General features: G+C 34.5%; 46 protein-coding genes, 2 tRNA genes and 1 pseudogene. 32 read left to right on the top strand and 17 right to left on the bottom strand.

What is annotated here, in order from left to right; translation table 11 throughout:
• A partial coding sequence (locus M2326_RS12620) for a hypothetical protein (protein WP_264619918.1) occupies window positions 1-6951 on the bottom strand: 6951 nt, incomplete at its 3' end.
• A gap of 384 nt (window positions 6952-7335) precedes the next feature.
• Here M2326_RS12620 and M2326_RS12615 point away from each other — a divergent pair.
• Window positions 7336-7977 (top strand): O-methyltransferase, encoded by a 642-nt coding sequence (locus M2326_RS12615; RefSeq protein ID WP_264619917.1) that lies wholly within the window; start codon window positions 7336-7338, stop codon window positions 7975-7977.
• A 53-nt stretch (window positions 7978-8030) separates the two neighbouring features.
• Here the strand turns inward: M2326_RS12615 and M2326_RS12610 are convergent, their stop codons facing one another.
• From M2326_RS12610 to M2326_RS12585, 6 genes are all read right to left on the bottom strand, one after another.
• Complete coding sequence (locus M2326_RS12610; RefSeq protein ID WP_264619916.1) at window positions 8031-8603, bottom strand: phosphatase PAP2 family protein; 573 nt, start codon at window positions 8601-8603, stop codon at window positions 8031-8033.
• Window positions 8603-8929, bottom strand: coding sequence for a Sec-independent protein translocase subunit TatA/TatB (locus tag M2326_RS12605; protein WP_264619915.1), 327 nt, complete (start codon window positions 8927-8929; stop codon window positions 8603-8605). The genes M2326_RS12610 and M2326_RS12605 overlap by 1 nt, the downstream gene beginning before the upstream one ends.
• Window positions 8930-9045: 116 nt before the next feature.
• Window positions 9046-11286, bottom strand: coding sequence for a M1 family metallopeptidase (locus tag M2326_RS12600; RefSeq protein ID WP_264619914.1), 2241 nt, complete (start codon window positions 11284-11286; stop codon window positions 9046-9048).
• A 64-nt stretch (window positions 11287-11350) separates the two neighbouring features.
• The gene (locus tag M2326_RS12595) at window positions 11351-11854 is read right to left on the bottom strand and encodes a DUF6702 family protein (RefSeq protein WP_264619913.1); all 504 of its coding nucleotides are present in this window, start codon (window positions 11852-11854) and stop codon (window positions 11351-11353) included.
• Complete coding sequence (locus M2326_RS12590; RefSeq protein WP_264619912.1) at window positions 11851-12615, bottom strand: hypothetical protein; 765 nt, start codon at window positions 12613-12615, stop codon at window positions 11851-11853. The genes M2326_RS12595 and M2326_RS12590 overlap by 4 nt, the downstream gene beginning before the upstream one ends.
• A gap of 94 nt (window positions 12616-12709) precedes the next feature.
• Entirely contained in the window at window positions 12710-13429 is a 720-nt protein-coding gene (locus tag M2326_RS12585) for a carboxypeptidase-like regulatory domain-containing protein (RefSeq protein WP_264619911.1), read from the bottom strand.
• A gap of 312 nt (window positions 13430-13741) precedes the next feature.
• Here M2326_RS12585 and pepE point away from each other — a divergent pair, with 312 nt between their 5' ends.
• Window positions 13742-14449: a dipeptidase PepE gene (gene pepE, locus M2326_RS12580; protein WP_264619910.1), complete on the top strand. Its 708-nt coding sequence runs from the start codon at window positions 13742-13744 to the stop codon at window positions 14447-14449.
• A gap of 35 nt (window positions 14450-14484) precedes the next feature.
• Here pepE and M2326_RS12575 read toward each other — a convergent pair.
• The 3 genes from M2326_RS12575 to M2326_RS12565 form a co-directional block, all read right to left on the bottom strand.
• Window positions 14485-14557: transfer RNA gene (locus M2326_RS12575), tRNA-Gly, on the bottom strand.
• A 40-nt stretch (window positions 14558-14597) separates the two neighbouring features.
• Window positions 14598-14670: transfer RNA gene (locus M2326_RS12570), tRNA-Gly, on the bottom strand.
• Window positions 14671-14862: 192 nt separating this feature from the next.
• Window positions 14863-15594, bottom strand: a complete 732-nt coding sequence (locus M2326_RS12565; protein ID WP_264619909.1) for a murein L,D-transpeptidase catalytic domain family protein — start codon at window positions 15592-15594, stop codon at window positions 14863-14865.
• 188 nt (window positions 15595-15782) lie between these two features.
• On the opposite strand from M2326_RS12565, the gene M2326_RS12560 reads away from it, so the two are divergent.
• The 13 genes and pseudogenes from M2326_RS12560 (at window position 15783) to pruA (ending at window position 34022) form a co-directional block, all read left to right on the top strand.
• The gene (locus tag M2326_RS12560; protein ID WP_264619908.1) at window positions 15783-18197 is read left to right on the top strand and encodes a carbohydrate binding family 9 domain-containing protein; all 2415 of its coding nucleotides are present in this window, start codon (window positions 15783-15785) and stop codon (window positions 18195-18197) included.
• Between the two features lie 228 nt (window positions 18198-18425).
• Window positions 18426-19943 (top strand): 2,3-bisphosphoglycerate-independent phosphoglycerate mutase, encoded by a 1518-nt coding sequence (gpmI, locus tag M2326_RS12555; protein ID WP_264619907.1) that lies wholly within the window; start codon window positions 18426-18428, stop codon window positions 19941-19943.
• A 126-nt stretch (window positions 19944-20069) separates the two neighbouring features.
• Window positions 20070-20747 carry a TetR/AcrR family transcriptional regulator gene (locus M2326_RS12550; RefSeq protein WP_264619906.1) on the top strand — a complete coding sequence of 226 codons (678 nt, stop codon included), beginning with the start codon at window positions 20070-20072 and terminating at the stop codon, window positions 20745-20747.
• A gap of 3 nt (window positions 20748-20750) precedes the next feature.
• Window positions 20751-22412, top strand: a complete 1662-nt coding sequence (locus M2326_RS12545) for a peptidase domain-containing ABC transporter (protein WP_264619905.1) — start codon at window positions 20751-20753, stop codon at window positions 22410-22412.
• 1 nt (window position 22413) lies between these two features.
• Window positions 22414-23769 (top strand): HlyD family secretion protein, encoded by a 1356-nt coding sequence (locus M2326_RS12540; protein ID WP_264619904.1) that lies wholly within the window; start codon window positions 22414-22416, stop codon window positions 23767-23769.
• Window positions 23769-25160, top strand: a complete 1392-nt coding sequence (locus tag M2326_RS12535) for a TolC family protein (RefSeq protein ID WP_264619903.1) — start codon at window positions 23769-23771, stop codon at window positions 25158-25160. Before M2326_RS12540 ends, M2326_RS12535 begins: the two co-directional genes overlap by 1 nt.
• A gap of 42 nt (window positions 25161-25202) precedes the next feature.
• A complete protein-coding gene (map, locus tag M2326_RS12530; RefSeq protein WP_264619902.1) occupies window positions 25203-26021 on the top strand; it encodes a type I methionyl aminopeptidase in 819 nt (272 codons plus the stop codon).
• Window positions 26022-26179: 158 nt separating this feature from the next.
• Window positions 26180-26473, top strand: a pseudogene (locus M2326_RS12525) (GxxExxY protein).
• Window positions 26474-26554: 81 nt separating this feature from the next.
• Window positions 26555-27319 carry a class I SAM-dependent methyltransferase gene (locus tag M2326_RS12520; RefSeq protein WP_264619901.1) on the top strand — a complete coding sequence of 255 codons (765 nt, stop codon included), beginning with the start codon at window positions 26555-26557 and terminating at the stop codon, window positions 27317-27319.
• 133 nt (window positions 27320-27452) lie between these two features.
• Window positions 27453-30362: a DEAD/DEAH box helicase gene (locus M2326_RS12515; RefSeq protein WP_264619900.1), complete on the top strand. Its 2910-nt coding sequence runs from the start codon at window positions 27453-27455 to the stop codon at window positions 30360-30362.
• A gap of 152 nt (window positions 30363-30514) precedes the next feature.
• Window positions 30515-31777 carry a type IX secretion system plug protein gene (locus M2326_RS12510; RefSeq protein ID WP_264619899.1) on the top strand — a complete coding sequence of 421 codons (1263 nt, stop codon included), beginning with the start codon at window positions 30515-30517 and terminating at the stop codon, window positions 31775-31777.
• Between the two features lie 78 nt (window positions 31778-31855).
• Complete coding sequence (gene apaG / locus M2326_RS12505; protein ID WP_264619898.1) at window positions 31856-32242, top strand: Co2+/Mg2+ efflux protein ApaG; 387 nt, start codon at window positions 31856-31858, stop codon at window positions 32240-32242.
• Window positions 32243-32393: 151 nt separating this feature from the next.
• Window positions 32394-34022 carry an L-glutamate gamma-semialdehyde dehydrogenase gene (pruA, locus tag M2326_RS12500; RefSeq protein WP_264619897.1) on the top strand — a complete coding sequence of 543 codons (1629 nt, stop codon included), beginning with the start codon at window positions 32394-32396 and terminating at the stop codon, window positions 34020-34022.
• Window positions 34023-34215: 193 nt separating this feature from the next.
• On the opposite strand, the gene rsmG is transcribed toward pruA, so the two are convergent.
• Complete coding sequence (rsmG, locus tag M2326_RS12495; RefSeq protein WP_264619896.1) at window positions 34216-34845, bottom strand: 16S rRNA (guanine(527)-N(7))-methyltransferase RsmG; 630 nt, start codon at window positions 34843-34845, stop codon at window positions 34216-34218.
• Window positions 34846-34956: 111 nt separating this feature from the next.
• On the opposite strand from rsmG, the gene M2326_RS12490 reads away from it, so the two are divergent.
• From M2326_RS12490 to M2326_RS12465, 6 genes are all read left to right on the top strand, one after another.
• The gene (locus M2326_RS12490) at window positions 34957-36054 is read left to right on the top strand and encodes a fatty acid desaturase family protein (RefSeq protein ID WP_264619895.1); all 1098 of its coding nucleotides are present in this window, start codon (window positions 34957-34959) and stop codon (window positions 36052-36054) included.
• A 69-nt stretch (window positions 36055-36123) separates the two neighbouring features.
• On the top strand, window positions 36124-37314 hold the full coding sequence (locus tag M2326_RS12485) for a pyridoxal phosphate-dependent aminotransferase (protein WP_264619894.1): 1191 nt from the start codon (window positions 36124-36126) through the stop codon (window positions 37312-37314).
• 337 nt (window positions 37315-37651) lie between these two features.
• On the top strand, window positions 37652-38155 hold the full coding sequence (locus M2326_RS12480; protein ID WP_264619893.1) for a hypothetical protein: 504 nt from the start codon (window positions 37652-37654) through the stop codon (window positions 38153-38155).
• Between the two features lie 241 nt (window positions 38156-38396).
• Window positions 38397-38786, top strand: a complete 390-nt coding sequence (locus M2326_RS12475) for a VOC family protein (protein WP_264619892.1) — start codon at window positions 38397-38399, stop codon at window positions 38784-38786.
• Window positions 38787-39395: 609 nt separating this feature from the next.
• A complete protein-coding gene (locus tag M2326_RS12470) occupies window positions 39396-39824 on the top strand; it encodes a DoxX family protein (protein WP_264619891.1) in 429 nt (142 codons plus the stop codon).
• Window positions 39825-40093: 269 nt separating this feature from the next.
• Complete coding sequence (locus tag M2326_RS12465) at window positions 40094-40546, top strand: ferritin-like domain-containing protein (RefSeq protein WP_264619890.1); 453 nt, start codon at window positions 40094-40096, stop codon at window positions 40544-40546.
• 144 nt (window positions 40547-40690) lie between these two features.
• Here the strand turns inward: M2326_RS12465 and M2326_RS12460 are convergent, their stop codons facing one another.
• The 3 genes from M2326_RS12460 to M2326_RS12450 form a co-directional block, all read right to left on the bottom strand.
• Window positions 40691-42598 carry a DUF2207 domain-containing protein gene (locus tag M2326_RS12460; protein ID WP_264619889.1) on the bottom strand — a complete coding sequence of 636 codons (1908 nt, stop codon included), beginning with the start codon at window positions 42596-42598 and terminating at the stop codon, window positions 40691-40693.
• Window position 42599: 1 nt separating this feature from the next.
• Window positions 42600-43145: a LemA family protein gene (locus M2326_RS12455; protein WP_264619888.1), complete on the bottom strand. Its 546-nt coding sequence runs from the start codon at window positions 43143-43145 to the stop codon at window positions 42600-42602.
• Window positions 43146-43550: 405 nt separating this feature from the next.
• Window positions 43551-44411: a helix-turn-helix domain-containing protein gene (locus M2326_RS12450; RefSeq protein ID WP_264619887.1), complete on the bottom strand. Its 861-nt coding sequence runs from the start codon at window positions 44409-44411 to the stop codon at window positions 43551-43553.
• Window positions 44412-44500: 89 nt separating this feature from the next.
• Between M2326_RS12450 and M2326_RS12445 the strand changes: the two genes are divergently transcribed.
• The 9 genes from M2326_RS12445 (at window position 44501) to fabD (ending at window position 52587) form a co-directional block, all read left to right on the top strand.
• Window positions 44501-44863: a DUF983 domain-containing protein gene (locus M2326_RS12445; protein WP_264619886.1), complete on the top strand. Its 363-nt coding sequence runs from the start codon at window positions 44501-44503 to the stop codon at window positions 44861-44863.
• A gap of 469 nt (window positions 44864-45332) precedes the next feature.
• Window positions 45333-47192 carry a peptidase U32 family protein gene (locus tag M2326_RS12440; protein WP_264619885.1) on the top strand — a complete coding sequence of 620 codons (1860 nt, stop codon included), beginning with the start codon at window positions 45333-45335 and terminating at the stop codon, window positions 47190-47192.
• Window positions 47193-47352: 160 nt separating this feature from the next.
• Window positions 47353-47814 (top strand): ferritin-like domain-containing protein, encoded by a 462-nt coding sequence (locus M2326_RS12435; RefSeq protein WP_264619884.1) that lies wholly within the window; start codon window positions 47353-47355, stop codon window positions 47812-47814.
• Between the two features lie 21 nt (window positions 47815-47835).
• Entirely contained in the window at window positions 47836-48096 is a 261-nt protein-coding gene (locus M2326_RS12430; RefSeq protein WP_264619883.1) for a hypothetical protein, read from the top strand.
• A 116-nt stretch (window positions 48097-48212) separates the two neighbouring features.
• The gene (locus M2326_RS12425; RefSeq protein WP_264619882.1) at window positions 48213-48788 is read left to right on the top strand and encodes a Crp/Fnr family transcriptional regulator; all 576 of its coding nucleotides are present in this window, start codon (window positions 48213-48215) and stop codon (window positions 48786-48788) included.
• A 305-nt stretch (window positions 48789-49093) separates the two neighbouring features.
• A complete protein-coding gene (locus M2326_RS12420; protein ID WP_264619881.1) occupies window positions 49094-50236 on the top strand; it encodes a hypothetical protein in 1143 nt (380 codons plus the stop codon).
• A 178-nt stretch (window positions 50237-50414) separates the two neighbouring features.
• Window positions 50415-50735 (top strand): UPF0158 family protein, encoded by a 321-nt coding sequence (locus M2326_RS12415; RefSeq protein ID WP_264619880.1) that lies wholly within the window; start codon window positions 50415-50417, stop codon window positions 50733-50735.
• 130 nt (window positions 50736-50865) lie between these two features.
• Window positions 50866-51582 carry a pirin family protein gene (locus tag M2326_RS12410; protein WP_264619879.1) on the top strand — a complete coding sequence of 239 codons (717 nt, stop codon included), beginning with the start codon at window positions 50866-50868 and terminating at the stop codon, window positions 51580-51582.
• A 132-nt stretch (window positions 51583-51714) separates the two neighbouring features.
• A complete protein-coding gene (fabD, locus tag M2326_RS12405; RefSeq protein WP_264619878.1) occupies window positions 51715-52587 on the top strand; it encodes an ACP S-malonyltransferase in 873 nt (290 codons plus the stop codon).
• Window positions 52588-52793: 206 nt separating this feature from the next.
• Here the strand turns inward: fabD and M2326_RS12400 are convergent, their stop codons facing one another.
• From M2326_RS12400 to M2326_RS12390, 3 genes are all read right to left on the bottom strand, one after another.
• Window positions 52794-52982, bottom strand: a complete 189-nt coding sequence (locus M2326_RS12400; protein ID WP_264619877.1) for a hypothetical protein — start codon at window positions 52980-52982, stop codon at window positions 52794-52796.
• Window positions 52970-53167 carry a hypothetical protein gene (locus M2326_RS12395; protein ID WP_264619876.1) on the bottom strand — a complete coding sequence of 66 codons (198 nt, stop codon included), beginning with the start codon at window positions 53165-53167 and terminating at the stop codon, window positions 52970-52972. Before M2326_RS12395 ends, M2326_RS12400 begins: the two co-directional genes overlap by 13 nt.
• 152 nt (window positions 53168-53319) lie before the next feature.
• Window positions 53320-54453 carry a DegT/DnrJ/EryC1/StrS family aminotransferase gene (locus M2326_RS12390; protein ID WP_264619875.1) on the bottom strand — a complete coding sequence of 378 codons (1134 nt, stop codon included), beginning with the start codon at window positions 54451-54453 and terminating at the stop codon, window positions 53320-53322.
• A gap of 150 nt (window positions 54454-54603) precedes the next feature.
• On the opposite strand from M2326_RS12390, the gene M2326_RS12385 reads away from it, so the two are divergent.
• Together M2326_RS12385 and M2326_RS12380 are read left to right on the top strand one after the other, a co-directional pair.
• Window positions 54604-55836, top strand: coding sequence for a 3-deoxy-D-manno-octulosonic acid transferase (locus M2326_RS12385; RefSeq protein ID WP_264619874.1), 1233 nt, complete (start codon window positions 54604-54606; stop codon window positions 55834-55836).
• A 281-nt stretch (window positions 55837-56117) separates the two neighbouring features.
• Window positions 56118-56318 (top strand): hypothetical protein, encoded by a 201-nt coding sequence (locus tag M2326_RS12380; protein ID WP_108739249.1) that lies wholly within the window; start codon window positions 56118-56120, stop codon window positions 56316-56318.
• Window positions 56319-56602 lie beyond the last annotated feature (284 nt).

Below are 56602 nucleotides of genomic sequence, written 5' to 3'. Positions count from 1 at the left end.
GCAGTTTGGTAAAGAAACCGTTGTACAAGGTGCAAATGTAATTGCTCCTGTAGTTGGGTTTACTGTCCATGTACCTTCGCCTACTACAACTTTAACACCTGGTGATGTTTCACCTGCTATACTAACTGTCGTAGGATCTACCGTATCTCCTATTACATCATTTGCTAATACGTTTACAACCACTGGGCTGCCTGATGGATTGGCTAAACTATCATCTTTGGTTGCTATTGGTAAGTAATCAATGGTAACCTTGGCATTGTTTGATTGATTCCCATCATTATCCTCTACATTATAGAATATAGGGGTTGGATCTTTGTGGAACGTTGGTAGTGGTGTAAATGTGATTACTCCTGTAGTAGGATTAACACTCCATTTACCTTCACCTGGAACATCTAAACTTGTAACGTCTCCATTACTATCAACAACAATTGATGTTGCTCCTGAAGGAATCACTAAGCTAACAGTTGCTGGATTTATAATTCCATCAGGATCGTTATCTTGACCTGTTGTTCCTGGTATTGGATTTACAACAACTGACGTGTTTGGTATATTTGCTAAGCTCAAATCATCAACTGCAGTTGGTGGAACTTTTTCATACGTAATAGTTACAGTTGCTTGATTTGAAATATCTCCTTTACTATCTTTTGCTGTGTATTTTATAGGAGTTGGATTAGCAGTAAATATTGCTGCACAATTAGGTCCTACTGCAGAACAAGGTGTAAAGGTTAATACACCTGTCGCATCTAGTGACCAAACTCCTTGATTTGGAACTGTGAACCCTACAACATTACCTCCTACTACAACAGGTGAAACTGCATTAGTCGGCGTAATCAAGTTAATAGTTGACGATACAATTGCTCCATCTTCTGGATCTGTATCTGCTCCATAACCATTATCTGCTAAAATAGAAACAGTAACGGGACCAGCTGTTTGATTTAATTTATCATCGTTGGCAACTACTGGAAATCTATTTACCGTAACCGATTCATTTAAATCATTACCATCATTAGTTGGATCAGGTTGCTCACCTGTTGCAGCTGTAGTAACGTTATTTATCGTTTTACCTGTAGTACCGGCATTAACCGTTGCTGTTATTTCTAATGAAACCACCGCGTCTACTAACATTGTACCAATGGACCATATACCTGTACCACTATTATAGGTACTACCTCCATTATCAGATACATATGTCAAACCAGTAGGCATTTTATCAGCCAAGCTTACATTTGTAGCTTTGTTTGGACCATTGTTTGTTACACTAAGTGTAAACTTAACCGTACCTCCTTCAACCGGAGTTTTATTATCTACTGTTTTAGTGGTAACAAGATCAGCATTACATGCTATAATAGTATAAGGCACTACTAATACAGGAGATACACATCCAGTAACGGTGTTTTCGATTGTTACATATAACGTACCAGGACCTGCAGCATATAACTCTGTCGATTTCCATTGTCCACGAGACGTGGGTAAGTTTGCAGGCGTAGTTAATGCCGCATTTTTATATAATTTGTAAGTTTCGTTTGTTGCTAAGGTGTTACCAAATTCAATACTTAAGAATTCGTTGGTACACACACTTAATGAACTACTACTAATTACTGGCAAATCTGCTGATGGCAGAACAGTTACATCAACTACATCAGTTGATTTACATCCTCCGGCTCTTGTAATTGTTACCGTATAACTAATCACTGTAGGTACTGTAATATTAGCCCCTGCATAAGTAAAGTTTGGATTAGCAACTGTTAAGTTGTCTAGATAAGCAGTAGTTGCTGGAGTTGCTCCTGCCCAAGAATAAGTATAATCAGCATTTGGAGTTCCTCCAATTTGCTTAGTAGTATTCAGTTCACAAGCCGACACGTTGCCACCACCAATACCTGCAAGTACAGTTGGTGATCCCATTGCTACACTAGCTGGTAAACAGATACATGGGTTTTCGTCAACATTAAGAACTAATAAAATATTACATATTTGAGTAGGTGTCGCTGTAAATGAAAACTGCTCATTAATACTTGTATTTGCTGGAATAGGTGTATTAAATGACTGACTACCTAATAAAACATCTACTCCTGAATCGTAAACACCATTTGTATTACTATCATAATATGCACTCACTTTTGATGGTGGTGTAATATTGATTGCTGATGTATTTGATAATTTAAAGTTAGCCGTTACCGTTTCACCTGAAACAGCAACAGTTGATATAGCCGAGTTCATCGAAATCACCACTGCGGCTTTTTTAATATCTAGACTCTCTCTTGTATTTCCAGTAGCTATTAAACTTGGACCACATGGTACAAGTGAAGTACCACAAAAAATTCCGTCAGAATTCTCAACATATGTTAAATAAGTCACCTCTGCATCATCTGCGCAATAGCCACCTCGAGGAATAATTTCGAATGTAAATTCTGTTTTATCTTGATCTTTTAACCCTGCAGGATATTTAACAATTAATTGGTTTGGTGTTGAACTTACAAATGTAACCTCATTAGCACCACTATTCAAGAATGTACCTTCGGCATAGGTCACCCCTATAGGAAGTTCTACTCTACCGTAATCATTATCACCTGTTGTCGCTAGCAAATCAGTTGAAAAAGCAGAAATTGTTGTATTTACTGTTACTAATTCTTCAGCCGAACAACCATCGATATGCGCTCCATTAGGATTTGCAAAATCAGGCAATGAAATAATGGACAAAGCATCATATGTAGGCTCTAAACCGTTTACTTTAATACCAGCTGTGACTGCTCTACTTCCATTTCCAATACTTGGCTTACCACAACTTTTATCACCCAGAATAGTAAAACTTATTGGCGAATTAGAAACATAGTCACAAGTAGTTGATAGATTATATCTAACAATAACTTTACGATCATTTACAGATGGACCTACGGCACCGGTACCAGGAATACCACCAAAAATAGGCGTCAACGCTCCGTGTGTAATAGGAATTACATAGGTATCTGAACCAGATGTTGTAACATTAGCTGTGATATCTTCCCAAGCACCTGTTGTTGCTGGATATTGTGATTCAATCTTATTAATAGTAACAGCTTTTGTACCATTAAACAATTTAAATAATGATTTTGGATTTATAATTGTACCTACCTGTGCACTACTGTATTCTACTTCAATATCAAAACTAGAGCAAAGAGCTACAGGAGCCACTGGTTGCTGCGTTATTGATTGTTGAATTTGACCTTCGGCCGGTTGTATAGTTATTGTTGCGCTATCATCATAACACACATCTGTAACAGCACTATAATCTGCAGGATATGCATCACAGTTCCAACCTAAACTAAAATTAACTGGAATATCAGTACAACTATCATAAGTAGCTTTTACTCTAACGTTTTTAGTAGCTCCAGCATTGATTGATCCTATTTCAATATAACTATCATTACCTACTTTAACAATATTCAAAGGAGTGCCTGGATTTGCAATATCTATTGCACTAGTTACGTAGGCATTTGCCGTTGCAGGCATTTTTATCCAATTGTAATCCACATTTCCACCTGCGGCACTATTGTTTACAACCCTAAGGTCTAATTCAGCCTCTGGACCGTAACCAATAACAATAGCATTAATCGGTTGAAAAATGTAAGCTGGCTTAGTATACGTTAACCTTGCAGAAGGTATTCTTGTAAGCAATTGACTCGCCAAAGGTACCTCTGTATAAGCTAAATGCTGTACAATAGATGTTGATGTTATCGTTGGTAAAGGTGCTCCTTTAACCTGATCTTTCAACTCACAACTACCTTTTACTAGAATTTGCATTCTATAAGATGCATTTGATGTTTGATCATGGTCTCTATACCCGCCCGCTCTATTAGGAGTAATGGTATATTTATTATCTGTTGCAGTACCAAGAGCTGGTGAAATATTCAATGCTCCACCACTTAGCGTATAATAAGCTATAGCACCATTTACTCCTGAGTTATTGTACTGTCTAATATCTAGAATAGTTACTCCCTTGGGTACAACGATTTCTGTTGATTTTATCTGTGTAACTGGTCTATATTCTCCAGGATGTAAGTGACCTGAATTAGATAAAACGTAATCATTTAATAAATTCGTCCAAACTGTTTCACAGTATTTAAACGTGCTATTAGCAACACCATATGAAACATTAAAAGGACGCAAATACGCTACTTGATCTCCCCAGTCAAAACAACTAATTCTTTCATTAGTAATTCCGTCATTATCATTATCATTATCAACAGCACCTGCATTAGCACCTGCTGGCAAGGTTTCTCTAACATAATATCTACCTCTAAACCCAGACAGAATATGATAATTATAATTAGTATAGGTGTCTGTAGTAAATTGATATTTAAATTTAACTAAAAACTTGTCTCCATCCTCTATTAATCCACCCACTAGAGTACCTGAAAGAGCAGATGACATATCAAAATCTAAACTGTGACTATTTCCGCTAGAAGTAACTGTAGGCGCAATAAGTTGCAACTCTAAAGTCGCTGTCCCACTTTTTTTAGTAATTACAATCGTACCCGATACAAATTTAATATCATTTGCACCAGCAGTTGTACCATCTGTAATATAATCCTGTATAAAATGTAAGTTATTTGACGACAAATTATTCATCTCACCTGTTGTCTCAACTACCATTTCGTCACCAGCTAAATATTTATCTAATTCATATTTAGGCGTACCATCTGTATTTTTTTCAGTAAGATCAACTTTATCAGTCATATTATTGTTAGTCCAACCCGCAGTAACTCTGTAGGCGTCTAAACTTTTAATATTTGGCCCAGCACATGGTGTATTACAAGAGTGCTCAATAATAGGCTCAAAGTTACCACAGTGAATATCTCTGCTTAAAGCTACTCCACTAGTAGCATTAAACAATGTCAAATTAGTTTCATACGTAATATTGATTGTGTTATTCACACCACCAAGTTCTAATTCAGCACAGTTCATGACTAAAGGGAACCGCGCGAAAAAGTCAGCAAAATCCCGAATCACATAACCATTTGCAAGATTGGTCGTAGTATACGTAATTACATTTGTACCTGCACCAACAGCTCCTACAGTATAAGATCCATCCACTTGAGAAAAACCTGGAGTAGTAATCAAGTCAACACCTCGAGGCACTGTGATAGAGACTGTGAACTGGCTATCTGCATTGTTATTTAACATTGCATGATCATTGTGCTGAAAAATTGAGTATACATAAGGTCGTATAGCAACTTCAAAAGGAACCAATTCCACTATATCTGTATCTTGCTCTGTAATAGTAGGAACAGTATAATCTCTAATAAAGTTTAAGTACCCTAAATCTTTCCCTACAGTAGGTCTAGCTATTGCACATTGATCTTTTGTAAGTACATCAACATACATATGCTCCCATTGCATATAATCAAATCTACCAATACCACAATTTGTCCTTGGGTCATTGACATAGTCAAATTCTATTACAACCGAAGCACCTGCAGGAAGGTCATCAAAAAAGCCATCCAAATCTGAATCGGTTAGACCACCTGCACCATCAATATCTGAAGTATATTTATCAGGTGGCAAAATAAAGGTATTAGTACCTTGAAATGTATTACGGTCTGATTCCCATTCATCAGGTGTAAATGCCACTTGTGTGGTACCATCTCCTAATGTAAAATTACTGTATGACCTTACATTATATTTAGTTGGACCCCAGTGTGGATTATTTCCATAGGTTGTAGTAGCAAGAGCACCATTAACCCCTAGTCCTACATTAATCAAAATATCTTTCCCAAAAGCTGCTGGACCCGACCCAGTATTTGTAATCCTAATTTTTTTATGATTTAAACCCGTAATGTTATTTTGATTTTGTTCAACTGCAAGAACCAACTGTGGCGCATTTGCACCAAACAGCACACCACCCTGAGCAATTTTAGAGGATTGACATGTCCACTCTACTTTATGTGTAATAGCAACATCGTCACAATCAGCAACAGAAAAATCCTCGGTAAAAACCAAAGACTCACCTGCCCCAAAATCTCCATCACCGTTCTCTCCAATTCCACCTGCACCGGTAGCACCACCAGTATATAAAGCATCTGATAGATTGATAATATAAGTTTTAGTAGTCACCCCACTAGCATCAGTAGTTGAACTATTCGGTGTCATAACCGTGGTTACTGCGGTGGTTCCTCCATTGGTTGTATAAGAAAGAGTATGATTTGTAATACTAGAACCTACAATAACTGTATGAGTTACTTGAGCCACTCCTGCATTACCACCATTAACATCAGTAACTGTCCTTGTATGATTACCACCTACAATACCATCAACTGAAGGAATGGACTGAATAGACAGTGAAGCTGCTAAAAGCTGATAGTTCCCTATTAGAGGATTAACATCTACAGCAGTTTGTACACCGGCAAACTTTGTTTTGACATATGTAATCGTAGCATTGTCTTTAAAACTATTTTTATTTTCTTTGAAAGTTACTGCATCACAATTTGCAGTTCGTTCATAAGAAAAGGTAACAAAATCACCACCTGCCCACAAGTCGGTTTCATTACCATTATTGTAAATAGAAAACACAGGAGCATTTAAGTCACTTATGTCTGCTTCTTGCAACACAAAAGTTCCTGTAATCGGTGTTGTAGCATTATTATTATCAGTTATAATAACTGTTCCTGCCGTATACAAAACACCTGGCGGCAACTGCATTTTGACTTTCATCGAATGCAACTGTTGAGGAGCTGGTTTAATTGATGTAATAGTAACCGTATTTGTAGTACCAGTTGAGCTTAGTGCTAAAACATCATTTTGTTTACCTGCTTCATAATTTAACCTTAGATCTCCATTATCTGAATTTGCCCCACCAACGCCAAATTGCGCATTTGCCATTGTTGAAAACAACAACAGGAACATTGTTAATAAAATAAATTTGAATTGAGATAATTTTAGGCTCGAAACAGCAATTTTTGTGTAATTTTCTTTCATATTTACTAGCTTTTGTATTTGGGGCAGTATATGCTAACATCAAAATTAAGTTTTTTTTAAGAACTATTTATAACTTTTTAACGTTTTACGAATATTTAATAAATACATTGAAAACATTTTACATTTCATGCAATAATTACCAAAAAATTACATAAAAACAAATAAACAGTAAAAAAATAAGATAAAACAAATAACAAAATCCTTACTTTTTTGCTTTTTATCGTTGATTATAAACACTTAATCGCTAAAAAAACAAAATAGAACTACAAAAACTTTAAAAACATTAGTAACCATAATTAGAATAGAAGTTATCTTATATTCAAAAATCCCTACGATATCCATAAAAAATTTTAATAACTTTACCAACATACAAAAACATAACAAATGCATTTCCTTTCACAAGATTTAGAAGATTACATCGAACACCATTCTGAAAAAGAACCTGCACTATTAGCAGCTTTAAACAAAGAAACGTATCAAAAAATATTATTACCAAGAATGCTAAGTGGACATTTTCAAGGTCGGGTTTTGAGTATGTTGTCAAAATTGATTCGCCCGTTAAATATTTTAGAGATTGGAACCTATACAGGTTATTCGGCTTTGTGTTTGTGCGAAGGAATGCAAACTACTGGTTCTTTACACACTATTGACATTAAAGAAGAATTGGTTGACTTTCAACGTAAACATTTTGACTTATCACCTTGGGGAACACAAATAACACAACACCTTGGCGAAGCAACGACTATCATCCCCGATTTGGACGTGAAATTTGATTTGGTTTTTATAGATGCTGATAAAGAAAACTACATCAACTATTTTGAAATGATTGTTCCAAAGATGAACCAAGGCGGCATCATACTATCAGACAATGTATTATGGAGTGGAAAAGTGGTTCAAGAAGTACACAAAAACGACATCAGCACACAAATATTAATCGAATACAACAAATTATTACGAGATGATCCAAGGATTGAAACCGTATTACTACCTATTCGTGACGGATTAACTGTCTCTAGAGTAGTATAATTTGTTTGTTTGGACTCCAAAAACACTAGCCCAGATCGAAATGGAAATAGTTCCTAACTATTATCGATAGGGAAATATTTTTTTTGCGCTATTTTGTAGATAGTAAATACCAAAAAACCTGAGCACAGACCGAAAGCATACCCACACAAGATATCTCCTGGATAATGTAAACCTAGATAAATACGACTGTAAGCAAAGATTAAAGGCCAAAGAAATATCCAAGCAGCATATTTATAGAAGGATTTTAAAACTTTATATATAAATAAGGCTGTAGCCATACTATTTGCAGCGTGACCAGAGAAAAAACTAAAAGTAGCACTCGATTTTACTACTCTAATGATTGTATTAATTTCAGGATTACTACAAGGACGTAATCGCTCGAAGCTATATTTAAACAGGTTAGTGACTTGGTCTGTAATTGCAATTAAAATCGCCACAAACAACAAAACAAATAGCGTTTGTTTGACTCCTATTTTTTTATAAATAAGATATAAGAATACCAAAAAAATAGGCGTCCAATTGGTTTGACTGGTAATAAACAACCACATTCCATCGTAGGTTGTTGAACCTAGGCCGTTAAGATACACCAACAATTGAGTATCTAAGACTAGTACTTTTTCAATCATTACATATTACGTTTTACTGGTCCCGATATCTCTTCAATATCTTCTTTCAATTTATTAGCTTGGGATACCGTATCCCCAAAAAGGTCTTCGGTTGCTTTGTTGATTTTAGTATTAATACTTCCGCTCATATCTGTCAATGATTTTGCATCGAGACCGTTATCTTCGATCCCTTTGTGAATTTCACTTTTGATATCGTTAGTCGCGTTTTTAACTTGTGCTATGGTTTTACCCAAAGTACGTGCTATTTCTGGAACTTTATCAGCGCCAAAAAGCATTAATACAATAAACATAATAAAAACTAATTCTCCTCCGCCTATACCAAACATATCTTTATTTTTTTTTAGTACTGCAAAGATATTACATTTTGTAGCCTTGCGTTTTAATTAAATCATAAAAAAAAGACTCCGTTGGGAGTCTTTTTTTATTTTCACACCAAATTTCATTAATCAAACTTTGATTTCACAACTTCTTTTGGCCACGTATTATTGGTTACATCAATATCTGCTGTTTCTAAATTCTGATCAATCTGAATTTTCTTGATTGCTTTTTCTGTAGCATACACCTTCTTCGCCATTTGATTATTTTTTCTCCAAATTTGCGCTGGATATTTAAAATTATCAACAGAATCATCTTCGTAGGTAATCGTTACAAGAATCGGCATAATCATACCGCCTGGCTTATTAAATTCTACTTCATAAAAATATTTAGGTGATTTCAAAATTCCTTTCTCTTCGGCAGTTAGAGTATTTACATAATCTGAAAGCAATTTTACTTCTTCAATCTTTAATGCTTTTTTATCTTTTGAAGCCAACTCAGCATTATCTCCTTCTACTAAATAGACAAATGGCCCTGGATCCAAACCAAAACGTCCTTTTCTAACTTTTGCATTTTTTAATGCTTCGGTAGGAGTTTCTGTAACGTAATACTGTTTTACATTACCTATTCCAATATCCACAAAGTCGGTAGAATAAAACCACCCCCTAAAAAACCAATCCAAATCTACAGCTGAAGCATCTTCCATTGTCCTAAAGAAATCCTCTGGCGTAGGATGCTTAAACTTCCAACGATTTGCATATACTTTGAAAGCATAATCAAATAGCTCTCTTCCCATAATAGTTTCTCTTAGGATATTAAGCCCTGTTGCAGGTTTTCCATAAGCATTATTTCCAAACTGAATAATTGATTCTGAATTAGACATAATGGGCTCCAAAAACTTTTGATCCCCACTCATATAAGGAACGATATTTTTGGCAGGGCCTCTTCTAGAAGGAAAATTAGTCCCTAACTCCTGCTCTGCCATGAACTCCATAAATGAATTTAAACCTTCGTCCATCCAAGTCCATTGACGTTCATCTGAGTTAACAATCATAGGAAAAAAGTTATGACCTACTTCGTGAATCACAACACCCATCATTCCATTTTTAATTTGCTCGCTCGTCTCTCCATTTTCGTCTGGGCGTCCAAAATTCCAACAAATCATTGGATACTCCATACCTTGATCTGCTGCCGATACAGAAACTGCTTTTGGATAAGGATAATCAAAGGTATGAGCCGAATAACTTTTTAGCGTATGCGCAACGGTAATTGTAGAGGTTTCTCCCCATAATGGATTGGCCTCTTTTGGATATACAGAAGCAGCCATCACTACTCTATCTTCCAATTGCACTGCCATAGCATCATAAATAAACTTTCGGGAAGTGGCAATACCAAAATCCCTCACGTTTTTGGCACTAAATTTCCACGTTTTTTTATTAGTTGCAAAACCTTTTTCAGCAGCTTCGGCCTCCGCTTGAGTTACAATCACAACTGGTTTATCAAACGACTTTTGAGCCAGCTCATATCTTTTTACTTGAACAGCAGTAAACACGTCTTTTCTATTGGTTAATTCTCCGGTTGCCTCCATCACGTGATCTGCAGGTACAGTAATGTTTACATCGAAATCTCCAAAAGGCAAAGCAAACTCTCCATTTCCCCAAAACTGCATATTCTGCCATCCTTCAACATCATTGTACACTGCCATCCTTGGATAAAATTGCGCTATTACATACAACCTATTCCCTTCTTTTTCGAATAATTCATAACCAGAACGACCACCTTCTAACTGATAATTATTAATATTATACCACCATTTGATAGAAAAAGAAATACTTTTTCCTGCTTTTAGTGGTGTTGACAAATTAATACGCATCATTGTGTGATTGATAGTGTAAGATAAAGGAGCTCCTTTTATATCTTTTACATATTCAATTACAAAACCTCGCTCCAAATCTTGTTTTAAAAAGGTATTGGTAAAATTGCTTGCTGGAAAAGTTTGATCTATCTCTTTACTTTCTGCCAGTGGAGATTCAGAATCTTTGGCATCATGATTTTGATCCAGTTGCACCCATAAATACTCCAAAGTATCTGGAGAATTATTGGTATAAGTAATGGTTTCCGACCCCATTAATCTCGCCATCTTATCATCCAACTCCACGTCTATTTTATAATCTGCTTTTTGTTGGTAATATGCTGGACCGGGTGCGCCAGAAGCTGTACGAAACATATTGGGCGTTGCCAACAAATCGTACATCTGACTAAATTTATTGGTATCGTATCTTCCTTCTTGTTTGGGACTAACTGTTTTTCCTTTTTCTTGTGCACATAATAGCACAGGAAAAAGAAGTAAGAGTGTAATTTTCTTCATAGTAAGCATTCTAATTATTTAAGTGTGTGAAAATAAGATTTTTTCACAAAACACTCGCAGTCATTTAGAACTTTAACACATGATTTGTTACGGATTCTGTAAAAAGAAAGCTTTGTTTAGGACCAAAGCCCGTATAATGTGTAATGTTTTGCTGTTCCGGGTCCCAATCAGTCAAAACAGCATTGTATACTTCAATACTTTTAAGCCTGTTAATATCTTTACTATTAAAGTAGCAAATTAAGACATCACTCTCCATTTCTTTACTCAAATAATTAATATCCTTAAAGACACCATTAACCTTAATACGAAACTTCTCGGACAAGTATTTCTGCATCATAACAACATCTTCTGTTGTTTCTTTGGTTGTACCTAAGTGTGTGGTTTTTTTATATTTTTTTTCTAAAGCCTTATTCAAATCGTCTACAAAAACCCTAGTGGTAATTTGTAACATCTTTTTCTCTGACGCATAGTTGATTTGATAAATACCCATATAGAATTTATGTATACTAAACCCAGTCAAAACAAGCACAAATAAAACAGTTAAAAGACCTAAAGTAGTTTTTCTCATTTTCCGCCAGCACTAATCTTTTTAAACTCTTTATTTTTTAAAGTCAAAAAGTCAAGCAATTGGAATTCCAAAGCAGGATTCATTAAACTTCTTGATTTAGAATCATTTTCGCAATACACCAAAAACAACTTAATTTGATCATCATGTAAAACTAAGGTATTGGCTAGAAAACTATAATTTACATGACTGATGACGTAATCTGCAAACGTAGTGTCTTTGTAAAAATCTTGTTTACCTGGATTATCATTTCGCATTGTTTTCAAAATCCCTTTGTAGATCCTTACAAAATCCATTCCTTTATCAATAGTTTGATCAGATGGCATAGCCGTGTTTTTGGGAGAAGAAAGCGCATCGTCAAAGTACTTTGCATCAACTATTCTTTGTGTACTTCCAGTAACTGGATTTACTTGTTTTTGAGCCAAAATAACTACCTCAGCCAATTCGTTGGTAAAAATATCAAGTGGTACAATAATTTTTGGTGTAATAAAATCTTTCTCTGTCAAGATCATTCTCTTCGATTTGAAAACCAAACTCGAAAAAACCAAGGTATCATTCACTGAGGCTAAGATTTCAAACGAACCATAAGCATTTACCCTTGTACCGGCATGATGCTTGGTATTAAAAACAATCACATCCTCTACAGACACTAGTTGGTTACGTACCTGCCCCTTTACCATTTTATCTGTTTCTGCTTGAGCAAAAATAGACTGACAACATAAAACAGTAATAAATAGAATTCCGATTTTTAATTTTATTTTCATTTTTATTTTTTTTTATACACCTAATTTATTACTAATAAACTTTATTTAGGTTTATAAAGTTACGTGTTTAAACACCATAAACACAAGAACTATCTTATTTACTTTCTACTGTTATAGTCTCTTTATACATTTCAGCCAATTGTCCTAACAAAAATTCAATACTTACTTTATTCTTAGTTTCTAACACTCTAGTAAATTTTGGATTCTCAACTGCATAATACATAAAACCCCTAATGTAAATTAAAGGAATCTTCAACTTGGTCACATAATGAGCTTCATCAAACATATACTCCAATTGCAACATAAACTTTTCTTTCTTCTCAACAGCTAATTCTTTTTTAAGCATTGTTGTACGCCCAGAAAACAAATTTAACAAAGGATCTAAACCTACCGAAGCTCCACCAGAACCACTAAAATCACCTGCAGCCATCAACTTCCTTTCTGCAGCTGTATAAGAACGCTGACCCGCAGGAATTATCCCCAAATTTACAGCGTTAATATGACTATACTTCCCAATAATTACCTCATCAAGGTAATTCATTAATGGAAACAAGTTCACCTCCAACTTTCCATTTCTAAGATTTTCATCTGTCAACGCCAATGTCAGTCTAGTATATTGAAACATCGAAAAAATAAGACTATCACCTTTTACTGCAGCAATGGTAAAATCTCCCTTCTTGTCTGTTTGAACCATTTTTTCTGTCTTGAGATTAATAACATAAACCCCCTCCAAATCAGACATACTACTACTTACTCTACCACTTACCAAAGCATTCGGTGACTGCTGCCCGAAGGCTAATGATGTAACTAACAAAAAAAAACAGTAAAATAACTTCATAACTATGTGGTATCGGGTAAAAGTATCTATTAGACTTCACAACAAATCCCAAGAGATTGGTAAAAATATGTTAATAATAATCTCCGGAAAAGTCTCAAATATCATAAAATCAAATAATTCACTGTAACAAAACTTCAAACCTTAGATCTATCAGCGATATCCTTAATAAATATACCCTAAATCGACAAGGCTGACTACAAACAACCACAACTACCAATTTAACTATTTTTAATATAAATGACTCCAAATAATAATACGTTTTCCATACCTTTAACTAAAAAAAATAGCATGAAAAATATCCTTATCGCTAGTACTTCTACCATACATGGCGAAAAACATCTAGAATACCTGTTACCTGAATTGAAAATTCACTTTAAAGATTGCAAAACTATTTTATTTATTCCTTACGCTCAACCAGGCGGAATATCATACGAAGACTATACCCAAATAGTAGCAGAAACTTTTAAAAATATCAATATCGAAGTAAAAGGGATTCATGAATTTGAAAACCCAACAGAAGCCATCGAAGCAGCTGAAGGAATCTTTACTGGTGGAGGAAACACTTTCTTACTAGTCACAAAACTATACGCACACACCATCATGACCAAAATAGCCGAAGTAGTAAAAAAAGGAACACCATATCTAGGCACCAGTGCCGGCAGTAACATTTGTGGACTAAGTATGCAGACGACCAACGATATGCCCATTATCTACCCACCTAGTTTTCAAACCTTAGGATTAATCCCTTTCAATGTTAATCCTCATTACTTGGATGTTGACCAAAAATCAAAACACATGGGAGAAACTAGAGAAACTAGAATTAATGAATTTCACGCTTTTAATACGATTCCTGTTTTGGGATTAAGAGAAGGAAGCTGGCTGGAAGTTCGTAATAATAAAATAACTTTACGAGGACAATTATCTGCTCGATTATTCAGAAAAGGAGAAAAACCAGTAGAACTAGAAAGCGGCAGCAATCTAACAGCCTTAAACTAAAAAAACCGAAACATTTCTGTTTCGGTTTCTTGAAGAGCGAAAGACGAGGCTCGAACTCGCGACAACCAGCTTGGAAGGCTGGAGCTCTACCAACTGAGCTACTTTCGCATTAAAAATATTTTACAAGCAATTAATACATTTGCTTTAGAGCGAAAGACGAGGCTCGAACTCGCGACAACCAGCTTGGAAGGCTGGAGCTCTACCAACTGAGCTACTTTCGCATTGGTGGTGCAAATATAAAGAATAAAAACAGTTTCAAACAAATTATTTTGAATGTATTTTTCAAAAAAAACAACGATTTATTATAACCTTTTTAAAACTAAATCGTTAGCGGTCCACTTTTTTTTCTAGTAAGGGAATCAAAAACAAAAAAACAAAGGTTTAACCAACTTCGCTTCCTTAAAAAAGTCTGGTTACGACATCAAGTGAGACATAATTTCATCACTATTTGAAGAATGATAGATAAATAGACATGATTTATCCTTGATGGTTTGTATGATTTTATTAGTCAATTCTACAGGAATAGCTGGACAACCCAAGCTTCTACCCAAACGTTTGTTATTTTTTATAAATGAATTCGAAACATAATCTGCTCCATGAATAACAACAGCTCGCTCTCTAGCATTATCATTTAATCCTTTTTCTAACCCATCCAAACGCAAAGACATTCCGTGCTTACCTGTATAAATCTCTGCTGTAGCATAGAAACCTAAGCTACTTTTAAAAGATTCTGGTCTATTTGAAAAATCTGCAGCATATTCGTCACCAGAATTACGACCATGAGCCACCAAAGAATTAAACATTATTGTATTGGTATCCAAATCAATCACCCAAAGGCGTTCTTTGTTTGACGAAAGACTAAAATCTATTAAGGTTAAAATGTTCCTTTTAATTAATCCCTTTTCTTTTAGTAAATAAAACCCTTTTAAGGCTTGATTGAAAATTTTAAAATCAGGTAATGCAAAATCATTTGAATGTAGATTTTCATATACCCTTTCCTCAGTTGTTTGAGGTACAACCACAGCTACATCTTTCAAATTAACCCTTGCCGACCCTTTGAGCTCCTTGGCATCGGTATAGGAGAAATTTAAAAAAAGAGAAAGACAAATTACAAAAAACGAACTAGCTAAGATTTTATAACGCATTGATTTAGATTAAATTACAAATTATAAACGGGGCCACAAATATAGAATTACTTTCTAATTAAACAAACTTAATTAACATAATTACCACAACTTCACATCATTAGCAAAGCAAGTACTACAAAAACTTTTTTCCACCATTGTAAATTGTTAAAAAAATGTTATTTTTGCCTCAACCTCAACCTACCTTCATGACTAAATATAACATCCTTCTATTCTTAATATATTTAGTAACAACTCATGGAGCCTATAGTCAAAAAAAGAAATTATTTTCTCAAAAAAAAGGTGACAAAATATTAATTGATAGTGATACTACTTCTTTAGAACGAAACACTAATACATATATTGCCACAGACTTTATAATGTATGAGCCTGATAATGGCAAGCCAATTCCAAAAGAAAAAAGAACTGAAGTAAAAGTAGATCATGATAATATTGCTATTTATGTAACTGCAACTTTATATGATGACCAACCGAATAAAATTTTAAAAGAAATGACTACTAGAGATGTTTTTGGCGCATCCGATCATTTTTCGGTTTATATCAATGGATTCAATGATGGCCAACAAGACTACCGCTTTTATGTGAGTGCGGCCGGCGTGCAAATGGATTGCATTGCAACTAAGGACGAAGAGGATTTTACTTGGGACGCCATTTGGTACAGTAAAGTAAAAATAACTGATTTTGGATGGACTGTAGAAATGAAAATCCCTTATGCCGCCTTACGGTTTTCTAAAAGTAAGAACCAAACCTGGGGGCTTAACTTCATGCGTGAGATCAAGCGCAAATTTCAAAAATATACTTGGAATTATATTGATACCAAAATCGAAAACCCCATCACACAAAATGGATTACTCGAAGGAATTAACAACATCACACCTCCTACTCGACTTTTTTTCATACCGTATACTTCGGCCTATTATCAAAAAGACAGAACCGCAGCTGACAGAACATTTAAAGCTGGACTGGACATAAAATATGGAATTAATGAAGCTTTTACGCTTGATGCTATTTTAGTGCCTGACTTTGGTCAAACCAAATTTGACAATGCCATTTTAAACGTCACCCCTTTTGAACAAACACTTACTGAAAATAGACCCTTTTTTACCGAGGGAACCAACTTATTTACCAATGGAAACTTATTTTATTCTCGCAGAATTGGTGGAAGTCCAATTGTCGATTACTACACTTTACAAGATAAAATTGGTGCTAATGAAGAAATCACTAACTATCCAACAACGGTAAACCTCATCAATGCAGTAAAAGTTTCTGGCAGAACAAAAAACGGACTAGGAATAGGAATTCTAAATGCTGTAACCCAAAAAACAGATGCAACCATCCATAATACTACAACAGATACCTATAGAGAAGAAACCGTTCAGCCTTTGACCAATTATAATGTGATATCAATTGACCAACGATTTAGACAAAATTCTTCTATATCCTTTATTAATACCAACACAATACGCAATGGTAATTTTAGAGATGCCAATGTAACTGGCTTACTCTTTGATTTAAGCACAAAATCAAATTCATACAACATATACGGGGACTATAAGTTTAGCACAGTCAAAGATTTTGAAAACTATGATGGATATAAAACAGCACTAGGTTTCTCAAAAACTGCGGGAAAGCTTCGATATGATGTTTCAGCCAAATATTTATCCAAAGATTACGACACCAATGATCTTTCTCAACTTTTTTACACTAACTATCGCAATGGATACATTGGAGGAAGTTATCGCATCGTTAACCCTACAAAGATTTTTAACTCTTTGCGCGCGCGACAAAGTGTAAGTATAGACATTCAAAATGCTACCAACAAATTACAAGAAGTATTAGTTCGATCAGAATTTAAAGTATCAACATTAAAAAACGATGTTTTTGAAACCGTCTTTCAGTTCTCTCCCGTCGAGACTTTTGATTTTTATGAACCAAGAGTAGCTGGAGAATATGTTTACATTCCTAAATACATCAATTCTGTATTAAGTTTTGTTTCAAATCCAAACCGACCTCTATCTATTACCATCGAACCATCCATAACTGCTTATTCAGAAAAAAACAGAAATACGTACGGCCTTTATTTTAGTACAAAATATATTGCAAACCCCAAACTATCACTTTCTTTTACCTCTGAATACTTCTATAAAAGCAACGATAAAGGTTTTGCTGCTTTCGATAATAATGACAATATTATCTTTGGAAAAAGAACACGAGAGATTTTACAAAATGACTTTTTTGGAAAGTATGCTATTACAAACAAAATGTCCTTCAATTTAACGGCACGCTACTACTGGTCTTATTCTGATGTGCTTCAATTTCAAACGCTACAACCCGAAGGGAGATTAATTGACAATAATACCTTTACCGATAATAAAAACAGAAACTTTAACTCATGGAATTTTGACCTTGCCTATTCTTGGTGGTTTGCTCCTGGAAGTGAAATATCTATATTGTACAGAAACTATTCTCAAGTAAGCGCTAACGGAATCGAAGTAGAAAAAAGATTGAGCAAAAATTTCAATAATGTATTTGATGGAAACCTGACCAATATCTTCTCAATCAGACTTCGTTACTTTATAGACTACAACACTTTGGTTAAATAAAATTAAGTGTAAAAAAACAACTTATCTTTGTTTGGAATATCTCTTGCACTTAAAGATACGGATTCCTTTGAAATTGTAAACAGAACCCGAAAAGAAATATTTCATATTGAAATAAGCACAAAAAGACAAACTTTTGTAACCAATATTCCAAAATGCACTCTATAAATAATAACAAAACTCCCCTTACTAAGTTTATAAAAGTTTTATATTTGTAGAAAACTTGACAAAATGAACAAAAAAGTAATCTTAATGATATTAGACGGTTGGGGGAAATCTCCTGACCCAAAAGTTTCTGCAATTGATAATGCCAATGTACCTTACATCAATAGCCTTTACAAAAACTACCCAAGTGCCCAACTTAGAACCGATGGTTTACATGTAGGTCTGCCTGAGGGACAAATGGGAAATAGCGAAGTAGGTCATATGAACTTGGGAGCAGGAAGAATTGTTTACCAAGATTTAGCTAAAATCAACTTAGCCGTAGCCAACAAAACATTAGCAAAAGAACAAGTATTGAAAGATGCTTTTCAATACGCTAAAGACAACAATAAAAAAGTACACTTTTTAGGACTGGTATCTGATGGTGGTGTTCACTCTCATACGTCGCACCTGCGTGGACTACTTGATGCAACTCAAGATTATGGTTTAGAAAAAGTCTTCATACATGCCTTTACAGATGGACGTGATGTAGATCCTAAATCGGGTATAAAATACATTCAGGATTTACAAAACTACATTGCTCCTACTACAGCGAAAATCGCCACTATTATAGGTAGATATTATGCAATGGACAGAGATAAACGTTGGGAAAGAGTAAAATTAGCATACGACTTGGTGGTGAACGGTTTTGGCGCAAAAGCTGCGAACCCAGTAACAGCAGTAGAAGTTAGCTATCAAAATGACATTACAGATGAGTTTATAGCTCCGGTTGTAATAGTTGACGCTAATAATGAACCATTAGCAAAAATTGAGGAAGATGATGTTGTTATTTTCTTCAATTTTAGAACAGACAGAGGACGCGAACTAACAGAGGCACTTTCTCAACAAGATTTTCACGAACAAAACATGCACAAGTTGAACTTGTACTATGTTACTCTGACTAATTATGACGAAACATATACTAATGTAAAAGTTGTTTACAATAAAGACAACATTACTGAAACTCTAGGTGAAGTTCTGGAAAAAGCAGGTAAGAAACAAATTCGTATCGCTGAAACAGAAAAGTACCCTCATGTAACATTTTTCTTTTCAGGAGGTCGCGAGGAGCCGTTTATTGGTGAAAGCAGAATTTTGAAAAACTCACCAAAAGTAGCGACTTATGATTTGCAACCAGAAATGAGTGCCAACGAATTGACAGATGCTCTAGTTCCCGAAATTGAAAAAGGAGATGTTGATTTTGTATGTTTGAATTTTGCCAATGGGGATATGGTGGGTCATACCGGAATTATGGCAGCAGCTATCCAGGCATGTGAAGCAGTTGACAAATGTGTAGAACGTGTTATCACTGCTGCTATTGCAAACGACTACACTGTTCTCGTTATTGCTGATCACGGAAATTGCGAAACTATGATCAATCCTGACGGAAGCCCAAATACAGCACACACAACAAACCCAGTTCCTTTTATCGTAATTGATAAAGAGATCAAAAAAATAAACGATGGAGTTCTTGGTGATATTGCACCAACTATTCTTGATTTGATGGGCGTTGCAAAACCAGCTGTAATGACGCAACACTCCCTTTTATAGTCTCCTAACAATTAAATTTATACGTAAAGCTACCTTAATCGGGTAGCTTTTTTTATTTAAATAATAACCTAATTACTTTTTTTATTAATAGCATTACTATTATATTTGTGCAAAATACAATCGATTATGCAATCAATGTTATCAAATATAAAAATTAAGGTTAACGAAAAGATATATGTCAAAGACCCAGAAACTTCTACTTTGGGTAAAAAAATTCTTCAAGAAAGTATATTTTTGATTGACAAAATCGGCTTCGACTCTTTTACTTTTAAAAAATTGGGAGATCGAATCGGATCGAATGAAAGCTCTATCTATCGTTATTTCGAAAATAAACATAAATTATTAGTGTACTTATGCTCTTGGTATTGGAGTTGGATTGAATACCAAATGGTATTTAAAATGATGAATATTGACGATCCTATGGAACGTTTGAAACGTGCAATTACCGTAGTAACCCAAAGATCAGAAGAAGACTTATCTATTCCGCATATTAATGAAGCCGTTTTAAATAAAATCATTATAACCGAATTCACCAAAACACTTCACACCAAAGAAATAGATGATGAAAACAAAGAAGGCTTTTTTTTCATATATAAAAGTGTTATCAACCGTATCGTATCCTTGATTATTGAAATAAAACCTGATTATCCTTTTCCAAAAAGTTTAGCATCCTCTATTATTGAAGGAGCACTGCATCAATACTTCTTAGAAGACCACCTAAAATCCATCACCAATTGTAATGAACTAATTTCACCTACTGATTTCTACCTCAATCTAATCGACCTAACTCTAAGAAAAAAATAACATATGAAACCATTAAAAAGATTCTATAATTTACTCGAATTAGATAAAAAAGATGTCTATCAATTGTTTTTTTACGGAATTCTTTCTGGAGTAATAAGTCTATCTTTACCTCTAGGAATACAAGCAATTACTAACTTTATTCAATCTGGGAGAGCGAGTGCTTCGTGGATTGTCTTGATTATTATGGTGGTATTTGGAGTCGCACTAGTGGGAGTCCTGTCACTAATGCAGCTACGAATCATGGAAAGTTTACAGCAAAAAATATTTATTCGCTCCTCCTTCGAATTTGCGGTTAGATTACCCAAAATAAAATTTGAAGAATACTACAATAACTACCCTCCAGAACTTGCTAATCGATTTTTTGATACTTTGACTATTCAAAAAGGAACAGCTAAGTTATTAATAGGCTTTTCAGCTGCAATTTTGCAAATAATTTTCGGAATCATTCTACTCTCCTTATACCATAATTATTTTATTATTTTCGGAATGCTGTTGATGCTATTACTCTATTTTATATTCAGATTCTCATATAACTCAGGATTAAACACCAGTATGAAAGAATCTAAATACAAATACAAAGTTGCTGGATGGTTGCAAGAAATAGCACGAAACAATTTTAGTTTTAGAAATCAAATGCATCATGATTTTGCTCTAGGAAAAAATGACTCTTTAGTTACCGAATATTTACATAACAGAGAAAAGCACTTCTCGGTAATCAAAACACAGTTCACCCAACTGATTCTTTTCAAAATCATTATCACAGCTAGTTTGCTATCCATAGGGGGGTATTTGGTGCTATCACAAGAAATGAATATTGGGCAATTTGTTGCTGCTGAAATCATTATATTATTAGTCATTAACTCGGTTGAAAAAATCGTTTTGGGACTTGAAACTTTCTATGATGTTTTAACTTCAGTTGAAAAAATAGGGTTAATTACAGACATGAATTTAGAAGAAGAATTCCCCGTTGACTATGATAATTGCTACACCTCAATAGCATTAGATATTGAAAAAGTAAGTTTTAAATTTCCAGACTCAAAAAGCATTGTCTTAAATAACATTTCGCTTAAAATAGAGCAAGGAGAACGTATTTTTATCAATGGAGAAAATGGATCTGGTAAAACGACATTAATGCGTATCCTTTCTGGACTAATGCAACCTACAGAAGGCGCCATATATATTAATGATGATAGCTTTAAAAAAGTAAACCTTAATCAATACCGTTCCCAAATTGAAAGTATAATTTATGGAGAAACTCCTTTTGAAGGTACTGTTATAGAAAACATCACTTTTAAAGATGAATTAACTAATAATGAAAATCTAAAGTGGGCTATTGAAGGTATGCAATTGGAGCATTTTGTAAAATCATTGCCACAAGGCTTATTGACATCCATTTTCCCAGAAGGAAAACAACTATCCTCTTCTAATGCACAAAAAATATTATTGGCGAGAAGTATCATAAGTAAACCAAAGATTTTGTTTTATGAAGATCCAACAGACACCATGGATGAAAAGATCGCCAACGAAATTATTGATTTCATAACTGGCCAAGAGCACAATTGGACAATTATTGTTTCTTCAAAAAATGAATATTGGAAGACGAAGTGCAACAGACAGCTTACGATGAAAAACGGACAAATTATTTTAGACCAAAAAAACCAATAGCATGCTAAACATATCCAACAATAACAGACATGCCATGGCGCATTTGGACCGTTACAAAACAGTAAAAAACTTAAAATCTAGACCTTATTACAAAATACTGAACCGAATAATCACACTTGTTTCTATCATTGCATTTATTACATTATTTCTTCCTTGGACACAAAACATATCCGGAAAAGGAGCTGTAACAACTCTTAAACCCAATCAAAGACCACAATCCATCCAGAGTGTAATTTCGGGACGAATAGAAAAGTGGTACATTCAGGAGGGTGATTTTGTAAAAAAAGGGGATACTATTTTATTCATTTCGGAAACAAAAGAAGATTACATGGACCCGAATTTGGTGAAAAATACCAAGAATCAATTGGATGCAAAAAGTCATGCTCTAGACTCTTACAGTTCAAAATATGGCGCTTTGGCTAATCAAATTGTTTCCATAAAAACAGAAAAAGGATTAAAACTAGAACAAGCCACAAATAAATTAAAGCAAGCAAAGTTTAAAATAAAAAGTGATTCTATTGATTTGGTTGCTGTAAAAACACAATTAAAAATCGCAAATACACAGTTTAACAGAGCGGTACAACTAAACAGTGAAGGCTTGAAAGCAGTTACAGACGTCGAAGAAAAACGCTTAAAACAACAAGAAGTTGAAGCAAAAATCATCACGCAAGAAAACAAATTCTTGACTACCAAAAATGAATTCATCAATGCTAAAGTTGAACTTAGTCGCATTGAAGCAGAATATAACGAAAAAGTTGCCAAAGCAGAAAGTGACCAATTCACTGCAAGAAGTAATCAATTTGATACTGAAGCACAGGTAAACAAATTAAAAAATCAATATGCCAACTACAGCATTCGCAACGGTATGTATTACATCAAGGCCGCGCAAAATGGATACATCAACCGTGCTTTGCAAGCAGGAATTGGGGAAACAATCAAAGAAGGAACACCTATTGCTACCATCATGCCATCTGAATATGATATTGCTGTGGAAACCTATGTTAACCCATTGGATTTACCCTTGATCTCGAAAGGAGCCAAGATTAGAATTTGGTTTGATGGATGGCCAACCATTGTATTCTCAGGATGGCCAGACATGTCTTATGGTACTTTTGGAGGAGAAATTGTAGCTGTAGAGAAATTCATAAGCGACAATGGAAAATTCAGAGTATTGGTTGCTCCCGATCCTAATGAAGCTCCTTGGCCTAAACAATTGAGTATGGGATCTGGTGCTCAAACCATCGCACTACTCAACACTGTACCTGTTTGGTTTGAAATCTGGAGAACACTAAACGGTTTTCCTCCTGATTATTATGAAGCACCCACTAAATCAACAAAATCTAAAGAGAAAAAATAATGAAATATATCTTTCTATTTTCACTACTCTTATTCTGGAACGTACAGTCCCAAACCCCTACAAATGAAATGGAACTTAGCTTTAATGAGTACTTGGGTTATGTAAAAAAGTTTCATCCTTTGGTTAAGACCGCCAACCTAGAAATTAACAAAGCACAAGCCACTTTGATGTCGGCAAGAGGAGCTTTTGACCCAAAAATAGCAGTAGATTTCGATAAAAAACAATTTAAAAATACCGAGTATTATTCCTTATTGAACAGCAGTTTTAAAATCCCTACTTGGTATGGAATCGAAATTAAAGCAGGTTTTGAACAAAATGAAGGCTACTATTTGAATCCTGCTAATACGGTTCCTTCGGCTGGACTTACATCTTTAGGGATCTCGGTCCCAATTGGCCAAGGATTATTTATCAACCAACGAATGGCTGATTTACGAAAAGCCAAAATGCAATTGCAATTGGGAAAAGCCGAACGTAAACTACAAGCCGTGGTGGTGCTTTATGATGCCTCGGTCGCCTATTTCAATTGGAAAAAAAACTTCGAAGAATTTCAAATGTACACGCAATATAATACCAATGCTACGACACGATACAAGGCGATTAAGTCTTTGATCAAGCAAGGTGATAAGCGGGCGATAGACAGCATAGAAGCTGGAATAAGTTTGAAAAGTCGTCGATTGAGTTTGGAAAATTCCCGATTAAAATTACTAAAAGCTAAATTGGAGCTTTCAAATTTTCTTTGGCTTGAAAATTCGATTCCAATGGAACTCACAGATGCTATTTTTCCGGAAATAGAGATTGAAAATACGATTCAAGAGACTTTAAAAACCAATGATTTGTTGGCCCAAGACTTTACAATTGACAATCACCCAAAAATCAATGCTCTTGAAACCAAAGTTAATATGCTAGAAGTTGATCGCAAACTAAAAGCCAATCTCCTCTTACCCAAAATAGATCTTTCCTACTCTTATCTATCCGAACCGCAATACATTGATAGTTATAAGTTTGAAAATTATAAAGTAGGTCTTAATTTTGCCTATCCTATCTTCCTCCGTAAAGAAAGAGGGGGCTTGAAGCTGGCCGAATACAAAATTCAAGAAATAACTAACAGCCTTAACTTGGAACGATTACAACTTTCGAATAAAATAAAAGCTCAAAAAGAAGTTATCCGTTCGCTAAACAAACAACATCTCATGGCAAACGATTTGGTAGGAAATTACAAAACCATGTTACAGTCTGAGGAACGCCTTTTTACTTTTGGAGAAAGCTCCCTATTTTTAATTAATAGTAGAGAGAGTAGTTTGATTACCGCACAATTGACAGCCATTGCATTACGAAATGAGTTTTGCATCTCCAATTCCGAACTTTATAAAATTATGGCAAACCCTGATTAAATAAATTAAAATTGTACTTTTGTCAACTCAAAATTTAGAACTATGATTATTGTAAAATCACGTGAAGAAATAGAATTGATGCGCGAAAGTGCCCTAATTGTTTCCAAAACATTAGGAATGCTTGCCTCTGAAATAAAAGAAGGTGTAACTACATTATACCTTGACAAACTTGCCGAAGAGTTCATTCGTGATCTTGGAGCAGAACCAAGTTTCCTTGGTTTATACGGTTTCCCTAACTCGCTTTGCATGAGTCCAAATGCACAGGTAGTACATGGAATACCGAATAACACCCCTTTGGTAAGCGGAGATATCATCTCTGTAGATTGTGGAGCCTTCAAAAATGGTTACCACGGTGACCATGCCTATACCTTTGAGATTGGCGAAGTAGCGCCTGAAACGAAAAAATTATTACAAATTACCAAAGAATCTTTGTACGTAGGAATTCGTGAATTCAAAGCCGGAAACCGCGTAGAAGATGTTGGAAATGCAATTCAGAAATATACTGAAAGTCATGGATACGGAGTCGTTCGTGAACTTGTAGGTCATGGTTTAGGTCAAAAAATGCACGAAGATCCTGAAATGCCAAATTATGGAAAAAGAGGACGCGGAAAAATGTTTATAGAAGGAATGGTAATTGCACTAGAACCAATGATTAATCAAGGTACTAGAAACATAAAACAATTAAAAGATGGTTGGACAATCCTTACTGCTGACGGAAAACCAAGCGCTCACTTTGAACATGACATTGCATTAGTAGATGGAAAACCAGAATTACTTTCGACTTTTGCTTATGTATATCAAGCATTGGGAATTGTGAGTAATGAGGAAGATGAGTTTAGAAAAGTACCATTGGTTTTATAAGGATTTCGCAGAGATTCACTTACACTTTTTTAAGTACAGATTACTTTTTAAACAAATTTTATAAATCAACATTATGGAAAATATACTTCTGAACTAAGTGTCGAATTGAGTGTACTTTCCTGTAAAATTATTGGATTAGCAATTGAGTTCATCGCCTATTGAGACCTAGATTACTAGAATCTGCGTATCAATCCTGTATACTTTATAAATTAAAAAAAGCGGGATTTAAAGTTGAAAAATAAATTTCTCTTCCAGTTCTTTATAAAGAAATCAAATTGGAACGAGGTTACAGAATCGATTTACTAATTGAAAATAAATTGGTAATTGAATTGAAAATAGTTGAAGATTTTACCTCGGTTCATCATGCACAAATACTTATCTATTTAAAGTTAAGGAAATATCCATTGGAATTATTGATTAATTTTAACTCAAAAATATTAAAAACAACATAAAACGATTCATAAATTCAACGAAGTAACAATAATACTTTGTAAGTCTCTGTGAATTCTTAGCGAATCAGTGTGTAACAACTTATGAAAAAACTTTTCAAACTTATACTCAACACCATCCCTCGCCCACTACTTATTCGTTTGAGTTATGTGGCGCGTCCTATAATTGCATTTACTTTAAAGGGTGATAAATTTACTGATCCTATTGATGGAAAAAGTTTCAAGTCGATGTTGCCTTATGGATATGAGACGCAACGAAACAATGTGCTTTCGCCGAGTACTTTATCATTGGAGAGACACCGTTTGTTATGGTTGTATTTAAACGATCAGACCGATTTTTTTACAGCACCACACAAAGTTTTGCATTTTGCTCCGGAGCAGGCTTTTTACAAAATGTTTCGAAAACAAAAAAACTTAGAGTATACTACTACCGATTTGTTTTCACCTTTGGCAGATGTGAAAGCAGATATCTGCGATTTACCCTTTGAGGACAATCAGTATGATGTGATATTGTGCAATCACGTTTTGGAACATATTCCAGACGACACAAAAGCGATGCAGGAACTGTACCGAGTACTCAAACCTGGTGGAATGGCGATTTTACAGATTCCCCAAGATTTAAAACGCGAGATTACATTTGCAGACGACACCATTACCGACCAAAAAGAACGAGCTAAAATATTTGGACAATACGATCATGTGCGTATCTACGGGCGTGATTATTTTGCCAAATTGCGTTCGATAGGATTCACGGTAATTGAAGAAGATTACACGAATAAAATCACACCAGAATTGGTAGAAAAATACTGTTTGGCCAAAGGAGAAATCATTCCTGTTTGTTTCAAATAACAGTGATTAAATTTTAAAACCTATATTGGAAAAATTTTTAACTAAGTACTAAAAAATTTAATCGACCTAATTACTAAACACCACTAGTAACTGCTTAAATTGGTGTCTTTAACTCCGCAGAACCTTTATCAAAATGGTAACGAAGACCTCAAAATATCCTTTTTGTTTTGATTTGAGTTGGGATGCAAAAAGCAATTTTTATATCCCGACTGCATATATCATTACGCCCCACCAAACTATTGGCTATTTGGGTAAGAAAGCTACCTCTGATGTTTTAAAAAGTTTAGACATTGCAATCGCCTCCTTAGATAAAAATGCTCAAAAAGCATTAGCTATATCCGATAGCCTTCAAACCGATATATTGGCGAAGAAATTTAATTCTGGAAAAGTAAAGAAAAGTATTGAAGACTTAATTAAAGATCCGAAGGTAGCCATCGGTATTCAATTGTATCAGAACATAAAATTAGCTGAATTTCTTTCTTTAACAAACCATAATGATTTTGCGATTAGCTTTAACTTAAACAAAGACAAAGACTTTCAAAAAAGTTATATTTCGACACAAAACAGCCCTTTAGAAACTAAAATTCACTTCCTTAAAACAGAAGAGGGAATAGAATATAGTTTACAATTGCAAGACAACAAACAGCTTTTTCATCCTTCAGATAAAGAAATAGCTATTGTTTTAAACGAACCTGCTTGGTTGGTAATAAATAACCATTTAGTCCCATTAAAAGGTATTGATGCGAACAAAATAAAACCTTTTTTGACTAAGAAGATTATCGCAATTCCATCACGAGTGGTTCCAAATTATTTTCAAAAAGTAATTAAGGATATCGTTAAAAAAGTAGATATTACGGCTGATGGTTTTGAGATTTTACAATTCCATACTGTCACATCATGTCAGCTGGAAACCGTTCATGATTTCTTTAAAAATTGCTACTACCTCAATCTACGATTTGATTACAACGGCTATTATTTTGATGGTTCAAAAACAAAGGAAATTCACTCTGAAGTTGATCTAGAAGATCTAGAAAAAATTAAAGTACTTCAATACAAACGCAATTGGGAAGATGAGTTAATTTTTGAACAAAAACTCACCAACTTAGGTTTTGAGAAAACAGACAATGGATTTTTTAAGCTTTCGCTAAAGTTAGAAAGCAGCACAGGATATGATGCGGTTCAATGGGTATTAGAAAACCAAGAAGAACTACAATTACTAGGTTTTCAACTCGATCAGTTTACTTTAGAAGGGAAGAAAATTGAAACATGCAAGCCTATCATTCAGTTTTCAAATTCAATTCAAAATGATTGGTTTGATATCAAAATCACTATAAGTTGTGGGGAATTCAATTTTAATTTCACTGATATCATCCCTAATTTAAAGCAGCAAAACCAAGTATATCTCTTGCCTGACAGTAGTTGCTTTTTGATTCCAAAAGAATGGATGATGCAATATGCTCCATTGGCAAAACTTGCCAAAGTGACTAACGACTGCTTGCAACTACCCAAAAGTAATTTTGCGATTCTAAATACGATTCCAGAACTACAATTGGATGCAACCCCAGAACCGGGGAAGGAATTCATTATTTCTCCATTGGTAAAGGCTACGTTGCGACCTTACCAAACACAAGGTGCAAAGTGGTTGTTGGAGCATTATCACAATGGTATGGGTGCCTGTTTGGCAGACGACATGGGATTGGGAAAAACAATCCAAACTTTGACGACATTGGTTGCAGTTCAAGAACAACTTGAGAACCAACAGCGTGAAGCAGAACAGTTGGATTTGTTTGGAAATGTAATCCCGCAAGCCAAAGAATATTTAAAGGCTTTGGTAGTTTTACCCTCTTCATTAATTTTTAACTGGTACAACGAAGCTCGTAAATTTACACCTCATTTGCGACGTATACAATACGTAGGCAATGATCGTAAATTGATTGCCAAAAAACTGGTGCGATATGATTTGGTTTTCACTAGCTATGCCATTGCTTCTCGAGACATTGCCATTTTAGAAAAATACCAGTTTCGGTTTTTAATCTTAGACGAAAGTCAATACATTAAAAACAAAAACTCCAAAATTTTCAAAGCGATAAACCAAATTCAGGCACAAAACCGTATTTCTTTAAGCGGTACTCCTATCGAAAATTCACTGGATGATCTATGGTCACAAATGGAATTTATTAATCCTGATATATTGGGGACACATTCTTTTTTTGTTCAAAACTATAAAATTCCGATTGAAAAAAACCAAGACGAATCCGTTTTGGCGGAACTAAAAACTTTAATAGGTCCATTTATTTTGAGACGCACAAAGGAACAAGTTCTCGATGATTTACCAGAGTTGACTGAACAGATCTATTACTGCGATATGGAGAAAGAACAAGAGAAACTATACGAGGAGGAAAAATCCAAAGCCCGTAATGCGCTTCTACGAACAGACGGAACCAAAGCTGACAAAATTAACATCATCAATACCTTGATGCGTTTGCGACAGTTGAGCAATCATCCCAAAATGATCGATGCAAAATCGGACTTGGATTCTGGTAAATACAATGCTGTAACCGATTATTTGACGACTTTGATACAGTCCAAACAGAAGACGATTGTATTTAGTTCTTTTGTTTCGAATTTGGCTTTTTATAAAGATTGGTGTACCGTTAATAAGGTCAAATTTTGCGAACTCACTGGAGCAACAGATCCAAAAGATCGTGAAATTGCCGTAAATCGTTTCCAAGAACAAGAGGCTATTTTAGTGTTTTTCATTTCATTAAAAGCAGGCGGTGTTGGACTGAATATCACCAAAGCTTCGTATGTTTTATTTCTTGATCCTTGGTGGAATCCTTTTGCAGAGAAACAAGGTATCGGGCGTGCGCATCGAATAGGACAGTTAAACAAAGTAAATGTCATTCGATTTATATCAAAAAACACAGTAGAAGAAAAAATTATCCGTTTGCAAGAAACCAAAAAACTTTTATCTGATTCTCTTTTAGAGGACAACAGTATAAGCCCTGATATTGAGGCAAATTTAAGTTATATCTTGGAATAGCTTTTACTTCTGAGTTTCAGGAGAAACTTGCATTTTTATTACTTTTCTCGATAAAAAAGGAGTAGAATTTAAACCTATATACATTCAAATTAAAATAAAATAATTTAAACTATATTTCGTTATATTTACACATTAGCACACAAACCACCACTATGTATCTGAAAATTACACATAAAGTTCTCTTTTTACTATTTGTAAGCATATCCTTATTCGCGCAAGACGAAGAAAAAGAAATTGCACCCCCCTTTAATATAAAAACAATTTCATTTGTCCAAAACAGCAATAACATCATTCCTATATTTGAATTAGGATCTGGTTTTCAGTTCCAATTTGATGATTTGTATGGCAATAATGCTGACTATTTTTACGAAATCGTGCATTGCGATTACAATTGGATCCCCTCTCCTATACCTAAAATAGAATATTTGGGAGGTATTGACAATCAACGTATTCAAACGGTAATAAACTCTTTTAATACTTTACAAATTTACTCACATTTTACATTACCAATTCCAAACCAATATACTACACAAATCAAATTGAGTGGAAACTATATTTTGAGAATTCTGAATGAGAGTAGAGAAATGGTCTTTAGCAGACGGTTTATTATGTATGAAGACTTAGCAATTATCCCTATACAGGTCAAAAGAGCACGAACGATCAAAAACTTACCTTTCAAACACAATCTAGACTTCTCTATAACTTCGAATACGATTACTTTTCAAAATCCTATAAAAAATTTGAGGATAGCTCTATTTCAAAATGGAAACTTCAATCAAGCCATCAAAAACATTGTCCCCCAGTACACAATGGGGAACAACCTAGTTTACAAATACGATAGCGAAACACAATTTTGGGCCAGTAACGAATTTTTATATTTTGAAAACAAAAATATCCGTTTCCCAGCCAATTATATCTCAAAAGTAGACAGCAGTACTGACATTTACAGCAGCTATTTGTATACGAACAATGCTAGAGCCAATTCACCTTATTCTTTTTACCAAGATGTAAATGGTAATTTTGTTGTATTGAATGCTAATGCTGAGAATAATGAAATTGAGGCAGATTATTCTTGGGTATTTTTTAGCCTGTCAGCCCCGTCCTTTTATTCAAAAAAAGATGTTTACATAGGTGGAATATTCAATAATTATGTCTTAAGTGCAGAATCAAAAATGGACTACAATGTAAAAAAAGGAGTTTTTGAAAAAGCCATGCTTATCAAGCAAGGTTTTACCAATTACAAATATATCGTTGCAGACGTCAATGGTGTAATTGACAATGAAAATGCAATTGACGGAAACTTCTATCAAACTGAAAACGAATACACAATACTTGCCTACTACCGTGATAATACCGGAAGATATGAACGTGTCATTGGCAAAGGAAGCGCCATTTCTGTAAATGTTATTAATTAAAATTAGCCTTAAAAAGCGGTAGAGTACATCCTTTTTTGTACTTTTGTTTACTACAACACAACTATTTATTTGTTTACTATGGTAACTCAAATCACAAGAGGTATAAAAATTTCAGTATTGACTAGTTTTGAAGGCACCTACTTCAAAAACTACAAGATTCATTTTGCCTTTAGTTATGAGATCACTATTGAAAACCATAGCAAAGATTCTGTACAACTTACCTCTCGTCATTGGGAAATTTTTGATTCTCTTAATGAGCTTGAAATGGTAGACGGAGAAGGTGTTGTAGGGAAAAAACCTGTTTTACAACCTGGTGAACATCACACGTACAATTCTGGTTGTTTATTAGCTTCCCCATATGGAGCAATGCTTGGTCATTTTAACATGATTAACTTTAGCAACGCAAAAAATTTCAAAGTTTACATTCCAACCTTCAGATTGTGTGCTCCTTTTGCATTAAATTAATCAAAAACACACTTTTAGCTGTTATTCTTTAGCCAAAACTATTCTTTTTGTCCCTTTATCTACGTATTTTTGTGTGTGACATTTGCTTTTTTGTTATAAAAAAACAATTCACATCATTCACAAATATTCAAATTAAGAAAAAATAAACGTCATGCTAAAAGGATTTTTCAAAACACCAAAGGCAGTAAATGAGCCTGTTAAAAGTTATGCCCCAAACTCACCTGAAAAGAAAGCCGTTCAAGAAGCGTATTCCAAAATGTGGAATTCCAAAATAGAGGTCCCTCTATACATAGGAAGCGAAGAAATCAAAACAGGAAATACTAGAAACATCACCTCACCTCACGACCATAAACATTGTTTAGGAACGTATCATCTAGCCGAAAAAGCACAGATTGAAAAAGCTATTGCTAATGCACTAGAATCTCGCACGGCTTGGGCAGATATGGCTTGGGAACACCGTGCCGCTATTTTCTTAAAAGCTGCAGAATTAATCGCTGGTCCCTACAGAGCACGAATCAATGCCGCTACCATGATTGGGCAGTCCAAAAACATTCACCAAGCAGAAATTGATGCGTCTTGTGAGTTGATTGACTTTCTACGATTTAACGTCGAATTCATGACCCAAATTTATGCTGACCAACCCAACTCTGATTCCTCAACTTGGAATCGCTTGGAATACCGCCCATTAGAAGGATTTGTGTATGCCATAACGCCATTCAATTTTACTGCTATTGCAGCAAATCTTCCTGCGAGTGCTGCCATGATGGGAAATGTGGTCGTTTGGAAACCTAGCGACAGTCAAGTATTCTCAGCAAAAATAATAATCGAAGTTTTCAAAGAAGCAGGTGTTCCTGATGGCGTTATCAATGTAGTTTTCGGAGATGCTTTAATGATTACCGATACCGTTTTGGCGAGCCGTGATTTTGCTGGTGTACATTTCACCGGCTCAACCCATGTTTTTAAGGATATTTGGGCAAAAATTGGTACCAACATACACCATTATAAAACCTACCCACGAATTGTTGGAGAAACAGGTGGAAAAGATTTTATCATCGCTCACCCAAGCGCCAACGTAAAGCAACTCACCACAGGAATTGTCCGTGGGGGATTTGAATTTCAAGGTCAAAAATGTTCAGCAGCTTCTAGAGTTTATTTACCAAAAAGTTTATGGCCAGCAATTAAAGAACAATTAATCACAGATGTCAAATCATTTAAAATGGGATCACCAGAAGACTTTGGTAATTTTATCACAGCCGTTATTCACGAAGGCTCATTTGACAAACTTGCTAAATATATCGATCAAGCAAAAAAAGACAGCGATGCCGAAATCATCGTGGGAGGAAATTATGACAAATCGGTTGGATATTTCATAGAACCTACCGTAATTGTAACCACCAATCCAAAATACGCTACAATGGAAACCGAATTGTTCGGTCCAGTAGTAACCATCTACATCTACGAAGATGCTAAATGGGAAGAAACATTGACTCTTGTAGATCAAACTTCAGAATATGCTCTAACAGGAGCCGTTTTTAGTCAAGACCGCTATGCGATTGAGCAAGCAGCTCATAAACTTCAAAATGCAGCAGGTAACTTCTACATCAATGATAAGTGTACTGGCGCAGTAGTTGGACAACAGCCGTTTGGAGGTGCTAGAGCATCTGGAACAAATGACAAAGCTGGATCACCTCTAAATTTATTGCGTTGGGTGTCTGCAAGAACAATCAAAGAAGTTTTTGTAAGCCCCGAAAGTTATAAATATCCATTTTTGGGAGAATAATTTAAAGTACGAGCTAAGAAGTACTAGAGACAAAATAAAAATAAGCCCACAAGATTCCAGTTTTAAAATCTTGTGGGCTTATTATTATTATTATTATTATTATCGAAGGTCAAAAAAAGGGAATCCCCCTCTCAATACAGTTATCAGCATTTTAAATTTATAAACGCTTAAACAACTAAACCTTTAACCATTTTCACACCACAAACTTAAGCGGCAAATGCACTACTTTCTTGGTTTCGAAAAATCCATCTTCAAATATCTCAGCCAAATTGTATTCTGTTGCTCTTGGAAAAGCAGCCAACTCTTCGGTCAAATCTCCTCCTTTTAAATACAGAATACCGTTTTTCAATTCGTGTTTGTGTTGTTTTTTGATCTTCGTTTTTACCCATGAAACAAAATCAGGCATATTAGTCACAGCGCGACTTACAATAAAATCAAAATCACCCTTAACGTTTTCTGCTCTCATTTGCTCTGCTTTAACGTTTTTCAACCCCAAAGCTTCAGCAACTCCCTGTACCACTTTTATTTTTTTGGCAATAATATCAATCAAATAAAAACGAGTTTCTGGATACAAAATAGCCAACGGAATCCCTGGAAACCCACCGCCAGTGCCTACATCCAAAACGTAAGTTCCTGGTTCAAATTTCATAATCTTAGCTATTCCTAAGGAATGTAGCACATGTTTTGTATATAGAGAATCAATATCTTTTCGTGAAATCACATTAATTTTTTCGTTCCAATCGTGGTATAAAAAATCCAACCTTTCAAATTGTTCTTTCTGAACCTCCGTTAAATCGGGAAAATACTTTAAAATCTCGTCCATTATCTTATTTTTTAACAAAAGTACTATTTTTAAAACTTAAATATTAACCGAATTTATCAAATTGAAAATTTTAATAATTACCTTTGCAAACTATTAGAACCTAAACTATTTATGAATCTTACTCCTCCAACTTTCCCTAGACATGATGCTTTAAAATTTTTTAAAGTTCTAAACTCCCGTGTCAATGAATATTTCAAGGAAAATAACATTAAAAAAACAGGAAACTGGAGATTATACGTCAAAACAGCGATTATGTTTACGTTGCTATTTGCACCCTATTTTGTTATTCTTTTAGTACCAACAATGCCTTTTGGAATTCACCTTCTATTAAGCTTTGTAATGGGGGTAGGAATGGCAGGTGTTGGTATGAATGTCATGCACGATGGAAATCACGGTTCATACTCGGCCAAACCTTGGATAAACAAAATCATGGGTGGCAGTATTTACATCTTAGCCGGAAACGTATACAACTGGCAAGTACAGCACAATGTATTACACCACACCTATACTAATATCCCTGGACATGATGAGGACCTAGAAGCTGGACGAATCATTCGTTTTACTAAACATGCCAAATGGTATAGTTTTCACAGATTTCAACAATATTACGCTTTGTTTGCCTACGGATTATTGACCATCAACTGGTGTCTAACGACCGATTTTAAACAAATGGGTGCTTATCTAAAAAGAAAATTATCTTATGGTGGACCAGCAAATCCAAAAAAATTATGGACAGGATTAGTTATTTCTAAGATTGTTTATTTCTCCTTTTGGTTAGTAATCCCAATACTTTTACTTAGTTGGTGGAAAGTTTTAATTGGATTTTTTATTATGCACTATACCGCTGGAATCATTTTGAGTATGGTTTTCCAATTAGCACATGTTGTTGAAGAAACAGACAATCCAACACCAAATGAATTGAACGAAATGGGCAATACTTGGGCGATACACCAATTGTACACCACCACCAATTTCGCACCAAAAAGCTGGTTAGTAAACTATTATACTGGAGGATTAAACCACCAAATAGAACACCATTTATATCCGCACATAAGTCATATTCATTACGGAAAAATTGCCGAATTTGTAAAACAAACTGCAAGTGAATGCAACCTACCCTATTTTGAATACAAAACGATGATTAGTGCTGTAATCGCACATGTCAAACATTTGAAAGATCTAGGTGTACAACCCGAAATTACGCAATAATAAAACAAAAATAAATCATTAACCGCCTTGATTTCTTTATCGAAATTAAAGCCTTTTAAATCAACTTTGATGAACCATATTCTTTCAGACAGAATTAACAATTTGGCTACTTCGCAAACATTGGCAATGGCAGCATTGGCTCGCGAATTAAAAGCACAAGGAAAAGACATTATCAGTTTAAGTTTAGGAGAACCTGACTTCAATACACCAGACTTCATCAAAGAAGCGGCAAAACGTGCTGTTGATGAAAACTATAGCACCTACTCTCCAGTAGATGGTTACGGTGAATTGAAAGAGGCTATTTGCAGAAAATTCAAAAGAGATAATGACTTGGATTACAAACCAGCCAATATCGTAGTTTCTACAGGAGCAAAACAATCTCTATACAACATTGCGCAAGTAATGTTAAATGACGGTGATGAGGTGATCTTACCTGCACCTTACTGGGTTTCGTACTTCGAAATCGTAAAATTATCAGGTGGTGTACCGGTAGCAGTTCCTACTTCTATCGAAAGTGATTTCAAAATCACACCAGCACAACTAGAAGCAGCTATCACACCAAAAACAAAAATGATGTGGTTTTCATCCCCATGTAACCCATCAGGATCTGTTTACAGCCGTGAAGAATTAACTGCTTTGGCAGCAGTTTTGGCAAAACACCCAAACATCTACGTAGTTGCTGACGAAATATATGAACACATTAACTTTTCTGGAACTTTTTGCAGTATTGCTTCTATCCCAGGTATGTTTGACAAAACGATAACTGTAAACGGAGTTGCCAAAGCGTTTGCTATGACAGGTTACCGTATCGGTTACATTGGTGGACCAGAATTTATTGCAAAAGCGTGTACCAAAATTCAAGGTCAAGTTACCTCTGGACCAAACTCTCCTGCACAACGTGCTACTATTACAGCTGTAGATGCAGATCCATCGGTTTTGAAACACATGGTAGACGCTTTCCATTCTCGTAGAGATTTGGTAGTTGGATTGTTGCAAGAAATCCCAGGAATCAAAATCAACGTTCCAGAAGGAGCATTTTACGTTTTCCCAGACGTATCTTCTTTCTTTGGAAAAACATTGAGAGGAACTGAAATCAAAGATGCAATGGATTTATCGATGTACCTTTTGGCCGAAGCAAACGTAGCCACTGTAACAGGTGACGCCTTTGGTAACCCAGACTGTATCCGTTTCTCATACGCAACTAGCGACGACATTTTGAAAGAAGCTTTAAAAAGAATCAAAGACGCTCTAGCGGCTTAATTCATTTTTCAATTATAGATTACAATGCCTCAGGATTTAGTTCTTGAGGCATTTTTTTTGTACTGAGCTTGAAGAATACTGAGCTTGGCGAAGTAGGGCGTGCCACCAGTATCAAAAGAGGCTTAATTTTGTTTGCGAGTATAAAGCCCCTTTCGCTACTGCTGTCGGGCTTTCAGCTATATCTCTTCGTTTCACTACGAGGATACCGCCTCTATCCCTCACGCAGTTTTGTGGTGCTATTCAACTTTATTTTTAGTTTAAAGTTTTATGGATTCAGAAAAAAACGCATAAACTTGCGTAGATTTACTAGTTGGCGGTAAGCTTAAAAAAAACGAGAATGAAAATTTTAACAATAATATTTTGGACTTTTTTGATTTCAAGTAAATCATTAGCTTGCGATTGTAAAATACCTAATAGTCTAAAAGAAATTCAAAATAGAGAATTTACGGAATCAAAATATATTTTTATCGGAGAAATTTTAAAAATTAATTCTAAAAAAAATACTTTTGAAATTAAAGTTATTGAATCTTTTAAAGGAGTTTTAAACGGAAAAATTTATCGCGGAATCAATAATCAATGGTGTGGACCTGTAATTGATAAAAGTGGAAAGTGGTTGATTTATGCCAATCGCAAATCAGATAATCTAATTCAAATCAGAACTTGCGGATTAACTCGAAGTTTCAAAAATCCTGAAAAAAATATTCCCTCAACAAGAGTTCCAGATCTACCACCCGTAAAGCAATCAAAATCTCAAAATATGAAAATACAAACTAACTGGAAATTAAAAGATAAATCCGATTTAGAAAATGAAATAGCCGAATTAAGAAAAATAAATAAATAGCCTCTTTCAATAACCATTGTGAGCCCCATACTGATAAAATCGCCTCGCTCGTGCACGAAAAGTTTCTCATAGTTTGACAACAAAAAATAAAGAATCAACTTCGATTGTAGGTATTATCATGATGCTACTACTTGAGAATTAAATTAAAATATTATTTCGTAAATTAGCATAAAACATTAAAAACCAGCATTCTACAATCCCTAGATTGAAAAATATATTTATTTACTAAAAAAAGATTGATATGAAAAATGAAAATCCAGTAGTTTGGTTCGAAATCTATACGGACGACCTAACAAGAGCAAGAAAGTTTTATGAAAGCATTTTTGATTTCACAATGACTGAATTACCATTACCTGACAATGGTGAAAACATGAAGATGTTATTTTTTCCAGGAAATATGGAATCTAAAAACAGAGCAACTGGTGCACTTGTACAAATGGAAGGATTTAAGGCTGGTAACAACAGTACTATTGTTTATTTTATGAGTGAAGATTGTAGTCTGGAACAACTCAGGATTGAAAAAGCAGGAGGTTGTATTGTTAAATCTAAAATGTCACTAGGTGAATATGGAAATATGGTTCTTGCCACTGATACGGAAGGAAACATGATAGGAATACATTCTATGAAATAGAATATAAAATAATTTGGATAGTGTCTATTTAAAAAATGGTATACCTTTAATTACAAGGGCGAAAGCATCTCGCTCCTGAACACCAAGTTTATTAAATTTTCACAAGAAATGCCGAAATATAATACGAGTACGATCAGGATACTCGAAGTCTCATGACTTCTCATACTTAATATATACACCAAGTTTGACAATATCATTCTTATCTAAAATTTGAATACCTAATTACAGAAACGTTATTTTCACAGCATTACTTCGTTCCTAGCAAAGATCCCGTTTGTAGATAGTTGAATTCTATACATGTATGAGATTCTTTTATAATGTTCAATTATGGATATACATTAAATTAATAGTAAAGCAACGAAATCCTTTATTGCATAACTTTCTCTTCTATCTCTATTACACTTGCACTTCTTGTGCAATTTAATTTTTTTTAGGAATATATAATTAAAACTAACAATCAAAAGTAAAGAAAAGTAAAACTATCTTTGTTAGATCCTAATCATTTACCATTCAAACTAATTTCTTTTTTACTAAAGCCAATAACATCAAACCAAATAAGATAGTAATCGAAGTAAATCGCCATAAAAATCCATAAATTAAAACTGAACTATGAAAGCATCATTAATACAAAATATTTTCAGAATCCTATTAGGCTCCATCATGATATTTGCTGGTATAGGCCATCTTAGCTTTCAGCGTCAAGAATTTATGTCACAAGTTCCGACTTGGCTAACAAATGACAGCCATTTTATTGATTTTATTGTTCTATCTTCCGGAATAGTAGAAATTGCCTTGGGTTTAACTCTAATTTTTCTAGTAAAACACAGGGTAAAATTCGGCATAGCTTTAGCTATATTTTTTGTTTTGGTTTTCCCTGGCAACCTGTCTCAATACACTAATGGTATAAATGCTTTTGATTTGGATACCGATCAAAAGAGGTTCATCCGATTATTATTTCAACCTGTACTTATTTTGTGGGCACTTTGGTCGACTACAGCTTTACAACAGTTATTAAAAGGCAATACCGCCAAGCAGTAATGAATATAGATCAGAATTGCCGTATGCCATATCCCTCTTCATACCTTAAAATGACAATTCACACACTACCCGCCTTTTACATCTAACAAACACACTTTTACTCTAAAAAAAAACTAAAACAGTAGACTTCAACAAACTACAGCGGTCTCATAAACATATATTTCAATAATTACTTCACAATTCTATAAAAAAAGCTGAAAATTCTGTAAGATAAAAACAGGATACTGTTCCCATCTTTGTATTGTATTAATATTCAAAAAACAAACATCATGACAAATACAGACGACAAAAGAACAACAATTGTAAGTACATTAAATGGGTTAATTTCAATTCTTGAAGACGGAAAACTAGGTTACACTAGTGCTGCAGAACACGTAGAAAATGATATTATCAAAAGAGATTTTATACAATATGCTCGTGAACGCGCTTTGTTTATTGTAGAATTACAAGACGAAATCAATCGATTAGGAAAATCAACCGATGCATCTGGTGGTGGAGCATTGGGAGCACTTCACCGTGCTTGGTTGGACATTAAATCATCTTTCACAAGTGGTGATACAGAGGCAATTGTAGGCGCATGTATCACTGGAGAAGAAGCAGCAATCGATAAGTACGAAATGGCATTGAAGGAAATTGAAATGGATCAAAACCAAATCGGACTTCTTGCTAAGCAATTGAATAGCATCAAAGCTGTTTTACTAAAATTAAACCATTACAGATAGGCCAAAGCTAAACATCTCCAAAATAAAAAAATACCTCAAGGAAAACTTCTTGAGGTATTTTCTTTATCTAGAAATCACAACTACTACTCTTTTGAGTTTACGAAACGATACTAGTCAATAAAAATGTAACAACCTACTCTCCGGCTACCAGCCACCACCGCCGCCGCCGCCAGAACTTCCTCCGCCAGAGCTTCCGCTACTCCAACTTCCACTACTTCCGCTGCTACTATTACTTGACGAACCTTTGGAAGGCGTAGGGTCTATTTTCGAAGCTGCGAAACCTTTGTTCAGGCTAGAAACAAAAAGAGTTGGCGATGTATAAAATTCCTCTTCACCCGCATACCAAACAGGATCATATTTCGCCAATTCGAGCACCGTCCCAAATTGGTTCCCCCAAGCTACATCAACATCTAGAGCAATAGCGTACGGTAATAATTCCTCAAACAATTCTGGTGTTTGTTCTGGTGGATTAAGCATATTCATTCGATTCTTTTCGGCTGTTTCAAGGTAGCGTTTAAACCCTTCTATTCTTTGGATCACTTCTGCACCTTTAGTCGTGTATTTCCCCAAGCTGAACCTATAAAAAATGTAACCAAGTAAAAGTATAGCTTGTATAAACAGCTTTAAAAACGAACTCATAAACAATGATCCTATATAAATAAATAGGGTGGGAACAATTAAACTAAAGCAGAAAAAACCACGCAATAATTGAAACCTCCAATCTTTTAGTTCCCTACGTAACCACAATGTTACTGTCACTGAACCCGAAATTAAAAAGAAGAAAAAACTATAATTGATAATTCCACTTGTATTACTGAGCATCAAAAAAAACAGTCCAATGTTGGCCATAAGTACAAAGCCAATCCATTTTTCAAGTGTAGTACTCACATGATAATCCTTCAACTTCAGCTGATGTTTAACACTTGTGTACCAACCATTGTATGCGCGTTCAAAAATACGATAGTATGCCTTGCTTACCAACAGTTTTTTTCGTTTGGCTATAGGTTTAAAAAAGTTTTCCTCCTCGTCAGTCAATGATTTTGGCGATTTATCCAAAACCTCAATTTCATAGATCTTACTGGAGGTAAACGTATCTTTTTGGATACTAGAGGTTATTTTTATTACTCCTTTTATTGCCGTTTGCACTACAGAAGCCATATAGACTTTATCTTCAACTCCATTTTGATACACATAACCCACAAGTGCAGGAGACCATTCATAAGGAGGTCGAAACTCGGGAATAATTGTTTTAATCAGAGTATTATCCCGTTTTCTTAGTCGCAAGTAGAAACAAAAAAAAACAGTCCCAATTCCAAAAATCACCGACCACAGTTCTTCCTTTATTTCTTTATAGAAGGAGGCCGACTTCACCAATGTACTGGGAGGCAAAACAATACCTTTTGCAAAAGAAACAGCGACTGTCATTCCTTCATGTGAACCCAAGTCATGCACTGCAAATCGAGCTACGGAATTGTTGTTGACCAAATCATTCATCACCCGTGAAGTAGTTGTACCCGAACGACCACTATAACTATATATATTTTTAAACTGCTGCTTATTTTGCGGTAAATATATCTCACAAGTTGCCAAATCAATTGGAAAATCCCAGTCGGTTCCAGTTGCATTCCAATACAATTCATCAAAAGATGCAAAGTATCCTATTTGATAAGGCGAACTATATATTATTTGATACGTATATATGCCCTCTTGTAGTTGTACGTTTTTGTCTCCAATATAAATTTTCCAAAAACCATTGCTTTCTTTTGTAAAATAGTCTTCTTCACGTCCGTCTTTTTTAACTGACTGAATATCGTACCGAACTTCTATCTTATTACCCTCTTTGTCAGGTCGAGTCAATGGCAAAACTCTAAGCAATCCATGCTCAAAATCAATTCCTTCGGCCTTAATGGTTATATTTTCTGTAATCTGTATCTTTCCCGAATGTTCGATTTGAATTTTGGTATCAAAACGAATAATCCTCTCTTGGGCATTCGAAAAAAAGCAGCAAAATACTGCAAGACATCCAATTATATTTTTAAATTTTGCTTTCAAATTAAAAAGAAACTTTAGGCATTATTCTTTCTGAAATGTCTTCCAAAGCGAGAAAATCTTTTTTCACAAAGCCAAAACTACCTGCAATCATTACACCTGGAAAACGTTGTACAGCATTATTATAATCACGCACTGTGCCGTTGTAGTATCTTTTGGCGCGTTCAATGTCTGTTTCCAAACCTAGTAAATCGGTTTGTAAACTCTGAAAATTGCTATTGGCCTTTAGGTCTGGATAGCTTTCTGCCAAAGCAAAAATATTGGTTATCGCTTGATTCAATTTTGCATCCAATTCCATTTTATCGCTATTATTATTAAAAGCTGCCGTTTTATTACGCAGGTTTACTATTTCAGCCAAAGTGTCCTTTTCATGCGTGGTATATCCTTTGATAGTTTCGATTAAATTTGGGATCAAGTCAAATCGTTTCTTCAAAATCACATCGATACCGCTTAATGCCTCGTCCACCATGTTTCTTTTGCTTACAAAATCATTATAAGTAAATATTAACAACACAACTAGAATAAAAAGAAAGATTAGAATTACAACCATTTTTATTTTTATAATTAAATTTATAAATCCTTTTTCACGACTTCTACTTGTCCTGTATATTTACAAAAACAGCAATCAAAATCGCTTTAAATTTTATCGAAAATACATAATTCAAACCTACATGCTTACTTTTTATTAAAAAAATTAAAAAAGGAACAGCTGTACTAAAAATTATTTAGCAAAAAGACACTCAAAAATACATTCAAAATAATGGCACTCTGTAATTAAATTTGGGCGTATCCCTACTTCCACTGCCGTTTCAGTAGGGTCGGGCTTTCGGCTATATCTCTTCGTTTCACTACGAGGATACCGCCTCTATCCCTTACGCATAAAACATATTATATTTTTATGATTTAATACAAAAACAGAAAATTATAAACCTCAAATTTTGATTATTTTCAAAATCTATCTACTAGCCCGAAATTCTTTGGGTGTCATTCCTGTATTTTTTTTAAAAAACCGAACAAAATAAGAGTAATCATCATAGCCTACTTTTGCAGCGACTTCATTGATGAGTAACTTTTTATTTATCAACATACGTTTGGCTTCTAGAATAATTCGATCCCCTATGATTTCTGTAGTGGTTTTATTGATGGTATCATTACAAATGCGATTGAGGTGTTTGAGGGTAATGTGCAATGCGCCAGCATAAAACGCAGCCGATTTTTGAGTACTAAAATTCTTTTCTAGCAGTAGATTGAATTCTTTTAGTTTGGCATTATAGGAATTGGATTCGGGCACTACATTTTCTTGGTACTTTCTTGCCAAATCGATATGAATAAGGTCTAACAAATTCAAGATTTTATCTTTTTTATAAAGTTCGCTTGTTGCACTTTCTTTTAAAATCATTTCAAAATAAGGCGTCAAACTTATTCTTTCTGCATCCGACAAGACAATCTCGGGTGTGGCACTATTGGAAAAATAAAAAGGAAATTCATCAATATCTTTCTCACCAAAATAGAGATTATACATCTCTTGTGAATAAAACAAGACATAACCATCAATATCTTCAGACAGACTCCAATGGTGCATTTGTCCAGGTTGGAGCAGAAATACACTTCCGGGATGAACTTCAAAAGTACCAAAGTCTACCTCATGTATCCCAGAACCTTTGGTAAAAAAAGCCATAAGATAAAAATTATGACGATGCGCTTGTTCAACAAAAGGATGGGTTACCAAGTGATTTTGAAAGGTATTCACATAAAAATCAGCCTCAACAGAATTGCAGTTAAAACGTTGAATTGAATAGATAGGATATTTTTCCATACTCGAAATGTCTTTATTGTGCTATAAGTAGCGAAGATAACAAATAGCTATTTCGCAACCATGGAATACCTTTGTTAAAAAATAAGATCATGGCAAATACCTTTATCAACATCATGAATACTACTTGTCCTCAATGCAATAAGGGCAAAGTTTTTGACGAGAAATCACCTTTTTTGAACATCGGCTTTCCAAAAATGAATAAAAACTGTTCAAACTGTAATTATAAATTTGAAAAAGAACCTGGTTACTTTTTTGGTGCCATGTACATGAACTACGGTCTAACGGTAGCAGAATCTATTGCAACCTATGTTATAGCTCAACAATTTTTTACAGCTCGATTTGACTTGAGAATTATTCCTATTATTGCCGTGGTGATTATTGGACTGGCTTCATTTAACATTCGATTATCACGTATGTTGTGGTTGTATATGTTTAAGAATTATACCATGTAAATTTAGTTTTACTAAATTACTATTCATTATTTTTTGATCAGCAGTTGTTATTTTCATCTGACTACTCTTAAAAAGAAAGTTGGCAACTATAAAATGCTTTTTAATTTTTTAAATAATACTCAAAGTCTCCACTTTGAAGCTCGCATGAGGGATAGAGACAAAATTCCTTTTTTGAGACTTTTTCTACCTCAAAAAAGATTGGAATGTATGAGCCAGACCCAGTCCCGATAGCTATCGGGATTACGAAGGGGGCACGTCAAGATAATCTTGCTACAATTACAATTTTATTCTTCAGTTTTTGCATTCTACAAAAGAAAATAGCTCGTTGGGTTCAAAAACAAACTGTTATTTCCAAAAAATAGGCTTTTGAATTAGAAATCTTGAATAATTTATTAGACCTTTGCACACCTTTTTTTTCGTGTAAAACGAAAGCCTAAAGTTGTAGTAATTAAAATAGTATCATCATAAGATGAAGAAAAAAATAGAAATTCTAGCCCCTGCAAAAGATTTATTTCACGGAATGGCAGCCATAAATAGTGGTGCCGATGCAGTTTATATTGGTGCTCCATTATACGGAGCTCGTTCCAACGCAACTAACTCGATCGCAGATGTGGCGGCTTTGGTGCAATATGCACATTTGTATCATGCACAGGTTTTTGTGGTGATTAACACGATTTTGTATGATAATGAGCTTGAATCTTGTCGCAAAATGATATATGAATTGTACGATATTGGCGTAGATGCCCTGATCGTACAAGATATGGCGATTATGGAAATGGAGTTGCCTCCGATCGTCATTCACGCCAGTACACAAGCCAATAACCGTGATGCCGATAAGATTAAATTCCTGAAAGATGCGGGAATCAAGCGTGTCGTTTTGGCGCGTGAATTGAATTTACACCAGATAAAAGAAATAAGTTCGGCTAGTGATGTCGAATTGGAATTTTTTGTAACTGGTGCACTTTGCGTAGCCTTTAGCGGAAATTGCTATATGAGTGTTGCCAATGGAGAACGTTCTGCCAACAGAGGTTCTTGTGCTCAAAACTGTCGTTTACCCTACAATTTGATTGATGGTAATGGCGATACATTGATAAAAAATAGTCATTTACTTTCTATTAAAGATTTTGATGTATCCGATCAAATTCCGAATTTGATTGAAGCAGGTGTCATCTCTTTCAAGATTGAAGGCCGACTAAAAGATGTCGTTTATGTAAAAAATAATGTTTCGTACTTGCGTCAAAAGCTAGACAGCTTTTTGATAGGAAGTGATAAATATACCAAGGCATCTTCTGGTACTTGTACGTTTGCTTTTGATTCGGCTTTGAACAAAAGTTTTAACCGTGGGTACACTGATTATTTTGTAAACGGAAGAGATCAATCTATTGGTTCTTGGGAAAGTCCAAAATCAAAAGGACAATATATTGGTAAACTTCTCAAAACAATTGGAAATGCATACCAAATTGAAAATGGTGAATTATTAAACAATGGTGACGGTCTTTGTTTTATCAACGAAGAAAATGAAGCCGAAGGGATTTACGTCAACAAAGCCGAAAACGGTATGGCATATCCTAACGTTTTTAAAGAAATCAAAGACGGTACTTATATTTACCGAAATAATGATGCTGCCTTTATCAAATTGGTAGAACGTGAGGATAGTGCGGTACGAAAAATTGGCACTACCCTATTATTGACCGAAAATGAAACTGGTTTTGAGTTAATCGTGACTGACGAAGATGGTTATGTGAGTACGGTCCAACTAGATTCCCATAAGGACGAGACCAAAACGGGACTATCGATGGAAGACAACATCAAAACACAATTGGCAAAAACAGGATTCACCCCTTACAAAGCTGACGAAATTAGTGTCATGTTCACCAAAAACTGGTTTATGCCAATTTCGAAAATCAACGAAATGCGTAGAACAGCTTTTGAGCAATTGACCACTATTCGTTTGACAAATTACAAGCGTGAAGAACATCAAATTGTAAAAACATCACATCCTTATCCAGAAACCAAATTGGATTTCATGTATAATGTGGCTAATAAAATGGCTCGTAAATTCTATGAACGTCATGGTGTTACGGAAATCGAAAAAGCATTTGAATTGCAATGGGAACCTGGAAAATCACGTGTAATGACCACCAAGTATTGTATTAAATATGAATTAGGGAAATGCCCAATTCACCAAAAAAGTACTATGGGCGAAAAACTAAAAGAGCCTTTGGTATTAAAACAAGGGGAATTGGAATACAAATTAAAATTCAACTGTAAACCTTGTGAGATGGAAATTTGGGAGAAAGATGCCGAATTTGAAATCGAAGAATACTAATAATTATACACCACTTGCAAAACTGCTTCTTATACGGAAGCAGTTTTTTTTTGTTTCGAAAACACTACTAACTTAAATTATATAAAATATGGTTTTAATTCTGTAAGGCAACAAAACCATAACTTAACCACCTTTGTAGATAATAATAAAAAATACAATCATGGAAAATTCAGATAGCAAAAGCGCAAGCACAATAGATATATTAGAAAGATTAATCATTATACTTGATGATGGAAAATTGGGATATACTAATGCCGCAGAACAAGTAGAAGACGCTCAAATAAAAGTTGATTTTTTAGGCTTTGCAAGAGAAAGATCCTCCTTTATCATTGAACTTCAGGACGAAATAAATAAATTGGGTAAAACGACCGATACGGAAGGGGGCCCGATGGGTGCTTTGCACCGAAAGTGGATAGACATCAAATCACTATTCACAGGTGGTGGAACAGACTCGATTATCAATGCATGTATCACAGGAGAAGAAGTAGCCATCGAAGAATATGAACTTGCGTTGAAAGAAGAGCAATTGACAGCTCCTTTATCATCGATTATTTTAAAGCAATTGGCTAGTATTGAAAGTACACGAGACCAAATAGAATTGAAGAAAAATGCATCCGTATAATTTTACCCTTAAATAACTATCATGGAAAATCAAGATAAAAAAACCGCAAATACCACAGCTGGAAATTTAAAACTAAAGAAAGATAGCAATACAATTGGTGCTGACCAAAAAACTGCTGAACTTTCTGAAACAAAAATTCCGGTAGATTTGATTGACGATTTGAAAAAGGGCAAAATTGATCCACTGACCGAAGGAAAAACAAATCTGGGTTACGATGAAAAAACAGTTCGTAAAGAAGAATTAAAACAAAAAGAACACTACGATCAACAGGAAGAATCGTAGTCTGTATACGAAATAATGCTTAAAACAGTAACTATAACAGTTGCTGTTTTTTTTTGTACTAACTTTGGTCTGCATCAACTGTTACCAACTTCAAAAATAGTTGTATTTTTGATTCAATGAATAGCATACTTGAAAATATAGCCAAATTAATTTCATTAACTCCGGAAGAGGAAGTTTTATTTCTATCACGAACGGAAGTACGGAATTTTAAAGCCAAAACCATTATTCACAATAGCGGAACAATTTGTAAAAATTCCTATTTTGTAAATACTGGCATTTTGCGCAGTTTTAATATCAACGATAACATTGTAGAGCATATTATGAGTTTTGCGTGTGCTGGTTGGTGGATAAGCGATATGTATAGTTTGTTATCTCAAAAACCAGGGAATTTATTTATAGAAGTCCTAGAAGATGCAGAAATAGTAATTTTATCGAAAAAAAACCAAGAAATTCTATACCGCGAAATTCCAAAAACAGAACGCCTTTTCAGAATCTTAATCGAAAATTCGTTAGTAGCCAATCAAGAACGATTGATGGACAACCTCAGTCTCTCTGCTGAAGAACGTTTTGAAAAATTCCAGAAAAAGTATGGAGACTTGCAACATAAAATTCTGCAAAAACAGATTGCCTCTTATATTGGCGTTACTCCAGAGTTTTTTAGCAAAATGAAGAGTCGGTTATTGAGGAAATAATTTTCAATTTTTAGTCGCCGTTTTGTTGGCTAAATTTCGCTATTCTTATAATTTCCACTGTATTTTGCAAAATACGTTTTATTTTGTTGCGTAGTTTTTCTTGTATTAGGACGAATAAGGAATTCATTAAATCGTAATTATAGGCATTATTAAAGAAAAACTGTTAAATCATAAAACCATGAATTCTTCAAGTGATTGAAAGGTTTGTGGTTTATTTATTATTAATTTGCAATACATTTCGACCAAATATCAAGTAGTATAGCTAGATGATTCGGCTGCGATTAAAATCCTTTAGCTCAAATAATATGTCAAACCGAACAAATAAAATCACAGTATTGTTACTAATAGCTTTATTTGCTATCTCTTGTAAAAAGGAAATCGTCAAAGATGTTCCTACGGTACCTAAAGATAGCGTAACTGTAGCAGAAACTATACAAGATCCAGAACAAGAGGAAAAAGAAATTGTTGGAGAAAAAATACAATTACCTGATGGGAATCGAGATTTTTTAAAAAAACTCATTTACGACGAAATTGCTTATGAAAAATATTCAAATCTACAGGTTACCAAATCACCCTACCGAGTTACATTTGATAACGATGGCGATTCGTATACTATATCATTTTCGATTATTAAAAAATTTGATTTCAATAAAGACGGAATTATGGATTATGTGATCAATAGGAATTCAGAAGGAATGCTAGGAGGTAGCGCAAATTCCAATCAAGAATATTTATATTACATCATGAAAGATGAAACTAATTACTCAGAGTATCATTCCATTTTAGGTTACGCACCATTTTCATACAATATAATTGACAAAGCTATATTTGTAAATGACAAATTTAAAATTGACATTACACAAAACTTTAGATCTTATGATCCAGATAATTTAGAATCAGCTTCGTTATCTTTTGTATACAAAAACGGTAACGTCTATGAGGAAACTTACTTGTCAGATTGTAAATTGGCGAAATTAAAATCTAAGACCATTTTTAAAGATATTCCTGAGATTGAAAAACGTGTCAGAAGTATAGAAATGCACAATTACACCGAGACCATAGAAGAAACCTTTAAAAATGGAGACACTATTATTACTGCAAATCTAGAAGGTTGTGACAATTTGATTCTGACTTTTGAAAAGAAATACAAAATTTCTAAAAATCAAATTATTACTGCCGAATTCAAAAAAAATGCTGGAATACAATTTTTGAAATTTCTAAGCAAGAGTACACAATTTCTAAAAGAAGCAACAATAGCAGAGAGATATTACAGTCAAAAACCGGTAACCGATAAATTTATAGAAACGATAAGGGGATATTCTTTCAGAATTTTAATCGAAAGAGATAGCCAATACAAAAAAGAAATACGTTTATTGTTTCAAATAACTGTACTTGATAATCCAAATCAATTAGAGAATTGGGCTGTTACTACTCGCCAAAAAAATTGAAAACTAGGCTACCCTATAACTTCTAAAAAAGAATTAGTATATTAAAATAATTTTAAAATAGCACTGATGAAAGATCTGACCCAATCTGAAATTAAAGAAATAGCCGAGCAAATGGATTGTGGTATGCGATGTTATCATAATATCAAAACGAACAAACTCTTGTTTTTTTCCTGATGATTTGGAGTTAGATGATGATTATGCCATAGATTTTTTTGAAGATGTATTAAACGAGCTAGAAAACAATTCTGACGATTATCACGAAATTAAAAAGCAAGAAACTCGGGATTCCTTTAAAATTATGGAAGATTTTGCAAACACTGCTCAAATCGATGAAAAGTTTAGAATTAAATTGCAAACGGCCTTAGAACGTGAAAAACCATTTTCGAATTTTAAAACCTGTATCGATAATTCGGATTACAGAGATGATTGGTTTAGTTTTAAAAGTAGTTGGATGCAAAAATGGGTAAAAGACCAAGTAGAAAGGGATTTAGAGGAATAGCATACTTTTTATTCTTTTCCCAAACATTTCTACTATTATAAACATTGACCCACTTCTTAACCTACATTAAGTGACAAACCCTTCCTCCTGTCGTAAATTTGTATAACAATAATCACTAAATTATAAAGTCATGGCAACTACAGTTTTACACACAGCAGATACAAGAGGAAACGCTAACCACGGATGGCTAAATGCTTATCATAGCTTTAGTTTTGGAAATTATTATAATGCAGACAGAAACCAATTTGGTGTTCTTCGTGTTCTGAATGATGATACTATTGCAGCTGGAATGGGTTTTGGAACGCATCCGCACAAAAACATGGAGATTATTACGATTCCGTTTGAAGGCGATTTAGCTCATAAAGATAGCATGGGAACGAGTTCTATCATCAAGAGCGGAGACGTTCAAGTAATGAGCGCAGGATCTGGAATTCAACATTCTGAATTTAACCCCAATACCGACCAACAAACAAAGTTGTTTCAGATTTGGTTATTCCCAAATAAACAAGAGGTTACACCACGTTACCAACAAATCACACTAGATCAATCGAAACAGAAAAATAATTTTGCTCAAATACTTTCTCCAAATGCAGATGACGAAGGCATTTGGATCCATCAAGATGCTTGGTTTTTCATGGCCGATTTTGATGCTGATTTTTCTAAAACATATTCGATTAAAAAAGCTGGAAACGGAGTTTACCTCATTGTAATCTCCGGGAGCATAACTGTTTATGGACAAGAATTAAATACCAAAGACGCTATTGGAATTACTGATTTTGAAACTTTAGACATAAAAGCACAAACGGCAGCACGATTTTTAATCATGGATATCCCCATGAAAATGTAAGTAGTTTAAGTCTCCCTCGAAGGGTTTAAAACCCTTCGAAGTTTAAAATGTTGGTGCTCCTAAAAAAAATACTATTTTTGCAACCAGTTTTTAGTTCGCAACTTAAAACTTCAAACATTAAAAAAAAATTTTATGAAAGCATATGTTTTTCCTGGACAAGGAGCACAATTTACCGGAATGGGTAAAGATCTATACGACAACTCACCGCTTGCTAAAGAATTATTCGAACAAGCAAATGAAATACTAGGCTTCCGTATCACAGACATCATGTTTACAGGTACGGCAGAAGAATTAAAAGAAACCAAAGTTACCCAACCAGCCGTTTTCTTGCACTCGGTTATCCTTGCAAAAACATTAGAAGATTTTACTCCAGAAATGGTAGCTGGACATTCATTGGGAGAATTTTCTGCCTTGGTAGCCAATGGAACTTTGTCTTTTGAAGATGGGCTTAAACTAGTTTCGCAACGCGCCTTAGCGATGCAAAAAGCCTGCGAAATCACTCCGTCTACTATGGCTGCAGTTTTGGCTTTGGCAGATAATGTAGTCGAAGAAGTTTGTGCTTCTATTGATGGTGTTGTCGTTGCAGCAAACTATAATTGCCCAGGTCAATTGGTAATCTCAGGAGAATTTAAAGCAGTTGAAGCGGCTTGTGTAGCCATGAAAGAAGCAGGTGCAAAACGTGCATTGTTATTACCTGTAGGTGGTGCGTTCCACTCGCCTATGATGGAGCCCGCACGTGAAGAGTTGGCCGCTGCTATTGAGGCAACAACTTTTTCTACTCCAACTTGTCCTGTTTATCAAAATGTAACGGCTTCAGCTGTTTCTGATGCTGATGAAATCAAGAAAAACTTAATCATTCAATTGACTGCTCCTGTAAAATGGACACAATCTGTGCAGCAAATGATTACGGATGGTGCAACTTTGTTTACCGAAGTAGGTCCAGGAAAAGTATTAACTGGATTGATTGGAAAAATTAATAAGGAAGCAGTTACTGCAAACGCATAATTAACTGTTCAGTAATCCGTTGAATATATTTAAATAAAAATCCTCAAGAACAAAAACTGTTATTGGGGATTTTATTCTTTAAAGCTCTTTTGCTTCCATGCAATGGTTATTTATTATTCCCGTAATCAAATAACTATTCTCTTTTTTTTCGAAAAAGATAAACCAAGTGGTTCTTGCATTTGATTTATAAAAAATATAATTAGAACCTAAATTACTAAGCTTTTTTGGCGTTTTTTTGGGTGGAAAGCTAAAATTTCATGAGTAGCAAAATCGACAATTTTTTCCATGTACTTGTTTGCGTTCTCTAGATAAGCAAAATAGTCATTTCTAAATAGCACAACTACCAAATCATCAAAGTATTGGAGCACACCTTCTTTAAAAATCACTTTTTCCACGGATATGCTTTTATTCTCTTAAACATTTCTTGTTTAAATTCCTCTGGAGTATATCCTTTGGCAAACTCAGCGTCAAAATCAAAGCCCTCTTGATCTGCCAAAGCAATTTTCGATTGAGAACCAGTGTAGGCAACAGTGGGTTCTTTTACCTCTGAAGACTGTTTTTTGTTTTTTTCTGTACTCATAGCTATTGAATGATTTTTTTGTAATTATAAAAAGACGCTATACACTTCATATAAAACGCATTAAAAAGCAAATTTACAAAATATTTGAACACAAAAAATCCCAAAACACAGGTACTGTACTTTGGGATAATTTTATATTTAGTTTGAAATTTTTACTTGTTCAAGAATTCCAATACACTGTTTGTTATAAATTCAATTTGATCGTCTTCCAATTCGGTATGCATTGGCAACGAAAGCACTTCTTTCACCAACTGATTAGTAACCGGAAAATCTTCTTCTTTGTAACGAACATCTACGTATGCTTTTTGCAAATGCAATGGAATCGGGTAATAAATCGCACATGGAATCCCTTTATCCAGTAAATGTTGCATTAGTCCATTTCGATCTGCATCGACAATTCGTAATGTATATTGGTGGAATACATGACAATCGCAAATATCACAAATAGTGGGTGCAATAATATTTTTATGACCTTCAAGCGCTGTTGAATATTTCATTGCTGCCGTTTGTCTAGCCTTATTATAGGTATCCAACAAAGGTAATTTTGCATTCAAGACCGCAGCTTGAATACTATCCAAACGAGAATTTACGCCTACAACATCATGGTGGTAACGTTCATACATTCCGTGATTTACAATTCCACGTATCGTATGTGCCAAAGCATCATCATTCGTAAAAATTGCTCCACCATCACCATAACAACCTAAGTTTTTGGACGGAAAAAATGAAGTTGCTCCAACGTGACCGATAGTTCCAGCCTTCTTTTTTGTACCATCCGATAATTTACAATTAGCTCCAATGGCTTGTGCATTATCCTCAATTACAAATAAATTGTGCTCCTTGGCCAAAGCCATAATCGCTTCCATATTAGCAGCTCGTCCAAACAAATGTACTGGAACAATCGCTTTTGTTTTTGGTGTTATCGCGGCTTTAATTCTTTCGATCGAAATATTCATATTGTACAAGTCAACATCAACCAAAACGGGTGTCAACTGCAATAAGGCAATCACCTCAACAGTAGCTGCAAAAGTAAAATCGGCAGTAATAACCTCATCACCAGGTTGCAAACCTAAACCCATCATGGCAATTTGTAAAGCATCGGTACCATTAGCACATGGAATAACGTGTTTTACATCCAAATAATCTTCTAGCCCTTTTTGAAACTGATGAACCTGTGGTCCATTAATATAAGTATTGGTATTCAAAACTTCTTGAATCGAAGCATTAACAGTATCTGCAATCTTATCGTATTGACTTTTTAGGTCAACCATTTGAATTTTCTTCATTTACACTGAATTTATAGTTAGAAAGTTAGAAATTGCTACATCCGCAAAAACGCACTACTTTCTTTAAAGGATAACAAAAATAAGGATTATTGATTTCAAACCAATGCAATTAAACTAAAGAAAACGTATTTTAGCCCAAAAAAATATCGAATGCATTTTCTCTACAACCTTATTATTGTCATTGCTTCCTTTTTATTAAAAATAATTGCAGTATTTAGCCCCAAAATAAAATTATTTGTAACTGGACGAAAAAATGTTTTTGAAACGCTTTCGCTAAAAATAAAACCATCGGACAAAACGATATGGATTCATGCCGCGTCCCTGGGAGAATACGAGCAAGGGTTACCAATAATTGAGAAATTAAAAGAAAAATTCCCAAAACACAAAATCATCATTACCTTCTTCTCCCCTTCTGGTTTTGAAGTGCGAAAAAACAATACATTTGCCGACCTCACCTTATACTTGCCCTTAGATAGTAAATCGAATGCTAAAAAATTTATTACTCTAGTGCATCCAGAGATGGTGTTTTTCATCAAATATGAATTTTGGATAAACTATTTATCCGTTCTAAAAAAACAAAAAACTCCAACCTATTTGATTTCAGGCATTTTTAGAGAAAAACAGTTATTCTTTAAATGGTACGGTGGATTTTATAGAAAAGCACTAGAAACTTTCACTTACTTCTTTGTCCAAAACGAAAATTCTAAGAAGTTAGTTGACCAATTAGGATTCAGTAATGTAATTGTATCGGGAGATACTCGATTTGACCGAGTAGCTGCAATTATAGAAAAAGAGAATCAATTGGACTTTATTGAAACTTTCAAGAACAACATTGCCACCATTGTCATTGGCAGCTCATGGCCAAAAGATGAAGAGCTATTGGTTCCCTACATCAATAACACCACTCAAAATGTCAAATTTATTATCGCACCACATAATATTAAGACAGACCAAATACAGCATTTAAAATCCAGTATAACAAAGAAAACGATTCTTTATTCTGAAATGACAGAGTATGACCTAGAAGACTATGATGTTTTCATCATTGATACGGTTGGAATTCTAACAAAAATATACAGTTACGCGGACATTGCTTACGTAGGAGGCGGTTTTGGAAATCCTGGCGTACATAATATTCTGGAGCCTGCTACTTTTGGAGTTCCAATCGTTATTGGTAGCAATTATTCTCATTTTGCAGAAGCAACTGCCTTAGTTCAATTAAAAGGATGCCTCTCTATCACGAATGAAGTAGCCTTGCAACTTACATTAGACACACTCCTTAATGACGACATCATTCGAAAAGAGAAAGGAATAATTTGCCGTCAATTTATACAACAAAACAAAGGCGCTACTACAGCCATAATGAACACTATTTTGAAATAAGAAAAATACCCAAGGGCAAGGAGACTATTATTGTAAAAAAACACCACTGAAACAACCCCATTTAAAGCATGAATTGGAGGATAAAGTAGCCTATTTGACCTCATTTTAAAAATAAATTATTCTTTTTTAAACCCTAAACGTAAGGCACTTATCCCTAAAAACAAGGCCTCAAACTAAAAATTCAATAAATTTTAAAAAAAAAAATTAAAAAAATATTTTACATATCAATTATTTTATATCTTTGCTCCGAATTAATAATTAACCTTTTATATTAAAGTAAGATGAAAAAAGTATTTTTAAGTTTAGCTGTAGTTGCTGTTTTGACTGTTGTATCTTGTAAAAAAGCTGACGCTGCTGCTGAAGAAGTTGTAGCTGTTGACACAACTGCTGTAACTGTTGACACTGTATCTGTTGATACTGCTGCTGTAGCTGCTGACACTACTGTTACAACTACTGAAGTTGAAACACCTGCTGCTCACTAATCAAGAATTTATTCTAGAAAAATCAAAGCCATCTTTTAGATGGCTTTTTTTTTGCTTATAACTTTTAAACACTCCTCTTTACTTAAACCATACCAAATTAAACCAACAATTAAGACATCACTAACTCGTTGCCTACATACCAAATAATAAAACCCACTACAAACTTACCCCCAAAAGATCAACATAATAAAACTAAACCACTATGGACTTAAAGTCCATAGATTTGGTTGTCAGACTTAAAGTCTGCATGTTGCTAGTCTTCAATTATGAAGTTATCATTATTA

Origin of the sequence: Flavobacterium psychraerolatum (assembly GCF_025960985.1) — a bacterium.
GTDB lineage: Bacteria > Bacteroidota > Bacteroidia > Flavobacteriales > Flavobacteriaceae > Flavobacterium.
Note: the sequence above shows the minus strand (reverse complement) of the source record. Positions and strands in the feature narration are given on the sequence as shown.

Excerpts from the sequence above, each read along its gene's own strand:
- M2326_RS12610 (WP_264619916.1), bottom strand. The coding sequence starts at position 8,603 with ATGATTGAAAAAGTACTAGTCTTAGATACTCAATTGTTGGTGTATCTT.
- M2326_RS12480 (WP_264619893.1), top strand. The coding sequence starts at position 37,652 with ATGAAAATTTTAACAATAATATTTTGGACTTTTTTGATTTCAAGTAAA.
- M2326_RS12420 (WP_264619881.1), top strand. The coding sequence starts at position 49,094 with ATGTCAAACCGAACAAATAAAATCACAGTATTGTTACTAATAGCTTTA.
- M2326_RS12395 (WP_264619876.1), bottom strand. The coding sequence starts at position 53,167 with ATGAGTACAGAAAAAAACAAAAAACAGTCTTCAGAGGTAAAAGAACCC.
- M2326_RS12600 (WP_264619914.1), bottom strand. The coding sequence starts at position 11,286 with ATGAAGAAAATTACACTCTTACTTCTTTTTCCTGTGCTATTATGTGCA.
- M2326_RS12390 (WP_264619875.1), bottom strand. The coding sequence starts at position 54,453 with ATGAAGAAAATTCAAATGGTTGACCTAAAAAGTCAATACGATAAGATT.
- M2326_RS12540 (WP_264619904.1), top strand. The coding sequence starts at position 22,414 with ATGCTAAACATATCCAACAATAACAGACATGCCATGGCGCATTTGGAC.
- M2326_RS12445 (WP_264619886.1), top strand. The coding sequence starts at position 44,501 with ATGGCAAATACCTTTATCAACATCATGAATACTACTTGTCCTCAATGC.
- M2326_RS12425 (WP_264619882.1), top strand. The coding sequence starts at position 48,213 with ATGAATAGCATACTTGAAAATATAGCCAAATTAATTTCATTAACTCCG.
- M2326_RS12465 (WP_264619890.1), top strand. The coding sequence starts at position 40,094 with ATGACAAATACAGACGACAAAAGAACAACAATTGTAAGTACATTAAAT.
- M2326_RS12520 (WP_264619901.1), top strand. The coding sequence starts at position 26,555 with ATGAAAAAACTTTTCAAACTTATACTCAACACCATCCCTCGCCCACTA.
- M2326_RS12410 (WP_264619879.1), top strand. The coding sequence starts at position 50,866 with ATGGCAACTACAGTTTTACACACAGCAGATACAAGAGGAAACGCTAAC.
- M2326_RS12440 (WP_264619885.1), top strand. The coding sequence starts at position 45,333 with ATGAAGAAAAAAATAGAAATTCTAGCCCCTGCAAAAGATTTATTTCAC.
- pepE (WP_264619910.1), top strand. The coding sequence starts at position 13,742 with ATGAAAAATATCCTTATCGCTAGTACTTCTACCATACATGGCGAAAAA.
- fabD (WP_264619878.1), top strand. The coding sequence starts at position 51,715 with ATGAAAGCATATGTTTTTCCTGGACAAGGAGCACAATTTACCGGAATG.
- M2326_RS12515 (WP_264619900.1), top strand. The coding sequence starts at position 27,453 with ATGGTAACGAAGACCTCAAAATATCCTTTTTGTTTTGATTTGAGTTGG.
- apaG (WP_264619898.1), top strand. The coding sequence starts at position 31,856 with ATGGTAACTCAAATCACAAGAGGTATAAAAATTTCAGTATTGACTAGT.
- M2326_RS12485 (WP_264619894.1), top strand. The coding sequence starts at position 36,124 with ATGAACCATATTCTTTCAGACAGAATTAACAATTTGGCTACTTCGCAA.
- rsmG (WP_264619896.1), bottom strand. The coding sequence starts at position 34,845 with ATGGACGAGATTTTAAAGTATTTTCCCGATTTAACGGAGGTTCAGAAA.
- M2326_RS12470 (WP_264619891.1), top strand. The coding sequence starts at position 39,396 with ATGAAAGCATCATTAATACAAAATATTTTCAGAATCCTATTAGGCTCC.
- M2326_RS12435 (WP_264619884.1), top strand. The coding sequence starts at position 47,353 with ATGGAAAATTCAGATAGCAAAAGCGCAAGCACAATAGATATATTAGAA.
- M2326_RS12450 (WP_264619887.1), bottom strand. The coding sequence starts at position 44,411 with ATGGAAAAATATCCTATCTATTCAATTCAACGTTTTAACTGCAATTCT.
- M2326_RS12545 (WP_264619905.1), top strand. The coding sequence starts at position 20,751 with ATGAAACCATTAAAAAGATTCTATAATTTACTCGAATTAGATAAAAAA.
- M2326_RS12560 (WP_264619908.1), top strand. The coding sequence starts at position 15,783 with ATGACTAAATATAACATCCTTCTATTCTTAATATATTTAGTAACAACT.
- M2326_RS12510 (WP_264619899.1), top strand. The coding sequence starts at position 30,515 with ATGTATCTGAAAATTACACATAAAGTTCTCTTTTTACTATTTGTAAGC.
- M2326_RS12380 (WP_108739249.1), top strand. The coding sequence starts at position 56,118 with ATGAAAAAAGTATTTTTAAGTTTAGCTGTAGTTGCTGTTTTGACTGTT.
- M2326_RS12590 (WP_264619912.1), bottom strand. The coding sequence starts at position 12,615 with ATGAAAATAAAATTAAAAATCGGAATTCTATTTATTACTGTTTTATGT.
- pruA (WP_264619897.1), top strand. The coding sequence starts at position 32,394 with ATGCTAAAAGGATTTTTCAAAACACCAAAGGCAGTAAATGAGCCTGTT.
- M2326_RS12550 (WP_264619906.1), top strand. The coding sequence starts at position 20,070 with ATGCAATCAATGTTATCAAATATAAAAATTAAGGTTAACGAAAAGATA.
- M2326_RS12490 (WP_264619895.1), top strand. The coding sequence starts at position 34,957 with ATGAATCTTACTCCTCCAACTTTCCCTAGACATGATGCTTTAAAATTT.
- M2326_RS12535 (WP_264619903.1), top strand. The coding sequence starts at position 23,769 with ATGAAATATATCTTTCTATTTTCACTACTCTTATTCTGGAACGTACAG.
- M2326_RS12455 (WP_264619888.1), bottom strand. The coding sequence starts at position 43,145 with ATGGTTGTAATTCTAATCTTTCTTTTTATTCTAGTTGTGTTGTTAATA.
- M2326_RS12565 (WP_264619909.1), bottom strand. The coding sequence starts at position 15,594 with ATGCGTTATAAAATCTTAGCTAGTTCGTTTTTTGTAATTTGTCTTTCT.
- M2326_RS12615 (WP_264619917.1), top strand. The coding sequence starts at position 7,336 with ATGCATTTCCTTTCACAAGATTTAGAAGATTACATCGAACACCATTCT.
- M2326_RS12385 (WP_264619874.1), top strand. The coding sequence starts at position 54,604 with ATGCATTTTCTCTACAACCTTATTATTGTCATTGCTTCCTTTTTATTA.
- M2326_RS12475 (WP_264619892.1), top strand. The coding sequence starts at position 38,397 with ATGAAAAATGAAAATCCAGTAGTTTGGTTCGAAATCTATACGGACGAC.
- M2326_RS12430 (WP_264619883.1), top strand. The coding sequence starts at position 47,836 with ATGGAAAATCAAGATAAAAAAACCGCAAATACCACAGCTGGAAATTTA.
- M2326_RS12595 (WP_264619913.1), bottom strand. The coding sequence starts at position 11,854 with ATGAGAAAAACTACTTTAGGTCTTTTAACTGTTTTATTTGTGCTTGTT.
- M2326_RS12605 (WP_264619915.1), bottom strand. The coding sequence starts at position 8,929 with ATGTTTGGTATAGGCGGAGGAGAATTAGTTTTTATTATGTTTATTGTA.
- gpmI (WP_264619907.1), top strand. The coding sequence starts at position 18,426 with ATGAACAAAAAAGTAATCTTAATGATATTAGACGGTTGGGGGAAATCT.
- map (WP_264619902.1), top strand. The coding sequence starts at position 25,203 with ATGATTATTGTAAAATCACGTGAAGAAATAGAATTGATGCGCGAAAGT.